The following is a 55,915-nucleotide window of genomic DNA, read 5'->3' as shown; positions in this document are numbered from 1 at the left end:
GCTCTGTCCCTGTGCGTCATGGTGCGGATCGTGCCTACCTCTGGTAGCGGTCGAGGATGAGGTTGCCGTCGTGGGTGAGGGAGCGGGCGAGGCCCGCGCGCGAGGTGTCGCCGTTGTAGTAGCGCTGGAAGGCGGGGGTGGCGATCTTGTCGGACCACTCCGCGTAGCCCCGTACGCCGAGCGTGGGGGAGGGGCGGAGGGTCTTCGCCGTGTCGACGCCGACGCGCCAGCCGTCCTTCGTCCGGTTGAGCGCCGGGTCCTCGAGGGCCTCGCGCCCGGTCGGGAGGATCCAGTCGCCCTTGGCGAGTTCGGCCATGTGCGTGGGCTCGGACATGTACGCGATGAACTTCGCCGCCGCCCGCTTGTGGGCGCTCTCCTCGGAGACGGAGAGGGTCTGCGGGACGACGCCCTGCGCGTTCTGCCCCGGGCCGTCCCCGCGCGGCATCGGGAGGACCGTCCACTCGAAGCCGTCGGGCGCCTGCTGCTTCACCTGCTGGCGGAACGAGTAGTTGAGCGGCACCGTCGCGTACTTCCCGGCGAAGAAGCCGGGCAGCGCGTCGGACCCGGCCATGCCGAGCCCGCTCCTGGGGGCCGTACGGTCCTTGTTGACCTGGCGGTTGATCAGCTCGCTGACGGCGGAGTCGCGGCGGTCGAAGCGGACCTCGTTCTTCGGCCCGTCGTCCGTGCGCTTCTCGGTGAAGATCTCGCCGCCGGTCGACAGGGAGAGGTTCACGGACTGCTTGACCGGCTCCTTCATCGTCCAGACGGTCCCGAAGCGCTTGCCCTTGACCGTGAGGTCGCGGGAGACCTTCTCGAACTCGTCCCAGGTCCAGGGCTTCGCGGCGGTCGGGATGCGGACGCCCGACTTCTCCAGCAGCTTCTTGTTCGCGACGATCACCCGCGGCTCCTGGGAGAACGGCACCCCGTAGACCTTGCCGCCGTTCATCGTGACGCTGTCCCAGGTGCGCTGCGGGATGTCGGCGCGCAGCTTCTCCGGGAGCAGGCCGCGCAGGTCGGCGAGGTAGCCGCCGTACGCGAAGTCCGTGAGGTCGCTGGCGTCGTCGTGGATGATGTCGGGCGCCTCGCCGCCCTCGAAGGAGGTGAGGAGCTGGTCGTGGACGGTGTCCCAGGAGCCCTGCACATAGCGGACCTTGACCTTGGGGTGGGTCTTGTTCCAGCGCGCGACGAGCCTCTTGTTGGCGGCGACCGACTCCTTCTGCCAGGCCAGGCTGTAGTAGTCGAGGGTGACGGTGCCGTCGCCGTTCCCGTCGCCCCCGCCGGAGCAGGAGGTGAGGGAGGCGAGGAGCGCGGTGGCCAGCAGTGCGGAGGCCGCCGTACGGGCGCGGAAGCGGCGCATCAGCCCTTCACCGCCCCGGCGATCATGCCGCTGGCCAGCCGGCGCTGGAGCAGCGCGAAGAAGAGCAGGCTCGGGATCGTCGCGAGGACGGAGGCGGCGGCCAGCGGGCCCAGGTCCGCCACGCCCTCGGCGCCGAGGAAGCGGGTGAGGATCACGGACATGGTCTGGTTCTCCGGGGACTTGAGCAGCACCAGGGCGAAGAAGAACTCGTTCCAGGCGGTGACGAACGAGAACATCAGCGTCGCCACCAGGCCGGGCGCGAGCAGCGGGAGGACGACGCTGCGCAGGACGCGGAACCTGCCGGCCCCGTCCATCGCCGCGGCCTCCTCCAGCGAGACGGGCACGGCCTTGACGTACCCCTGGAGCATCCAGAGCGAGAAGGGGAGGTTCCAGACGACGTACACGATGATCAGGCCCGAGAGGGAGTCGATCAGGTGGACGTTCTTGAGCAGCAGGAACAGCGGGATGATCACCAGCACGAACGGGAACATCTGGCTGACCAGGATCCAGCCGGTGGCCGCGCTGCTCACCTTGGAGCGGAAGCGGACGAGCGCGTACGCGGCGGGCACGGCGATGGTCACCGAGATCAGCGTGGCGCTGCCCGCGACGATCAGGCTGTTGAGCGCGGAACGGGCGAGCGGCTGTGCGTCGAACGCCTCGCGGAAGTTGTCGAGCGAGGGATGCTCCGGGATCCAGGTCGGATCGATGCTGCCCAGTTCCTGCGGGGACTTGAACGAGGTGGACAGCAGCCAGAGGAGGGGGAAGGCGAGGAACACGAGATAGCAGAGCAGGGCCACGTACTGCCCGGTGCGTCCCGCGACACGGGTGGCTCTCATGACGCGTCCTCCTTCAGGCGCTTGCGCAGGAACACCGTCAGGAAGACGGCGATGACGGCGATCATCACGACGCCCATCGCGGCGGCGTAGCCGAACTGGCCGTACTTGAACGCCTCCTCGTACGCGAAGAGCATCGGCAGCCGCGTCTTGCCGCCGGGCCCGCCCTGGGTCAGCACGTAGACCAGGCCGAACGAGTTGAAATTCCAGATGAAGTTGAGCGCGGTGATGGCGATCGCGACCGGCTTGACCGCGGGCCAGGTGACCGAGGCGAACCGGCGCCAGACGCCCGCGCCGTCGAGCTGCGCGGCCTCGTTCAGCTCCTGCGGCACGTTCTGGAGCCCGGCGAGGAGGACGACGGTGGTCTGCGGCATGCCCGCCCAGACACCGACGAGGATCACGGCGGGGAGGGCGAGGGAGAGGTTCGTCAGCCAGTCGACGTTCTCGCCGATCAGATGCAGGTCGCGCAGCGTCTTGTTGAGGATGCCCGCGTCCTGGTGGTAGACGAGCCGCCACATGATGCCGACGACGACCTCGGGCATCGCCCAGGGGACGAGCGCGAGCGTACGGGCCAGCCAGCGGAACCGGAGGTTCTGGTTGAGCAGCAGCGCGAGCCCGAGGGAGAGCAGGAGCTGGAGCGCGGTGACGCAGACGGCCCAGACGAGCCCGATGCGGAACGACTCCCAGAAGAGCGAGTCGAGGCGCAGCGTACGGAAGTTGTCGACGCCGACGAAGTCCGTGTCGACCGTGCGGCCCATCTGCGAGTCGGTGAACGCGAGGGAGATCGCGTAGAGCAGCGGCCCCGCGCTCAGCACCAGGATCGGCAGCAGCGCGGGCAGCAGCAGGAACCAGGCGCCCCGGTCGAGCCCGAGCATCCGCTTGCGCGCGGCGGGCGTACGGGGCGGGGGCGTGCCTCTGTTCCCGGACGGCGGCGAAGAGGGCCCGGTGGGGGCCGTCGCGGCGCTCACGCGGAGGCCCCGGTGCCGGATCCGGTCCCGGTGCCGTGGGCGGTTGCGGGGGCGGCGGGCGCGGCGGGGTCCGTGGAGCCGCGGACGACGAGGCGGGGGACGGCGGTTGTGCGCCGCGCCCTGGTCGCCTCCAGGTCCGCGCCGCCGAGCCGGTCGAGCAGCATCCGCGCGGCGAGCCTGCCGCGCTCGACGGAGCCGAGATCGACGCTGGTCAGCGGCGGCCAGGCGGCCTGCGCGAGGTCGCTGTCGTCCATCCCGGCGACGGCTATGTCCTCGGGTATCCGCAGCCCGCGCTCGTGGACGGCCTGGCTGGCGCCCAGCGCGAGCTGGTCGTTGGCGCAGAAGAACGCGTCCAGGTCCGGGTGCTCGTCGAGGAGCTGGTGCGCGGCCGTACGCCCGGCGGCCAGGCCGAACTCGGTGGCGCGCTCGGCGTCGGGATGGTGCGGCAGGCCGAGGTCGGCGAGCGCCTTGAGATAGCCCTGGCGGCGGTTGTGCCCGGGGACGGTGTCGAGCGGGCCGTTGATCAGCGCGATGCGGCGGCGCCCGGTCTCGGCCAGGTGCTGCACGGCGAGCCGGGCGCCCGCCACCGAGTCGGCCTGCACCGCGTCGACCTGGACGTCGCCCGGCAGGGAGCCGATGACGACGACCGGGCCCGCGGCCTGGCTCAGCACCTCGATGTGCTCGGGCGTGATGCGGATGGGGCAGAGGATCAGCCCGTCGCTCGTCCGGTCGCCGAGGCTGCGGACGACGGCCAGCTCGTCCTCGATCACGGCGTCGGTGGAGTGCAGCAGCAGCCGGTACCCGGCGGCGCGGGCGACGGCCTGGATCTCGCGGACCATCGCGACGTAGACCGGGTTGCCGATGTCCTGCATGGCGAAGGTGAGCTGCTTGGTGCGGCCGCCCTTGAGGGACTGGGCCACCGCGTTGGGCACATAGCCGAGTTCGGCCGCGGCGCGCTCGACCTTGCGCACGGTGTCGGGGCGCGCCCCCACACCGTTCAGCACCCGGGAGACCGAGGCGATCGAGACGCCGGCGCGTTCCGCGATCGACACGATGGTGGGTGGTCCTCCGCCATCGGACATCAGGCAGCTCCTTTGCCGCTCCGGTGGGGCCCGCCGTGAAGGCTGTAAACCTTTACAGCGAGCTGAAAACGTTTACAGATACTGCTCATGAGGCCGGAAGGTGTCAAGGGTGTTTCGGAAAATGCGTGAACTGGTGATGACTTGTGTGCGAGATGTGGCCCATGATGATCCCCAACGGACCTAGGCTGTCTCCGAGTTGACAAGCAACGGTAATCAACCGTCGTTCAGCGCCACCGGCCGCTAGGGGAGAAGCGATCGTGACCAGTCAGCCCCACGCACAGCCGCCCCACCCGCAGACCCCCGGTCCGCCCCCCGGCTGCCCGGCCCACGGCGGCGGTGATCCCGTCCCGCTCATGGGCCCCCGGTTCCACACCGACCTCGAAGGCGTCTACCGCGACATGCGGCGCACGCACGGCCCCGTCGTGCCCGTCGTGCTCCCGGGCGACGTGCCCTCCTGGCTGGTGATCGGCTACAAGGAGATGTACCAGGTCACCACCGACTCCACCCTCTTCCCCCGGGACGTGGGCCTGTGGAACCAGTGGGAGACGCTGCCCGAGGACTGGCCGCTGCGCCCGATGGTCGGCCAGCGCATGCCCTCCGTCTACTTCACCGTCGGCGAGGAGCACCGGCGCCATCTGACCATGGTCCAGGACGCGTTGGAGCGCGTCGGCCATGTCGAGCTGCGCCGCTCCACCGAGTCGATCGCCGACGGGCTGATCGACCGGTTCTGCGGCGCGGGCGAGGCGGAGGTCATCTCCGCGTACGCCAAGCCGCTCGCCGTCCTCGCCCTCGCCCGGATGCTGGGCTTCCCGGAGTCCGATGACGAAGCGCTGATCCACTCGCTCGGCGCGATGGCCGACGGCGGCGCCGACGCGATCGGCGGCTTCGACCACTCCCTGGAGCTGATGGGCAGGCTCGTCGGGCACAAGAAGACGACGCCGGGTGCCGACGTGGTCTCGTACATGGTCACGCACCCCGAGCCGTTCTCCGACCAGGAGTACACGCTCGACCTGATGGCGATCACCGCCGCCGGGTATCTGCCCACCGCCGACTGGATCGGCAACTCCGTGCGGCTCATGCTCACCGACGACCGCTTCGCCGCCTCGCTCACCGGCGGCCGGCACAGCGTGCCCGAGGCGATGAACGAGGTGCTGTGGGAGGACACCCCCACGCAGATCCTCGCCGGGCGCTGGGCCGCGCGCGACACCCGGCTCGGCGGGCAGTCGATCAAGGCGGGCGACATGCTGCTGCTCGGCCTCGCCGGGGCCAACGCCGATCCGGCGGCCCACGATCCGGGCAGCTCCGCCGACGGCCTGCGCAACAGCAACTTCGCCCACTTCGCCTTCAGCCACGGCGAGTTCCAGTGCCCCTTCCCCGCGCAGGAGATCGCCGAGATCATCGCCCGTACGGGCATCGAGGTGCTCCTCGACCGGCTGCCCGGGCTCGATCTCGCGGTCCCGGCCGACACCCTCGCCCGGCGGCCCTCCCCGTTCCTGCGGGGCATGACCGTGCTGCCCGTCCAGTTCGCTCCCACCCCTGCGTACGGAGGTTGAGAATGAAGTGCCCGATGGGGAACGGCTCCGAGGGGACCGGCACCGGGCCCATGCCGATCGACCCGCTGGTGATCGACCCCCTGGTCGGAAATCTGGCCGGGGAGACCGCGGCACTGCGCGAGGCGGGCCCCGTCACGCGGATCGAGCTGATGGGCGCCGAGGCGTGGACGATCACCACGCACGCCGACGCGCGGAAGCTGCTCACCGACACCCGGCTCGTCAAGGACATCCGGCGGTGGAACCTGTGGAAGAGCGGCCAGGTCACCAATGAGTGGCCGCTGATCGGGATGGTCGACGCCGGACAGTCGATGTTCACGGCGGACGGGAGCGAGCACCGCAGACTCCGCGTCAAGACGGCCCAGGCGGTGACGCCCCGGCGGCTGGAGGAGCTGCGCCCGACGGTCGAGGCGATCTGCGAGCGGCTGCTGGACGCGATGGCGGAGCGGCGGGCGGGCGGCGCGGGTGACGCGGGCGGCGCGGGTGATGATCCTGTCGACCTGAAGGCCGCCTTCGCGGGACCGCTGCCGATGTCGGTGGTGTGCGCGCTCATGGGCGTCCCCGAGGAGCTGCGCCCCCGGCTGCACACGCTCTACGACGCGTTCTTCTCGATGCTCACCCCGCAGGACGAGCGCCTCGCCGTCATCGCGGAGCTGGACGGCATCTACGCGGACCTGGTCCGGCAGAAGACCGAGCACCCCGCCGACGATCTGACCAGCGCGCTCATCCTCGCCGACGAGGGCGGCGAGCCGCTGACGCCGCGGGAGGTCGCGGGCAATCTGGAGGCGATGGTCGCGGCGGGCCACGAGACCACGATCGGCCTGATCCTGTGCGCCGTACGGGCGCTGCTGACCCACCCCGGCCAGCTCCGGCTGGTGCTGGACGGGGAAGTCGGCTGGGACGCCGTGATCGAGGAGACGCTGCGCTGGGAGTCACCGTCCACGCATCTGCTGATGCGGTTCGCGACGGAGGACATCGCGGTGGGAGACACGGTGATCCGCGAGGGGGAAGGCGTGGTGATGTCGTACCGGGCCATCGGACGGGACCGGTCGCAGCACGGGGAGGACGCCGATGAGTTCGACGTGCGGCGCGAGGCCCCGATCCGCCATATGGCTTTCGGCCACGGCCCCCACATCTGCCCGGGGGCCGCTCTGTCGAGGCTGGAAGCGTCCATCGCGCTCCCGGCTCTTTTCGCACGCTTTCCGGATATCCGGCTGGCGGCCCCGTTGGGCGAAATCCGTAATCGCCCGGTGCTCACTCAGAATGAGCTGGAGTCACTCCCGGTATATCTGGGTTAGGGGGCGGGGTCAGGCGTTGGTGTACTTCCAAGAGGTCCCGTGTGCGGTGTCGCTGCCCTTGTAGGCCCATGCCTTCACCCTGACGCGGGTGCCTTCGGCGATGTTCTGCGAGCACTCCCTGCCGCCGCTGTCGCGAGCGGTGCAGGTGGCAACCGTGCGCCAGGTGCCGCCCGTCTTCTTCTGGAGCCTGGCCTTGATCCGCCAGCCGCCCGGGTCGGTGTAGTCGGAGGCGAAGAACTTGTCGCCGTCGGGGTCGAAATAGCCGTGGCCCCACTCATTGCCGCCGTCCTTGACAATGGCCCGGGCCTGGCCGGCCTGCACCGAGACGTCCTGCTTTCCGACCGCCTGCGCGGTGGGCACGGCGAGCGCGAAGACGGCGGCGGTGGCCGCAAGGGCAGTAAAGTGCCTGGTGTATTTCACGTTTTCCCTTTCCAGGAAATTGTTCTTCGAGGGTGCGAGAAAGCTATGGCGCGGCTGAATTTGGTGTCAATGAATTAGAGGACGTTCGAATCTCGCCGTCTCGGCCACGGCGCCCGCCGCGCGGCGCGTGAGGCGAGCGTGCCCCCGCCTCCGTGCCGTGCCTGGGAGGTCTGCGCATGGGGGCACCGCCCGAGCCCCTTGTGTGGTAAGCCCAGGAGTCCTGAACCGTCGCGCCCCGCGGCGGAGAGCCGCGCAGCGAAACGGGCCCGCGCCCCAGGAGTGCGCCCCTTCGGGGCTGCTTCGGGGGGTCTGTGGCCTGGGTCACGGCGCGCACCGCGAGGGCACGGCATGATCCGCGTGTTACTCAGCGGTTTCAGTTTGTTCATCGGTGGGCAGGAGCAAGAAGGCCCACGGGCAATGACGCCCGCTTCGCCGTGCGCGGGGTGATCCCCCGCAGAACCTCAGCAGAACCACCGCAGAGCCACGCAGAACCCCTTTCGCAGGTCCCACAGGACCGTCGTCCCCTGCTCTCGCCCGTCCACATCGTGGACCCGCGTATCCACTGTTCGGGAAGACGGCCATCATGTAACCTGCACGAAAATTTTTGCCGCATGAGGGCCAACGTCGTCCCTCGGGTACGCACCTTTGCCACGAGACGACGGGAGAGCCGATGCGCGCTGTATCGACATCCCCTGCCAAGCAGGGCCTTTACGACCCCCGATACGAGCACGACGCCTGCGGTGTCGGCTTCGTGGCGACCCTCACCGGCGACGCCAGCCACGGCCTCGTCGAGCAGGCGCTGACGGTCCTGCGCAACCTGGAGCACCGCGGCGCCACCGGCTCCGACCCGGACACCGGCGACGGCGCGGGCATCCTCCTCCAGGTCCCGGACGCCTTCCTTCGGGAGAACGTCCCCTTCGCGCTTCCGGAGGCCGGCGCATACGCCGTCGGCATCGCCTTCCTCCCCGCCGAGGAGAGCGAGGCCGCCGAGGCCGTCTCGCGGATCGAGACGATCGCCGGCGAGGAGGGCCTCACCGTCCTCGGCTGGCGCGAGGTCCCCGTCGCGCCCGACCTGCTGGGCGCGGGCGCCCGTGACACCATGCCGTGCTTCCGCCAGCTCTTCGTGGCGAAGAAGGGCGCGCAGGGGATCGCGCTCGACCGGACCGCGTTCGTGCTGCGCAAGCGCGCCGAGCGCGAGGCCGGGGTCTACTTCCCGTCGCTCTCCGCCCGGACCCTCGTCTACAAGGGCATGCTCACCACCGGGCAGCTCGAACCGTTCTTCCCCGACCTGTCCGACCGTCGCTTCGCGACCGCGATCGCCCTCGTCCACTCGCGGTTCTCCACGAACACCTTCCCGAGCTGGCCGCTGGCGCACCCGTACCGCTTCGTCGCGCACAACGGCGAGATCAACACCGTGCAGGGCAACCGCAACTGGATGCGGGCCCGCGAGTCCCAGCTCCCCGCCGAGCTGGAGAAGACCTTCCCCGTCTGTACGCCCGGCGCCTCCGACTCCGCCACCTTCGACGAGGTCCTGGAGCTGCTGCACCTGGGCGGGCGGTCGCTGCCGCACTCCGTGCTGATGATGGTGCCCGAGGCCTGGGAGAGCGAGGGCGCGCGGGACTCGATGGATCCGGCCCGCCGCGCGTTCTACCAGTACCACTCCACGATGATGGAGCCCTGGGACGGACCCGCCTGCGTCACCTTCACCGACGGCGTCCAGGTCGGCGCCGTTCTCGACCGCAACGGCCTGCGTCCCGGCCGCTACTGGGTCACCGACGACGGCCTCGTCGTCCTCGCCTCCGAGGTCGGCGTCCTCGACATCGACCCGGCCAAGGTCGTCCGCAAGGGCCGCCTCCAGCCCGGGCGGATGTTCCTCGTGGACACCGCCGAGGGGCGGATCATCGAGGACGACGAGATCAAGGCCCAGCTCGCCGCCGAGCAGCCGTACCAGGACTGGCTCGAAGCGGGGATCATCGAGCTGGAGGACCTGCCCGAGCGCGAGCACATCGTGCACACCCACGCCTCGGTCACCCGCCGCCAGCAGACCTTCGGGTACACCGAGGAGGAGCTGCGCGTCCTGCTCGCGCCCATGGCCCGTACGGGCGCCGAGCCGATCGGCTCGATGGGCACGGACTCGCCCATCGCGGCGCTCTCCGAGCGGCCCCGCCTCATCTTCGACTACTTCACCCAGCTCTTCGCGCAGGTCACGAACCCGCCGCTGGACGCCATCCGCGAGGAGCTGGTGACCTCGCTGCGCTCGCCGCTGGGCCCGGGCGGCAATCTGCTCGACCCGACGGCGGCCTCGTGCCGCAGCGTGACCCTGAAGTTCCCGGTCATCGACAACGACGAGCTGGCCAAGCTCATCCACATCAACGCCGACGGAGACCTGCCGGGCTTCAAGTCCGCCACGCTCTCCGGGCTGTACCGCGTCGCCGAAGGAGGGGACGGCCTCGCCGAGCGGATCCGGGAGATCTGCGCCGAGGCCGACGCGGCGATAGAGTCCGGCGCCCGGCTGATCGTGCTGTCCGACCGCCACTCGGACGCCGAGCACGCGCCGATCCCGTCGCTGCTGCTGACCTCGGCGGTGCACCACCACCTCATCCGCACCAAGCAGCGCACCCGCGTGGGCCTGCTGATCGAGGCGGGCGACGTGCGCGAGGTGCACCACGTGGCGCTGCTGATCGGATACGGGGCCGCCGCCGTCAACCCGTATCTCGCCATGGAGTCCGTCGAGGACCTGGTGCGGGCCGGGACGTTCCTGGACGACGGGACGGACCCCGAGCAGGCCATCCGCAACCTGATCTACGCGCTGGGCAAGGGCGTCCTCAAGGTGATGTCCAAGATGGGCATCTCCACCGTCGCCTCCTACCGCGGCGCGCAGGTCTTCGAGGCTGTCGGGCTCGACGAGTCGTTCGTCGACACCTACTTCCACGGCACCACGACGAAGATCGGCGGCGCCGGTCTCGACGTCATCGCCAAGGAGGTCGCGGCGCGGCACGCCAAGGCGTACCCCGCCTCCGGCATCTCCGCCACGCACCGCGCGCTGGACATCGGCGGCGAGTACCAGTGGCGGCGCGAGGGCGAGCCGCACCTGTTCGACCCGGACACGGTCTTCCGGCTCCAGCACTCCACGCGCGAGCGGCGCTACGACATCTTCAAGCAGTACACCTCGCGCGTCGACGAGCAGTCCGAGCGGCTGATGACGCTGCGCGGCCTGTTCGGGCTGAAGTCCGACCGGCCCTCGGTGCCGCTCGAAGAGGTCGAGCCGGCCTCCGAGATCGTCAAGCGGTTCTCGACGGGCGCGATGTCGTACGGCTCGATCTCCCGCGAGGCGCACGAGACGCTCGCCATCGCCATGAACCAGTTGGGCGGCAAGTCCAACACCGGCGAGGGCGGCGAGGACCCGGAGCGGCTCTACGACCCGGCGCGGCGTTCCTCGATCAAGCAGGTCGCCTCCGGCCGCTTCGGGGTCACGTCCGAATACCTCGTCAACTCCGACGACATCCAGATCAAGATGGCCCAGGGCGCCAAGCCCGGCGAGGGCGGCCAGTTGCCGGGCCACAAGGTCTACCCGTGGGTCGCCAAGACCCGGCACTCGACGCCCGGCGTCGGCCTCATCTCGCCGCCGCCGCACCACGACATCTACTCGATCGAGGACCTCGCCCAGCTCATCCACGACCTGAAGAACGCCAACCCGGCCGCACGTATCCACGTGAAGCTGGTCTCCGAGGTCGGCGTCGGCACGGTCGCGGCGGGCGTGAGCAAGGCCCACGCCGACGTGGTGCTGATCTCCGGCCACGACGGCGGCACCGGCGCCTCCCCGCTGACCTCCCTCAAGCACGCGGGCGGCCCCTGGGAGCTGGGCCTGGCCGAGACGCAGCAGACCCTGCTGCTCAACGGGCTGCGCGACCGGATCGTCGTCCAGACCGACGGCCAGCTCAAGACCGGCCGCGACGTGATCATCGCCGCGCTGCTGGGCGCCGAGGAGTACGGCTTCGCGACCGCGCCGCTCGTCGTCTCCGGCTGCGTGATGATGCGCGTGTGCCACCTGGACACCTGCCCGGTCGGCATCGCCACCCAGAACCCGGTGCTGCGCGAGCGGTTCAGCGGCAAGGCCGAGTACGTCGTGAACTTTTTCCAGTTCATCGCCGAGGAGGTCCGCGAGCTGCTCGCCGAGCTGGGCTTCCGCTCGCTCGACGAGGCCATCGGCCACGCCGAACTCCTCGACACCTCCCGCGCCGTGGACCACTGGAAGGCGCGCGGCTTCGACCTCGCGCCGCTCCTCCACGTCCCCGAGCTGCCCGAGGGCGCCGTGCGCCACCAGGTCACCGTCCAGGACCACGGCCTGGAGAAGGCGCTCGACAACCAGCTCGTCAAGCTCGCGGCGGACGCGCTGCACGCCGACACCGCCGAGGCGGCGGAGCCCGTACGGGCCCAGGTCGCGATCCGTAACACCAACCGGACCGTCGGCACGATGCTCGGGCACGAGGTGACCAAGAAGTTCGGCGGCGCGGGCCTGCCGGACGACACGATCGACCTCACCTTCACCGGCTCGGCGGGCCAGTCGTTCGGCGCGTTCGTACCGCGCGGCGTGACGCTGCGGCTGGAGGGCGACGCCAACGACTACGTCGGCAAGGGCCTCTCCGGCGGCCGGCTCGTCGTCCGCCCGGACCGCGGCGCCGACCACCTCGCCGAGTTCTCGACCATCGCGGGCAACACCCTCGCGTACGGCGCGACCGGCGGCGAGGTCTTCCTGCGCGGGCGCGTGGGCGAGCGGTTCTGCGTCCGCAACTCCGGCGCGCTGGTCGTCTCCGAGGGCGTCGGCGACCACGGCTGCGAGTACATGACGGGCGGCAGCGCGGTCGTCCTGGGCACCACCGGCCGGAACTTCGGCGCGGGCATGTCCGGCGGCACCGCGTACGTCATCGACCTCGACCCGGCGAACGTCAACGCGGGCGTGCGGGACGCCGTCGAGTCCATGGCCGACGCCTCCGCCGAGGAGAAGGTGTGGCTGCACGACGTGGTGCGCCGCCACCAGGAGGAGACCGGCTCGACCGTGGCCGCCAAGCTCCTCGCCGAATGGGAGACGGCCCTGCCGCGCTTCAGCAAGGTCCTCCCCGCTACGTACAAGGCCGTGCTCGCCGCCAAGGACGCCGCCGAGCGGGCCGGGCTCTCCGAGTCCGCGACCCACGAGAAGATGATGGAGGCGGCGATCAATGGCTGACCCCAAGGGCTTCCTGACCACCGACCGCGAGGTCGCCGAGACCCGCCCCGTCGAGGAACGGGTCAAGGACTGGAACGAGGTCTACGTTCCCGGCTCGCTGCTGCCCATCATCAGCAAGCAGGCGGGCCGCTGCATGGACTGCGGCATCCCCTTCTGCCACAACGGCTGTCCGCTCGGCAATCTCATCCCCGAGTGGAACGACTACGCGTACCGGGGCGACTGGACCGCCGCGTCGGAGCGGCTGCACGCCACGAACAACTTCCCCGAGTTCACGGGGCGGCTGTGCCCGGCGCCCTGCGAGTCGGCGTGCGTGCTGGGCATCAACCAGCCCGCCGTCACCATCAAGAACGTCGAGGTCTCCATCATCGACAAGGCGTGGGACACCGGCGGCGTCACCCCGCAGCCGCCGGAGCGCCTCAGCGGCAAGACCGTCGCCGTCATCGGCTCGGGCCCGGCCGGGCTCGCCGCCGCCCAGCAGCTCACCCGCGCCGGGCACACGGTCGCCGTCTACGAGCGGGCCGACCGCATCGGCGGGCTCCTGCGCTACGGCATCCCCGAGTTCAAGATGGAGAAGCGGCACATCAACCGCCGTATCGAGCAGATGCGCGCGGAGGGCACCAAGTTCCGTACGGGCGTGGAGATCGGCCGGGACCTCGACGCGGCGAAGCTGCGCAAGCGGTACGACGCGGTCGTCGTCGCCGCCGGTGCCACGACGGCCCGCGACCTGCCCGTCCCGGGCCGCGAGCTGAGCGGTATCCACCAGGCGATGGAGTACCTCCCGCTCTCCAACAAGGTGCAGGAGGGCGACTTCGTCACCCCGCCGATCACCGCCGAGGGCAAGCACGTCGTCGTCATCGGCGGCGGCGACACCGGCGCCGACTGCGTCGGCACGGCCCACCGCCAGGGCGCGGCCTCGGTGACCCAGCTCGAGATCATGCCGAAGCCGGGCGAGGAGCGGGCGCCGGGGCAGCCCTGGCCCACGTTCCCGATGCTCTACAAGGTCACCTCGGCGCACGAGGAGGGCGGCGAGCGCGTCTACTCGGTCTCGACCACCCACTTCGAGGGCGACGAGAACGGCGACGTCCAGTGGCTGCACCTCATCGAGGTCGAGTTCGTCGACGGCAAGCTGGAGCAGAAGCCGGGGACTGAGCGGAAGATTCCCGCTCAGCTCGTCACCCTGGCCATGGGCTTCACGGGCGTCGACCGCGAGAACGGGCTCGTGGAGCAGTTCGGCGTCGAGCTGGACGAGCGCGGCAACATCGCACGCGACGGCGAGTACGCCACGAACGTCGACGGCGTCTTCGTCGCCGGTGACGCGGGCCGCGGCCAGTCGCTGATCGTCTGGGCCATCGCGGAGGGCCGCTCGGCCGCCAAGGCGGTCGACCGCTACCTCACCGGCGTCCCCAGCGCCCTCCCGGCCCCCATCCGCCCCACAGACCGCGCCCTCACGGTCTGACCCCCGGACCCTTCGGTCCGCCCCACGGACTTCCGTACAACGGCGTACGGATACCGACGCGGCGCTCGCCTTGTCCCCGACCGGACGCTGGGCGGGCGCCGCGTGCTGTCCGCGGCGGGCGGAGCCCGCCGGTATTGAACCGAAGCCTTGCCCGGGCCGTGGTGACTGTGCGAGCAGACGCGCACAGGCGCGCGCCGAGCCTGAAACCGTCCTCCACCGAAGGGCAAGTGAGATGGCAGGAGACGAAGACCGTTCAGCGGACTTCTACTACTACGTTCTGGGGAATGAACGACCTTCTCCGGAAGCCCTGAGACGTGCACCCGTTCCCCCTGCGGGCTCCGCCGACGGGGTCTACGACCCGAAGCGTGACAGGTTCTTCGTGCGCGATGCGGACCACAATCTCGCACGCTATTCGGAGAGCAGGAAGGAGTGGCGTCTCTGCGACCCGAAGGACGAGGCCAGCCGCAAAGCCTTCAGCCGGAAGGACAAGAACAAGGCGAATCTCGGTGAGAGCTCAAGGAGGGGAGGTTCGCCGAGCTCACAGGGCAGCGGCGAGTCCAGCACCAGCGCCTACAGCGCCGTCCGGGTCAAGCCGGACGACAAACACGGGTACAAGGTCCGGGCGTCGAGCCAGCCGGTTCCGCCTGATCTGCCCACGCCTCCCCGAGGCACCCAGGGCGTCGTCGATGTGGAGAGGCAGGTCCCCACTCCCTACGCCGTCGACAGCGCCGCCAAGAGGATCTACAAATGGGGCATCGACGCCGCCACCGGCGCACCCGACTGGATCCGGCATCACAAGGGCCGTCTCACGAAGGCTCTCGTGGACGCCACGCCGCAATTGGGCACGATAGCGGCCGCCGGTATGGCCGAGGGGCCGGGCAAGCTCTCCACGCGCATCACCGCGGCGGTTGGGCAGTACGGCCTCTTCATCAAGGACAGCCACGATCAGTTCAAGAAGTTCAAGAAGGGCGATCCCAACGACCCGCCCAAGGCCGCTCCGATCGTGGCGGGTTTCGGACGGGTGATCGGCGCCAGCTTGGACATGGCCGATCTGGCGAGTCCGAACCCGGCCAAGGCCCAGGCATCGGCACTCATTACGGGGGCGTCCACCATGGGACAACTGGCGTACGACGTCGCGACGAACCCGCAGCCGGGCCAGAACGAACAGTTCTACCAGGGGATGAGGGCACCGCACTTGGGAACGGGGCCCGGGCAGATCGACCCGAGGGAAGTACCCTCCCCGACCCCGAGTGAACTCGACCTCTCGGCCATGGAGCTGAACCCCCTCAGCAGGGAGGAGTACAACTACAGCGGTCAGGGGTACGACTACTCCGACTACTACCAGGAGCAGGGACGCGAGACGGTTCCCTACCAGACCAGTTCTTGGGGTGACGTGCAGTACTCGGAATACCCGCGTAACCCCGTGCAGGGGAATACGGGTGCTTTCTCCCGCGAGGGCGGAGGAGGGAGTTCGAGCGACGAGGCCGACCGGGGTCGGGGCAAGGGCAAGCAGCCGGTCTACCGTGACCGTACTCCTTCCCCCTCGCCCGAGCCGAACAGGAGAAGGCGTTAGAGACCGCCTCCGCGACCGGGCACGGTGCCTTCCGGTGCCGTGCCCGGCTCGTGGTCCGCCGTCAGGCGTCAGGTGGAGGCCTCTCCCGTGTGGACCGGGATGCGGTCTTCCTTGCGTTGGAGGGACTTGAAGTCCGACTGGAAGGCGGGGTTGCGGCCCGTTACGGCTTTGCCGTCGGGGCGGACCGTGCGGGTGGCGTAGAGGCTGTTGAGAAGCCACGGCTTCTTGGCCGGCTTGATGTCCTTGACCATGGATTCGCCCTGGACGACGCCGTACGTGGCGACGCCCAGCTTGCCCGTGTCGCGGAACTGTTCCATCTGGTCCCGGACATAGTGCTTGTTGCGGTCGAACCAGGGGCTCATGGAGAGGAAGTCGTCCCACTTCTCCTGGGGGAAGGGCTGGGCCGCCGCCCGTTTGAGGAGCTGCCAGACCCTCATCCCACGCGGCATTTTCCACTTCTCCGCGAATTCCGCCGGGATACGGGTCTTCATGTTGTCCCCCCAGAGGTGCACGAGGGAGAACTCGGTCGCGAGGAACTTCTGGTCCTCGCGGAGGCGGGGGACCACGTAGTCGAGGTATTTCCTGCTGCCGTCCAGCGACCGTACGTGGGGGTGGATGTCGACGCCCTCGATCTCCCGGGTGTCGTGGACGAACTCCAGCCAGCGGCGGGTCGTGTCGGTGCGGCGGGCGGGGTCGTCGAGCCAGGTGAGCGCGCCCATGTAGAGGCGGGTGCGGCATCCGTCCGCGAACTTCTTCTTGCGGTACGCGATGACGTGCCGGGCCACGTGCTCGTAGAAGACGTTGACCCCCGTGCCGTCGCGGTCGGCCTCGGTGCTCTCGATGAAGGGCTCGTTGCCGATGACGAGGATGTCCACCTTGCCCAGGACGGCCTTCAGCACCCGGTCCACGCGGGCCAGTTCCTTGTCCATGCGGGAGGTGCCGGGCCGGGGCAGGGCCTCGCGGGGGTGCGGGAACTTGAGGGAGAGGATCGTGGCGTACCCCTTCCCGTGCGCCGTGAGCAGGGTGGCCACGGGCGGCTGCCGGGTGACGGGGCCGCGGTCGGTCCGGGGCACGAGGGGGACGAAGCCGCGCACCCAGCCCGTGGAGAGGTCCTTGAGGTGCGCGAGGCGCATGCCGCCGGGCTCCGAGTTGAAGTTGACGCCCAGGGCCCCGCTCCAGTCCACCGGCTCGCCCGAGGGGCGGTCCGAGGGGCCACCCGAGGGGGCGTCGCTCTCCTTGTCGCCGTCCTGACCGGTGCAGCCCGCGGTGAGCAGGGCCGCACCGGACGCTGCGAGCAGCATGCGTCGCGATACGTGCATTGCCGTACGTCCTCCGACTCGGTTCGTCGCCTTTCGGTCCGGGGCCCGACGGGGCCGTGATCGGAATTGTTCGCGACGTCCCCCGGGCCTGTCGTCACCTGTAACGGGGTGGTGGCACGTTCGGTTCAGGCCTGTGGCCCCCTGCGGTCACGGCCGTACGGTCACAGGTGCTTGCCGAAGAAGCGGGCCAGCTCGGCGACGGCCGGGGCGACGGCCTCCTCCCGGTCGTAGAGATCGACGTGCGTGGCGCCCTCGACCGTGAACAGCTCGGCGCTGTCCCCGGCCCGCGCGACCGCGTCCTCGCTGAAGCCGCGCGTGAACGCCTCGCTGCCCACGATCATCAGCAGCGGCCTCGGCGCGATCATGTGCACGTTCGCGTACGAGTCGAACTGGGCCATCTCGTCGACGCTGCGCAGCACCCACTCGTTGGTCGAACGGGGGTGCTGGGCGCGCGGCGTGCGGTAGTAGTCGTGGAACTCCCGTACGGGCGCCGGAGTCGAGGCGTCCACGGTGTCCGGGACCGCGCGCACCAGCGTCGCGGGCTCGCCCCGCGCCTCCTCGCTGCGCAGCCGTCCGGCCTGCTCGACCATCTTCCGGAAGCCCTCGGGGTCGGAGTCCCGGAAGAAGCTCGGCACGTCGGCGGCGCTGACCGTGGCCACGGCCCTCATCCTGTGGTCGGTCTGCGCCGCGAACGGGACGTAGCCGCCGGAGCCGCAGATGCCGAGCACGCCGATGCGTTCGGGGTCGATGTCGTCGCGGGTCGTCAGGTACGTGACCGCCTCGCGGAAGTCGTCCGCGCGCTGGAACGGGTTCTCCAGGCCGCGCGGCTCGCCCTCGCTCTCACCCTGGTACGCCGCGTCGAAGGTGAGCGCGGCACAGCCCTCGGCGGCCAGCCGCCGGGCGTAGACCGTGGCCGTCTGCTCCTTCACGCCGGTCGTCGGGTGCCCGACGACGACGGCCGGCAGGCGTACGCCCGCCGCGGCGCCGTCCGGCAGGTGGAGGTGGGCCGCCAGGCGCATTCCGTTGCTGGGGAAAGTGACGTCGGATACGTCGGTCCGCATTTCTCTTCGCCTCGTTCTCCGGGTGCGGATGAATGAATGACGTATGCGACGCTCACATTCGATATCCGTGCCCACAAGGGGACGGTTGTGTCCAGGGACAGAACTGTCCCCCTCACGCGAGTGGCGTTCTCTGCGAGACTTGCCGCATGAGCGGCGAAGCGCATCCGGACGAACTCGGCGCATTCCTCAAGGCCCGCAGGGCCGGGCTCGGCCCCCGCGAGGTCGGGCTCCCCGACAGCGGCGCCAAGCGCCGGGTCAAGGGGCTGCGCCGCGAGGAGGTCGCCCTGCTCGCCTCGATCAGCACCGACTACTACACCCGCCTTGAGCAGGGACGCAGGCAGGCTTCGGCACCCGTCCTGGAGACCCTCGCGCGGGTGCTGCGGCTCGACGGCGAGGAGCGCGAGCACCTCTTCGAGCTGGCCGGAAAGGCCGCGTCCCGTATGTCGGCGAAACCGCGGAGAGGCGTGCAGAAGGCCGAGCCGCAGCTTCGCCGGGTGCTGGAGGAACTGACGACGACCCCGGCGCTCGTCCTCGGACGGCGCATGGACATTCTCGCCTGGAATCCCATGGCCGCCGCGCTGCTCACCGATTTCTCGCGCCTTCCCGAGAAAGAGCGCAATTACGCGTGGCTCGTCTTCACGGACCCGGCCATGAGGGCGCTCCACGCCGACTGGGAGAACACCGCGCGTTCCTCCGTGGAAATCCTCCGCAGGGAGGCGGGCTGCAATCCGCGGGACGAGCGCATGGCGCGGCTCGTCGGTGAACTGTCCCTGCGGGACGACGACTTCCGCCGCTGGTGGGGCCGGCACCGGGTGACCGCCCACCGCGGCGGCAGCAAGACCCTGCGGCACCCGGTCGCGGGCGAGCTGACGCTCGACTGGTCCGCGCTCGCCTCGGTGAACGACCCCGAACAGCAGCTCGTCGTCTGGACGGCCGAGCCTGGTGCTGCCGCACACGACGGTCTGCGGATCCTTGCGTCCTGGTCGGCCGAGTCCGGCGCCTCATGGTCCCCCTCACCTCAGGGCTGAGCGGGGGCTGCCCCGCCTGTCCATCGCAGACCGCGGGCCGGGAGTGGTTGCTCGCGCAGTTCCCCGCGCCCCTGACGGGGCGCTCCCTGACGGGCGCTCCGAGGAGCGCCCTCAAGGGGCGCGGGGAACTGCGCGACAGGCCACGATGTAGCCGCGGTCTGCGACGCACGGTGCGGGGCAGCCCCTGGCCAGTCCTGAGACGAGGGCAGCCACGAACCGCCACACACACCTACGCGTGCTCCGCCTCCCGTTGGAAGAACGCCGCCATGTCCTGGGCCCCCGTGGGGGAGAGGAGCGTCGTGTGGACGGCCTCGGACTCGCGGGCCGCGGTCTCGCTGCGCTCGAACATCGCCGTCTCGTATCCCCGCAGGGCAGCCCCCGGGTCGCCCGGGCTCGCGGCGAGGGCGAGGGCCAGCTCGGCGCCGTCCAGCATCGCGAGGTTGGCGCCCTCGCCGACCGGCGGCATCAGGTGCGCGGCGTCGCCGAGGAGTGTGACGCCCGGGGTGACGGCCCAGGTCAGGCCGATGGGCAGGGCCTGGATCGGGCGGGGCACGACGGGGCCCTCGCACGCCTCGACGAGCGTGGTGAACGGCGGGGCCCAGCCGTGTGCCTCCAGCAGGTTCCGCAGGCCCGCGCGGGCGCGGTCCGGGTCCTCGAAGGTGAGGCCGCAGGTGTCGAACCAGTCCTCGGGGGTGCGCAGGGAGATGCCGACGTGGATGCTCCCGTCCCCGTTGCGCTGCGCCGCGACGGTCTGGCTGTCGCCGATGCCCCAGTAGTTGCCGCGCCCGACCGTCGCCGCCAGGTCGGGCCGGGTGCGGTCGGCGTCCGGGATGCGGCCGCAGTCCACGGAGTTGACGCCGGTGTGGCGTGGCTCGGCGTCGGTCAGCAGCGGCCGTACGCGCGAACGGGCGCCGTCCGCGCCGACCAGCAGATCGCACTCGACGGTGGAGCCGTCGGCGAAGTGCAGCAGGTGCCCACCGTGGCCGTCGGGCCCGCCGGGTCCGTCGGGGCCGCCGGGCCCGCCCGGTCCGTCGCCCGCCAGCGGCGTCGCGTGGGTGAACTCGCGGCCCCACTCCACGATTCCCTCCGGGAAGCCCTCGGCCGGTCCGGGGAGGGAGTCGAGCAGGAGGTCGCGCAGGTCGGTGCGGTCGATCTCGGGGCGCTCCATCGGGGCGTCCTCGGGGGTGTCGTGCCGGACCAGCAGCGTGCCCGTGTGGTCGAGCAGCTTCATGTCCTGGCCCTCGCGCCGGGCGAGTGCCCGGAACCCCGCCTCCAGCCCCGCCTCGTGCAGCGCCCGCTGGCCGGTGTCCGGGTGGAGGTCGAGCATGCCGCCCTGGCCGCGCGCGGTCCTCGACTCCTCCCGCTCGTAGACGACCGCGTCGAGTCCGTGCAGATGCAGGACGCGGGCGAGCGTGAGCCCGCCCAGACCGGCTCCGACGATGGCGATGCGCATGGTGTGGCCCCTTCCGTGGCGACGGCGGCAATGCCTGAGGCCCGACACGGCCTCACGTCGATACGCCGTATCGGTCGATACACTGTATCGCACGAGACCGGCGTATCGTGACCCCTGCGCGGGTGCGCTCCGCGCGGGGACCGCGGAGGGGCGTACGTCCGCCCGCGCGGCACGACGGGAGGCGAGGCGCGATGGCTGCACGACGGGAGGGCGGGGGCTCCGGCGGGAGCGGGAGCGAGCCCACGCTCGTATGGGAGCGGCCCGAGCCCCCGGAGCGCCCGGCGCCGAGCCCGCTGAGCCGGGAGCGGATCGTCCGCGCCGCGGTCGAGCTGGCCGACGCGGACGGGCTGGAGGCCGTCTCCCTGCGCAAGGTCGCCGCCGCGCTGGACGCGGGCCCCATGCGGCTCTATCGCTACCTCTCGACGAAGGAGGAGCTGATCGACCTCATGGCGGACGCGGTCTACGGGGAGATGGCCGGTCCCCTCCACGCGCTCGAGGGCGACTGGCGCGCGGTCCTGCGCGCGCTCGCGCACCGGGTCCGCGACGCCGTGCTGCGCCACGAGTGGTTCGCCGAACTCCTCGGCGGGCGCCCGCATCTGGGCCCCGAGGGGCTCGCGTATCTGGAACGGTCGCTGGCCGCCCTGCACAGCGCCCCCGGCTTCGAGGACCTCAACCGGGTCATGCGCGCGGTCGAGGCCGTCAACGCGTACGTCGTGGGCGCCGTCCGCCGCGAGGTCACCGAGCGGCGAGCGGAGCGCGTCACGGGGATGAGCGAGGAGCAGTGGCAGCGCACCGTGGCGCCCTATCTCGCCCGCCTGCGCGCCACCGGCCGCTATCCCACGCTCGCCAGGGTCATGGACGAGACGGCGCACCTCGACTTCGCCCGCACCTTCGACGCGGGCCTCACGGTCGTCCTCGACGGCGTCGCCGCCGGGCTGCGGACTTGACCTTGCCCCCCGGGGCAAGGTCTAGCGTCCACGGTGATGAGCGGCAGGGACAGCGGCGGCGGCATGCGGATCGGTGAACTCGCGCGGCGGGCCGGGGTGTCGGTCAAGGCGGTTCGGTACTACGAGTCGCTGGGACTGGTGACCCCCGCCCGGCTGGCCAACGGCTACCGGGACTACGACGAGCACGACGTCCGTCTCGTCGGGGAGATCAAGAGCCTCAGCGGGCTCGGCATCCCCGTCGAGCGGACGCGTCCGTTCCTGGAGTGCCTGGCGGCCGGGCGGGAGCACGGCGACGACTGCCCGGCGGCGCTCGCCGGTTACCGCGAGGCGATCGACGACCTGACGCGGCGCATCGACGCCCTCGCCGCTCGTCGGGCGGTCCTGACCGCGCATCTGCGCGAGGCCGCCCACCGCGACAGCGGTACACCGTGGACGTACGACGAGGAGAGCGCGATGACCGACGACCTGACCCAGCTTCCCCCGGACCTGCCCGTGCCCGAGGACGACGGCGCCGCGCGCCACCTGCCCGGACTGGCCGTGCCCCGCGCCGAACTGGCCTCGACCGCGGGCGGCACCGTCCGCACCGACGCCCTCGGCCCCGGCCGTACGGTGCTCTACTTCTTCCCGCTGATCGGCACCCCGGACCAGGACCTGCCCGAGGGCTGGAACTCCATCCCGGGGGCGCGCGGCTGCACGCCGGAGACCTGCGGCTTCCGCGACCACCACGCGGAGCTGCGGGAGGCGGGCGCGGAGCGGGTGTTCGGGATCTCCGTGCAGAGCGAGGGCTATCTGCGCGGGATCGTGGACCGGCTGCGGCTGCCCTTCGTGCTGCTGTCCGACCCCGGGCCGGTCCTCGCGGACGGGCTGCGGCTGCCGACGTTCGAGGCGGCCGGGAAGCGCCTCTTCTCGCGGCTGACGCTGATCGTCCGCGACGGCGTGATCGAGCACGTCTTCTATCCGGTCTTCCCGCCGGACGCCCACGCCCAGCAGGTCCTGGAGTGGCTGCGCGCCAACCCCCTCCCGGCGGACGGGACTACGGCGCCCCCACATGCGTGATCCGGTCGTCGCCCAGCCGGTGCTGGACGTCGGTGAGGAGGACGCGTAGCAGCTCGGCGAGCTGAGTCTGCTGCGCCTCGGTGAGGCCCGTCATCAGGTCGGCCTCGCGGGTGAGGACCTGGTCGACCGTGGACTCGACCAGGGCGTGGCCCTTCTCCGTGAGCGTGACCGTGACGGCGCGGGGCCGGGACTCGCCGGGACGGCGCGTGACGAGGCCGTCCTTCTCCGCGCGGGCCACCCGCTGGGAGATCGCGCCCGCCGTGACGAGGGAGCGGGCGGCGAGTTCGCGGGTCGTGAGGGCGTACGGCTCGCCCGCCCGCCGCAGGACGCTCAGCAGGTCGAGCGTCGCCGCGTCCACCCCGGCGCGGGCCAGGACGCGGCGGCGGTCGTCGCCGAGCAGCTTCGCCAGCCGCCACAGCGGGGTGACGATGCCGATGGAGGAGACGGGCGTGCCGGGGCGCTCGCGCTCCCAGGCGTCGGCGATCTCCTGGACGGGGTAGCCGGACGCGTTCTCCAGCGGATACGCGTCGCCCGTGCTGTTTGCGCCGCCCGCGCCGCTCCCGCTTGTCATGGGTCCTCCCGAGGATGTTACGTTTAGCTCTAAATTTAGACCTGAACGACAGTGTTACGGAGGTCACCCTATGACACGGCGCATCCTCGTCACCGGCGGAGCCACGGGCATCGGGCTCGCGGTGGCCCGGCACTTCGCGGACGGCGGCGACACCGTGGTGATCACGGGACGGCGCCGGGCCCCGCTGGAGGCGGCGGCCAAGGAGACCGGGGCCCGGCCCGTCGTCTGCGACCACACCGACCCCGCCGCCGTCGAGGCGCTCGTCGGCGAGCTGGACGGCCCCCTCGACGTCCTGGTCAACAACGCGGGCGGCAACACCGACTTCGACGCGGACGGCGCAGCGGGCCTCGCCGCCTACGCCCGTGACTTCCGCGCCAACCTCGACGCCAATCTGCTCAGCGCGGCCCTCACCACCAAGGCCGTCGAGGAGCGGCTCGCGCCCGGGGGAGCGGTCGTCCACATCGGCTCGATCGCCGCCGACCAGGGCGCGGGCGCGTACGGCGCGGCCAAGGCGGGCCTCGCGGCGTGGAACGTCGAGCTGGCCCGCGCACTCGGCGCGCGCGACGTCACCGCCAACGTCGTCTCGCCCGGCTATGTCGCCGACACCGAGTTCTTCCGCGACCTGCTCCCCGACGAGCGCCGCGCACAGCTCGTCTCGGCCACGGCCGTCGGGCGGCCCGGGGTGCCCGACGACATCGCGGGCGCCGTCGCCTTCCTCGCCTCGCCCGCCGCCCGCCATGTCACGGGCCAGGTGCTCAACGTCAACGGAGGGGCCCATATGACCCGTTGAGCCCCTGAGCCGGTACCGCGTCAGCGCGCCCTCTGTGCGCTGGGGGTTTCGCGCGGCGCGTGCTCTTCTCCGGACGGGTGATTTGATCCTCATCCTCTTGTACGCCTAAGACGTTCGGTGCCTGATGGAGGAAGTAGCCGCACATGTAAGGCGAATGAGGGAGGTGGCTGGAATGCGTAAGTTCGTGGTGAGCACGCAGGTGGTCTGCCGGTCGGACCGGAACCGTGGCATGTGGACCTGGCACTGGCACTACTGCTGAGGCCGGAGGGGCCGGGAGCGCACGCCGCTCCCGGCCCAGCCACATCCCGTCCCCTTCCCCGTACCGGAATCGAGGGAGCCAGCCCCATGCGCCTCCGCCGTTCCCGCAACATGACCTGCTACTGGCACGAGGGTCTCTTCGTCCTCCACCCCTATCCGCACGGCACCCCCACCGCCATGCACCCGGCCGTGGCCGAGATCCTCGCCGCGTTCGAGGACTGGACGGGGCGGGCCGAGGCGGCGAAGGCGCTCGACCATATCGACCCGGAGACGCTGGAGGAGGCCGTCCTCGCGCTGCTCGGGGCCGGGGCGCTGCTCGCTGAGGACAGCCCCGAGGCCCGGCGCGACGCCGAGACCGCTGAGACGTGGGGCCAGTGGGCGCCGGAGGCCCCGTTCTTCCACTACGTCACGCAGGACGTCCTGCTGGGCAGGCACGAGGAGACCGGCGGCACCCCGCAGGCCGACCGGGCCGACCGGGCCGACCGGGCCGACCGGGCCGACCAGGTCGACCGGGCCGACTCCGCCGCCATGCCGCCGCTGTTCACGCGGTACGAGGACGGGCCCCGGATCCCGCTGCCGCGCCGCCCCGCCGACCTGCGGATCCCCTACGAGCAGGTGCTCTACGGGCGGCGTACGCACCGGGACTTCGCCCCCGGGCCGGTCGCCCGGTCCGTCCTGGCCACGCTGCTGGCCACGACCTTCGGCCCCGTCGACTTCATCGACTGCGGCGTGGGCGGGCTCTTCCGGCGTACGAGCCCCGCGGGCGGCTCGCGGCAGGAGATCGACGCGTACGTCGGCGTGCTCGGCGTCGAGGACGTGGCCCCCGGCTGGTACCACTACAACGCGCTGGAGCACAGTCTTGAGCTGCGCACCGAGGGGCTGGCCCGGGAGCGGGCCGCGCATCTCGCGGCCGACCAGGAGTGGGCGGGGCGGGCCGCGTTCCTCGTCGTGCTCGCGGCGCGGCTGGAGCGGATGAGCGTCAAGTACCCGACGCCGCGCGGCTATCGCGTATGCACCCTGAACTGCGGGCATCTCGGGCAGACCTTCGCGCTGACGGCGACCGCGCTCGGCCTCGGGCCCGCGCAGACGGGCGCCTTCCACGACACGCTGGTCGCCGAGGCGTGCGCGCTCGACAACTCCGGGCACACCCCGCTCTATCTCCTCGCCGCCGGGCATCCGGTGACGGGCGGCGAGGGGCGGGACACCCCGCCGCCCGCCACGCTCGACACGTTCCGGATCACCCGGCTCCAGGACTGACCTGGGCCGAGCCGCACTTCATGGCCGGTCCCGGAGGGACCCGGTGTGGGCACGCGTGTGCGGGTTGCGTCATCCTCGGCGGTACGACGCGACGATCACCGCACCGAGGAGAGGCCCCCTTGAGCACCGGCAACGGCACCCCGGCCCGAGGCAGCTACTACGAGCGCACCGGCGAGCACACCTTCAAGCCCACCCCGCACGCCAGTGGTGCCTGGTCGGACGACGAGCAGCATTTCAGTCCGCTGGGCGGGCTCGTGGTCCACGCCCTCGAACGCCACCTCGCCGCCGCCCCGCGCCCCGGCATGGCCCTCAGCCGCATCAGCCACGACATCCTCGGGCGGCCCGCGCTGGACGAGTGCGAGGTGCGGGTCGGGACCGTACGGCCCGGCCGGACCATCGAACTCCTCGAAGCCGTCGTGACGATCGCCGACCGCCCCGTCGTACGGACCCGCGCCTGGCTGCTGGCCTCCGGCGACACCGCCGCCGTCGAGGGCGGCGCCGGGGAGCGGCTCACGCCGCCCGAGGAGCTGGAGTCCTGGCCGATCGCGGACGAGTGGCCCGGCGGCTACATCGCCTCGGTCGACGTCCGGCCCCTCGCCCCGCCGCGCCCCGGCCGTACGGCGGCGTGGGTCTCCACACCGCTCGACCTGGTGGCGGGGGAGCCCGCCGGGGCGCTCACGTCGTTCCTCACGCTCGTCGACACGGCCAACGGGATCGCCGTACGGCAGTCGCCCCAGGAGTGGATGTTCCCGAACGTGGACCTCACCATCCACCTGCACCGGCAGCCCTCGGGCGACTGGACCGGGCTCGACACCAGCGTCGTCTTCGGGCCCACGGGCCAGGGCCTCACGTCCACCGTCCTGCACGACGTCCACGGCCCCGTGGGCCGCGCCGAACAGCTCCTCACGGTCCGCCCGCTGCAGCCGTGACCCGCGGCGCGCCGGGCCCCACCCCGTGCGCCCCCGGTCACCAGACGCGCGCGAGATCCTCGATCAGCGGATCCGTCTCGCCCGCGCGGGTCGCCAGGACGACGCTGACCGGGTCGATGCCCTCGATGGGCACCGTCGTCAGCCCGGGGCGCAGCCGGGGCCGGCGGTCGCCCGCGGCCAGGATCAGCACGGTCCGCTCCTCGGCCACGAGGTCGAGCTTGTCCTCGAACGCCTCGTAGTCGCTCGGGGCGCTGGGCGCCGGGACGCCGTCCGGGCGCGGCTCCAGGCGCGTGAAGTCGCTCCACTCCGGGACCGCGCTCGGGCACCGCGGCAGCGCCTCGTCGCCGAGGTCGTCGACGGTCACCGACTCCTTTCCGGCCAGGCGGTGCTCCGTGGAGACGACCAGGACCCGCGGCTCGCTCCACAGCTCGGTCAGGCGCAGACGGTCGGTGGGGAAGGGCAGCGGCGCGCGGGCGACCAGGGCGTCCACGCGGCGGTCGGCGAGCGCGTGCGCGTCGTTCCACTCCAGGTGGCGGGTGCGGACGCGGGCCGCGGGGTGCCGGTGCCGCAGCCTGCGCACGGCGTGCGTGATCACCAGGTCCTCGGCATACCCGATCGTGAACTCGCGCGGCGCGGCGCCCTCGCGGGCGGTCACCTCGGCCCGGTGCGCCGCCTGGAGCAGCGCCTGCGCCTCCGGCAGGAAGGCCCGGCCCGCCGCCGTGAGGCGGCTGCCCTGCGGGGTGCGGTCGAAGAGACGCACGCTCAGGTGCTCCTCCAGACGCTGGATCTGGCGGCTCAGCGACGGCTGCGCGACGTGCAGCGCGGCGGCGGCGCGGCTGAAGTTGGCGTGCTCCGCGACCACCGTGAAGTAGCCGACGAGCCGCAGATCGAGATCCGAACCGGGAACGCGCATGCTTCGAGCGTACCGATATGCGTTCCGTGCATGACGGGTTGCGATTCAGGTCTTGGACGCGGCCGCCGCCCCCGGATTTGAATCGGGGCATGAAGACATACGACGGAAAGCGTGCCCTCGTCACCGGCGGCACCAGTGGAATCGGCCTCTCGATCGCGCGCATGCTGGCGGCCGGGGGCGCCGGAGTGATGGTCACAGGACGCAGGGAATCCGGACTGGCGGCGGCACGCGAAGAGGGCCTCATCGCGGTCCGCGGCGACGCCACCGTGAAAGCCGATATCGACGCCCTGGCGGAAAGGGCGGGGGAGGAGCTGGGCGGTCTGGACGCGGTGTTCCTGAACGCGGGCGTCTCCCACTCGGGGGCGTTCGAGGCGACGACCGAGCAGGACTACGACGCGGTCCTCGGGGCCAATACCAAGGGTCCCTATTTCACCCTGCAACGGCTGCTCCCGCTCCTCGCCGAGGGCAGCGGCGTCGTCCTGACCACCTCGGTCTCGAACGTCCTGGGCCAGCCGGACCACACCCTCTACGCGGCGAGCGAGGCGGCGCTGCGGTCGATGGCCCGCACCTGGTCCCGCGAACTCCTGCCGCGCGGCATCCGCGTCAACGCGGTCAGCCCCGGACCGGTCGACACCGGAATCCTGCGCAAGAGCATGCCCGCGGACGTGGTGGACGGCCTGATGGCGCAATTCGCCGAACAGATTCCCATGGGCCGCGTAGGAAACCCCGAAGAGGTCGCCCGAGCCGCCCTTTTCCTCGCCTTCGACGCGACGTACACGACGGGCGCCGAACTGGCCGTGGACGGCGGCGGCACCCAATTGTGACGCCTGCCGGGGCGAGGGCGGCGAGCAGCACCGGCGGAGAGTCTGCCTTTCGGGCAGGGAAGGACCCTACTTTCGTCAGTGGGGCCGCCGTCCCGTTCTTCCTACGCTCCCGGCATGATCTCAAGACGCCGCACCAGGACCGCCGTTCTCGTCGCCGCCCTCGGCCCGCTGCTCGCCACCGTGGCCTGCACGTCCGCCACCGCCAGCCCGGCCGAGCCGGCCGCCGCCGCGCCGGAGAAGGAGAAGCCCCGGCTCGCGATCCCGGACCTCACCGGCCCGTACGCCGTCGGGCGCGACACCCGGCAGCTCGTGGACCACTCGCGCGAGGACCCCTGGGTGCCGTCCGCCGGGCCCCGGCGGCTGATGATGTCCCTCTACTACCCCGCCCGCGAGAAGGGGCGGGGCAAGGCCACGCCCTACATGTCGGAGCGGGAGGCGCGGCTGCTGCTCGAGGGGATCAAGAAGGACGACGCGATCGACCCTGCCACCGTCGCAGCGACCCGCACCCACGCCCGTACGGGCGCCGCGCCCGCGCGCGGCAAGCACCCGCTCGTCCTGCTCTCGCCGGGCTTCACCCTCCACCGCGCCACCCTCACGCTGCTCGCCGAGGACCTCGCCTCGCGCGGCTACGTCGTCGCCTCGCTGGACCACGCGCACGAGTCGTACGGCACCGAGTTCCCCGGCGGCGTCGTCACCTGCACGGCCTGTGAACGCGTCGAGGGACAGCCGGACGACGAGGCCGAGAAGAAGATGATCGCCAAGGGCGCGCGGGGGAGGGCGGCGGACATGTCGTTCGTCCTCGACAAGCTGCTCGGCTCCGGCTCCGGCTCCGGCTCCGGGCGTGCGGGCGGCCTCGGGCGGTACGCCTCGCTGATCGACCCGGAGCGGATCGGCGCCGCCGGGCACTCCCTCGGCGGCAACGCCTCCGCGTACGCCATGGGCCGCGACCCGCGCATCCGCGCGAGCGCCAACCTCGACGGCACCTTCTACGCGCCCGTGCCGCGCGCGGCGCTCGGGCGGCCGGTGCTGATGCTCGGCACCGAGGCCGGGCACAGCCCCGGCAGCGACGACCGGACCTGGCCGCGCGACTGGAAGCGGCTCAAGGGCTGGAAGCGGTGGCTCACGGTCAAGGACTCCGGCCACTTCACCTTCAACGACCTGCCGGTCCTCGCCGGGCAGCTCGGCCACAGCGACCCGGCAGCCCCGCTCTCCGGCAAGCGCTCGGGGCAGATCACCACGGGCTACGTCGGCGCGTTCTTCGACCAGCACCTCAAGGGGCGGCACCAGCGCCTTCTCGACGGCCCGACGAAGACGAACCCCGAGGTGCGGTTCCGGGTACCATCCGCCTGACCGAGAGGGGATGTTCGTGGAATTCCTGTTCTACTGCCGTGACAGGCCCGGCACGTTCGACCTGCGGATGAGCCTGGGGGAGGACCACTGGGCCTTCATGGACCAGTACGCCGACGGGATGATCGCGCGCGGCCCCACGTTCACCACCGACGGCACGGTCGTCACCGGCAGCCTCCACATCGTGGACCTCCCCGACGCGGAGGCGGCCCGCTCCTTCGCCTACGACGAGCCGAACTACCGCGCCGGTGTCTACGAGGACGACGTCCTCATCCGCCGCTGGCGCAACGTCCTCGGCCGCACGATGTGGGAGTACGCCGGTGAGCGCCCGGACCACGAGCGCTTCCTGATCCTCGCCCACGGAACGTCCCCCGAGGCGCCGTCGCTCGACGCGTACGCCGAACGCCTCATCGCCTACGGCCCGTTGCTCGCCGAGGACGGCGAGACGCCGCGGGGCCTGGCGGTCCTCGCCGAGCTGCCGGACCGCGCGGCGGCCGAGAAGATGATGGCCGACGGCCCGTACGACCGGGTCGAGATCCACGCCTGGACCTTCGGGGGCCGCCGTTAGCGCCCCCGCTCCCGCGCGTACGCGGTGAACGCCGCCCACGCCTCGGGAGAGAGGGTGAGATGGGGGAGCCCGGTGTCCTTGGAGTCGCGGATGTGGATCGCCTCGGCGCCCGTGGCGACCTCGACGCAACTGTCCCCGTCGCCGCCGCTGTGGCTGGACTTGCGCCAGGAGTGCGCGACCTCCACGCAGTCGTCCCCGTCGCCCCCGCTGTAGCTCGACTTGAACCAGTTCATAGTTCCCCTCGCAGTTGCTTCAGGAGACCCACCGTGTCCGTTGAGGTGAGTGCCTGTGAGCGCATCCTGGCATATCGCCTTTGCAGGACGCTGATCTCTTTTTCGTCACAGACGAGAAGGCCGCCACGCTGACCTTCGCAGTACGCGTACCACTTGCTCTCCGGCGTCTCCAGAAGGCGGATCGGGCCGTCCAAGCCCGCGTGCTTCCACTGGACCAGTGGCATCACTTGCAGCGTGACGTTTCGGAGGTCCGTCAGCTTGAGCACCTCGTCGAGCAGTTCGCGAGTCACCTCGGGGCCGCCGGTCTGGCGGCGGAACAGGGACTCTTCCACGATGAAGCTGAACTCGGTCTCTTGTCGCTCACGCAGCATTTGCTGGCGGTCCGTCCGGGCAGCGACCTGAGCCTCGATGCGGGCATCCGCGAGGGTGGGAAGCTGGTTCTCGAACACCGCCCGCATGTACGCCTCTGTCTGCAGCAGGCCCGGGATGATCCGGCACTCGTAGGTGTAGAGGGTGATCGCCTCACGCTCCAACTTCGCCCAGCGGCGGAACCAGTTGGCGAGGCCGGGATTGCGGGAGAGGTGGCGTGCGGCTCGTTCGATCGTGCCGAAGGCGTCGAGGACCTCGTCGGCCTGGGCCGGAAAGTCGGGGGGAGGGAAGCGGCGGCCCTGCTCGACGGAGCTGATCGTGTGGGTGGAGTAGCCCACCCTCCCCGCCAGCTCCGGCCGGCTCATCGCGGCGCGTTCCCGAAAGCACTGGACGATCTCGCCGAACTCGCGGAGGCTGTCCGACGATTCGGGCTCTTCGTAGTCCGTCATGCACACAGGGTTACGGGTCGATCAGCGTACTGTCGACACCCCGTAGGCGTACGCTGACCCACCGTACGAGCGGGAGTGCTGGTCACGGCGGGGCGCGGCGGTCACCGTAGACGTATGCACGCGACCACACCGCCGCAAGCACCCGTTACCGTACGTGTGTTCAGCCAGCGGTTCTCCGCCACGAGGCGCGGTGCCCGCCTCGCCCGCCTCCTCGCCCTCCACCAGCTCGACGCGTGGGGCGTCCCGTACGGCGCCAGAGCGTCGGACGAGGCCGGTGCCGTCGTGGCGGAGCTGGCGTCGAACGCGGTGCTCCACGGCCGCGTGCCGGGGCGGGACTTCGAGCTGCGGCTCGTTCTCGACGGTACGGCGAAGACGCTGCGGGCCGAGGTCACGGACACGCGCGGCGAGGAGAGGCCGCCCGCCGCGCCGGAGCGGGCGGGGGACGAGGACGAGGGCGGGCGCGGACTGCTGATCGTCGCGGCGCTCAGCGCGCGGTGGGGCGTGACGGAGGGGCCCGCGCCGCTCAAGACGGTGTGGGCGGAACTGGACGGCGTCACCCCCTAGAGGGCCCGGTGCGCAGGTGGATGCGCTCGCCCTGCTTGCCGAAGAGGCTCAGCACCTCGACGTCGCCGCGACCGGCGGCGCCGAACCAGTGCGGGGTCCGGCAGTCGAACTCGGCGGCCTCGCCCTCGCCCATCACGAAGTCCTGGTCGGCGAGGCGGACGCGGAGCCGGCCGCGGAGGACGAAGAGCCACTCGTGGCCCTCGTGGGTGCGCAGGTGCGGCTCCTCGTCGTGGGCCGGGATCACCATCTTGTAGGCGCGCGGCTCGCCTTGGCGACGGGAGAGCGGGACGAGGACGCGGCCGTCCTTGCGGGTGGGGTGCTGCGGCACGCGCGGGTCGAGGACGCGGGGCGCGGCGACGATCTCGTCCAGGGGGACGCCGAGCGCGGCGGTGATCGGCAGGAGGAGTTCGAGGCTGGGCTTGCGCTGGGCGGACTCCAGGCGCGAGAGCGTGCTGGTGGAGATGCCGGTGGCGCGCGCGAGGTCGGCCAGGCTGAGGTCCTTCTTCTCGCGGGCGCGGCGCAGTCGGGGCGCGATCTGCTCGATGGCGGCGCTGACGCTGGGCTGCGGATCGTTCATGGCCGCAGTCAATCAATGTGTCCCGGAACCGGCAACGTCCTTTGCGGGAACCGGGCGGCTCCCCGGATTCTCCCCGTGGAGGTGATCCGTATGGACACAGCGACGATCACGGAGAGAGGCCGCTCGGGGCGGCAACGGCAGCGGCAGCGGCAAGGGCAACGGCAGCGGCTGCCCCTCGGCGTATATCTGCTGGGCTTCTGCCTGTTCGCGATGGGCAGCGCGGAATTCCTGCTGGCGGGCGTGCTGCCCGCCGTCGCGGCCGACCTGGACGTCACGCTCTCCCGGGCCGGATTCCTGATCACGGGATTCGCCCTGGGCGTCGTCGTCGGCGGGCCGCCGTTCGCGGTGCTGAGCCTGCGCTGGCCGCGCCGTACGACGCTGGTCGTCACGCAGGCCGTGTTCGCCGCGAGCGTCGCCGTCGGCCTGTTCGGCGGCTACGAGGTCCTGCTGGCGACCCGCGTCGTGTCCGGCGTGGCCTACGCGGGCTTCTTCGCCGTCGCGTCGGTGACCGCGATCGGCATGGTGACCCCGGACCGCAACGCGCGGGCCTCGGGCGTCGTGGTCAGCGGACTCAGCGTGGCGATGGTCGCGGGCGGCCCCGCCGGCACGCTGCTCAGCCACTTCACCGACTGGCGCGGCGGCTTCTGGGCCGTGGTCGCGCTGACCGTCGCCGGGCTCGCCGGGTGCCTGCTGGGGCTGCCGGGGGACGACGCGCACGGCGGTCGTACGGACGGGGGCGCCGAGGGGCCCGCCGTAAAGCCCGCCGCACGGACCGGCCTCGCACGGGAGTTCGCGGCACTGCGGCGTCCCGCCCTGTGGGGCGTCTTCGCCGTCACGATCCTCACGACGGCGGCGTACATGATCACGTTCAACTATCTGGCCGCGATGCTCGCCGAGCTGACGGGGATCGGCGAGGTGTGGATCCCGGCGGTGCTCGCCCTGTTCGGGGTCGGCGCCTTCGCCGGGCTGTCCATCGGCGGCCGGGTCGCCGACCGGCGCCCGCACGCCGCGCTCCTCACCGGGGCCGTGGCGCTGGTGGCGCTGTCGCTCGCGATGGCCGCCGCGGTCCACCGGGCCTGGGCGGTGGTGCCGGTGGTGCTGGTGATGGGGATCGCCGCGTTCGTCCTGAACCCGGCCCTGTACGGGCGGGTCTTCGCGCTCGCCGCCGACGCGCCGACGCTCGCCGGGGCGACCACCGTCTCCGCGTTCCAGTTCGGCATCAGCGCCACCCCCGCGCTCGCCGCCGCCGTGCTGACCCGGGGAGCCGGGCTGACCTCGGTCTGCCTGATCGGCGCCGCCCTCGCCGCCGCCGCAATTCCGCTCGTCCTGCGGGATCGGGCACGCGTACGATCCGCCGCATGATCACCCCGCCGGGCGAGGCCCTCGTCCCGTTCCGACTCGACGTCCCGCAGACAGAGCTGGACGACCTCCACGCGCGGCTGGACCGTACCCGCTGGCCGGACGAGCTGCCGGGCGTCGGGTGGGCGTACGGGGTGCCGCGCGGCTATCTGAAGGAGCTGGCCCACCACTGGCGGCACGTCTACGACTGGCGTGCCGCGGAGGCCCGGCTCAACGCGTGGCCGCAGTTCACGACGGAGATCGACGGCGCGACCGTCCACCTCGCGCATGTGCGCTCGCCGGAGCCGGACGCGACGCCGCTGCTGATGACGCACGGCTGGCCCGGCTCGATCGTGGAGTTCCAGCGGGTCGCCGGGCCGCTCACCGACCCCCGCGCGCACGGGGGCGACCCGGCCGACGCCTTCCACCTGGTGCTGCCGAGCATCCCCGGCTTCGGGCTCTCCGGCCCGACGAGGGAGCCGGGCTGGGAGCTGCTCCGGGTGACCGGCGCGTTCGCGGAGCTGATGCGGCGCCTCGGATACGAGCGGTACGGGGTGCAGGGCGGCGACTGGGGCGCGGCCGTCTCCCGCGAGCTGGGCCGCCTCCGGCCGGACGCCGTGCTCGGCGTCCACCTGAACCTGCTGCCGAACTCGGCGCAGACGGCCGAGCCCACCGAGGCGGAGCTGGCGCCGCTGAGCGACGAGGAACGGGCGCGCACATGGGCGTCCTGGGAGCGGATGCGGGCCTGGACGCGCGAACGCCAGGGGTACGCGGACATCCAGTCCACCCGGCCGCAGACCCTGGCGTACGGGCTGACGGACTCGCCCGTCGGGCAACTGGCCTGGATCGCCGAGAAGTTCAAGGAGTGGACGGACTCGGCCGACCGACCCGAGGACGCCGTGGACCGCGACCAGATGCTCACGAACGTGATGCTGTACTGGCTGACCGGCACCGCCGGGTCCTCGGGCCGCATCTACTACGAGCGTGCCCACGCCGACTACTGGGGCAGGCCGCCCGAGCCGTCCACCGCCCCGACCGCGCTCGCCGACTTCCCCCGCGACAACTTCATCCCGCTCCGGCACATCGCGGAGCGCACCAACACCCTGGTGCGGTGGACGAGTTACGAGCGGGGCGGGCACTTCCCCGCGATGGAGCAGCCGGAGCTGCTGGTCGCCGACATCCGCGCGTTCTTCCGCGAACTCCGCCGCCCCTCCACCGGTCTACCGCAGGCTCCCTGAGCCCCAGTAGTCTCGGCGTCCTGCCGCTGCCCACGCGCCACGGGAGGTCGAACCACAGTGATCGTGCTCGGTTACAACGGATTCACCAGGGGCGCGGAGCTGTTCGGCCGCCTCTTCGGCGCGACCGGCGTGGACCGCAACGGGCTCGTCGGCCATGACGCCGCAGCGGCGCTCGTCGTCGACGGCGAACTCGTCGCGGCCGTCGAGGAGGAGCGGCTGAGCCGGGTCAAGAAGACCTCCGACTTCCCGGAGCGGGCCATCGCCTGGTGCCTGGAGACCGCGGGCCTCGGGCTCGACGACGTGGACGTCTTCGCGTTCCCCTGGCGCTTCTCCGAGGCCGTGGGCGAGGAGATGATCGCGGAGATAGCCGACGGCGGGCTGCCCGTCGCCGCGAAGTTCGACGCGCTGCGCCGCACCGGCGAGCTGTACACCGGGATGCTCAGCCCCGAGGCCGTCCACGCCGACTTCGTCGAACGCACCGGCTACGCCCTGGACCCCAACCGGCTCGCCCTCGTCCCCCACCACCTGGCCCACCTCATGTGCGGCGCGTACCTGGCGGGCGGGGGCGACGCCGCGTTCGTGGTCAGCGACGGCCGCGCCGAGGCCCTCTCCTCCGTCATGGGCGAGCTGCGCGGCGGCGTGGTCCACCTCCTCGACGGCACGTCCGTCCCCATGACCAGCTCGCTCGGCGTCGCCTACGGCCGCATCACCCGCTATCTGGGCTTCGTCCCCAACAACGACGAGTACAAGGTGATGGGCCTCGCCGCGTACGGCCCGCCGCCGCGCCGCAATCCGCTGCTCGACGCGGTGGTGCGGCTGCGCGAGAACGGCGCGTACACGATCGACATCCCCCGCGACCCCACCGCGTACTACGCGCTCTTCGACCGCCTCTTCGGCTGCGGGGGCGGGAGCGGCGCGCGCGAGGAGTTCGACTTCCGCGTCAAGGTCGCCGGGATGGCGCAGCACATGGCCGAGACCGTCACCTCCCACCAGGTCCGGGCCCTCACCGCCGCCTCCGGCCTCGACACCCTCCTCTTCGAGGGCGGCCTGGCGCTCAACTGCGTGGCCAACACGAAGATGCTGGAACGCTCCTCGTTCACCGGCATGGAGGTCAGCTTCGGCGCCAGCGACCCGGGCGTCGCGATCGGTGCCGCCGTCCGCACGGCGGGCCTGCGCAACCGCCCCGCCGACGCCGTCACCACCCCCTACCTGGGCCCCTCCTACGACGAGGCGCACATCCGCGAGGCCCTGGAGGAGTACGGGGACCGCGTCACCTGGCAGGAGGAGCCCGACGCCGCCTCCGTCACCGCGCGTACGGCGGAACTGCTCGCGGAGAAGAACGTCGTCGGCTGGTTCCAGGGCCGCGCCGAGTTCGGCCCCCGCGCCCTGGGCAACCGCAGCATCCTCGCCAACCCGGCGTTCCCCGACATCAAGGACGTCATCAACCTCCGCGTCAAGCACCGCGAGCCCTTCCGCCCCTTCGCCCCCGTCGTCCTCGCCTCCGAGGCCCCGCGCGTCTTCGAGATGGGCAAGAAGGCCTCGTCCCCGTACATGACGTTCGTCTTCCCGGTCCGGGAGGAGTACCGGTCCCGGATCCCCGGCGCCTGCCATGTCGACGGCACGGCACGCATCCAGACGGTCGACGACCGGCAGAACCCGCCCCTGGCGGAGCTGCTGCGCGCCTTCACCGCCCGTACGGACGTCCCGTGCCTCCTCAACACCTCGTTCAACGTGGCCGGGGAACCCATCGTCTGCTCCCCGCGCGACGCGCTGGAGTGCTTCCTGACGACGGAGATCGACCACCTGGTGATCGACCGCTTCGTGGTGACGAAGAAGGGGCACTGAGCCCCGCGTCCGGGCCCGTCAGGCGCGGAGCGCCGCGAACCCCTTGACAGTGGTGCGGGGCTCGCCCGGCGCGGGCGGCCCGGCTCCCCTGAGCCCGGCAGGCGGGCCGCGAAGCTATGCGGTCGGCTCGTCCGCTGTCACAGGCGATCCGTCCAGCGGACTGGCCATGTCCAGCAGCAGCATCGCGTCGTGGTCGGGGCTGCCGGGCGTCGCCTGGTACGCCACGAGACGCTGGCCGTCGGTCCGCGAGAGCGCCATCACCTCGTACGCGAGGGACATCTCGCCGACCTCCGGGTGCTGGTAGCGCTTGAGGCCGCCGCCGCGCGCCTCCACGTCGTACCGCGCCCAGATACGGGCGAAGTCCGGGCTCTTCATCACCAGCTCGCCCACGAGCGCGGCCAGCTCCGGCTGGTCCGGGTTGGCGCCGCCGATCGCCCGCAGATGGGAGACGCTGTGCCGGGCCATGACCTCCCAGTCGGGGAAGAGGGCGCGGGCACGGGGGTGCAGGAACATGTACCGCGTCACGTTCCGCTGCCGCTCCGGCCAGTCGTACAGCCCCGGCAGCAGGCGGCGGCCCGGGAGGTTCGCGGCCAGCACGTCGTTCATCCGGCTCACGACGTACGCCGGGGCCGGGCGCAGGGACTCCAGGAGCTGCACCACGGTGGGGCGGACCGTACGGACGACGGGCCGGGCCGGGCACGGCTGGTTCGCGGCGAGGGACACCAGGTCGCGCAGCCGCTGGAGCGCGTCTCCGGAGAGCTGGAGGGCACGGCCCAGCGCGTTGACCACCGCCGGGCTCGGGCGGGTCTCGCGGCCCCGCTCCAGCCGCGTGTAGTAGTCGACGCTGACCCCGGCCAGCGTCGCCAGCTCCTCGCGGCGCAGCCCCGGCGTACGGCGGATGCCGGTGCCCGCCGGGAGGCCGGCGTCCTCGGGGCGTACGTGCGCACGGCGGGCCCGCAGAAAGCGGCCCAGCTCGGAACCCTCGCTGCTGCCTTCGTTGCTCATCCGTCCATTGTCGCAAGGCGCCTGAGGGCCCTGGCGGCCGTGAGGGGCCCTGTCGCACCCCTGCACCGCGCTCCCCCGAAGAGCGCGGTCTGCCACCGGGGGCGGAACCGGGAGAGCGTTCTCGGCATGCCGACCAGACCATCCCCCCTACCGCCGGTGACGTCGTCGACCGCCGCTGCGTCCGGCCCCGCTTCCGCCCCGCCGGTCGCCGCTCCGGCGCCGCGGCTGCCCGCGCTGCTCGCCGCGCTGCTGGGCTTCTTCGTGATCACCATCGACGTCTCCGCCGTCAACATCGCCCTCCCCGCCGTCGGCGAGGGGCTCGACGGCGGCATGGCCGGGCTCCAGTGGGTCGTGGACAGCTACACGCTGATGTTCGCCGCGCTGATGCTCTCCGCCGGGTCGCTCTCCGACCGGATCGGCGCCCGGCGCGCGTACGGCTGGGGGCTCGGGCTCTTCACCGCCGCCTCCCTGGCGTGCGGGCTCGCGCCGACCATGGGCGCGCTGATCGCCGCCCGCGTGGCCCAGGGCGCGGCGGCGGCCGTGATGATGCCGACCTCGCTCGCGCTGATCCGCCAGGCGTACGCCGAGGCCGGGGAGCGCGCCCGCGCCGTCGCGCTGTGGACGGCGGCCGGAGCGGTCGCCCTGGCCGCCGGGCCCGTGCTGGGCGGACTGCTCACGAGCGCGCTGAGCTGGCGCGCGGTCTTCTTCATCAACCTGCCGGTCGGCGTCCTCGGCGTGGCGCTGCTGGCGCGCGTCGCCCGTTCGCCGCGCCGCCCCGCGCCGCTGGACGCCGGGGGGCAGCTCGCGGCGGTGACCGGGCCGGCGGCGCTGACGTACGCCGTGATCGAGGGCGGCCACGGCGGCTACGGGCGGCCGTCCGTGCTGGGCGCCTTCGCGCTGGCGCTCGCCGCGGCCGTCGCGTTCCTCGCCGTCGAGTCGCGGGCCGCCGGGCCGATGGTGCCGCCGTCCCTGTTCCGGCGGCGCGCGGTCGCCGTACCGGTGGTGATCGGCTTCACGCTCAACGCGGCGTTCTACGGGACGGTGTTCCTGCTCGGCCTCTACTTCCAGCAGGAACGGGGCCTCTCGCCGCTCGCGGCGGGCGCGACGTTCGTGCCGATGGCCGCCGCGACGACCGTCACGAACGTGACCTCGCCCCGCCTGACCGCCCGCTTCGGGGCCCCCGCCGTGATCGTCGCGGGCCTGCTCACGGGCGCCCTCGGCGTCGCCGGGCTGGCGGCGACGGGCCCGGGGTCGCCCACCGCGCTCGCGGTGCTGCTCATGGTGCCGGTCGGCGTCGGCGGGGCGCTGGCGATGCCGCCGCTGACCTCGCTGATGCTCGACAGTGTGGACGCCGGGCGTGCGGGGACGGCTGCCGCCGTCCTCAACACCTCCCGCCAGGTCGGTGGCGCCCTGTCCGTCGCCCTCTTCGGCACGCTGGTCACCGGTGACTTCGCGGCGGGCATGCGCGTCAGCCTGCTGCTGGCGGCCGCGCTCGTCCTGGCCGCCGCGACCCTGACCGCCGCCACCCTCCGCCACACGCCCCCGCCGACCCACTGACCCTCGGGGCTCGCCCCTCCAGGGGCGCGGGCGCGCCGGGTCACGACACCTCGGGGCTTGCCCCCTCAGGGGCGCGGGCCTGTGCTCAATTTGCGGCTCCGCCGCGTGGGCGCGCCGGGTCACGACACCTCGGGGCTTGCCCCCTCAGGGGCGCGGGGAACTGCGCGAGCGGCCACGACGCGGGCGCGGCCCGCGAAGCCGCGTGCGGGGCACCCCGAATCCGGCCCTTTTACGCGGTTGCCCGGCGTGGGGGGCTGCGCTTGCCAGCCCTGCGCCTTCGCGCAGACCTCCCAAGCACAGCAGAGTGAGGGGAGGGGTGAGGGCCTGCCTCCCTTCCGGGGTGCGCAGATCTCCGAAGCACAGCAGAGTGAGGGGAGGGGTAAGAGCCTGCCTCCCTTCCGGGGTGCGCAGACCTCCCAAGCGCGGCAGAGGGGAGCGGCGGAGGTGCCCCGTCAGGGGCGCGGGCGGCGTCACGGGGTCAAAGGGATGAAGGCCGAGGTGAAGAGGTATGAGGGGGTCTCCTCGTCGTCGTAGCCGCCGTCCTGGGCGACCAGGAACTGGAAGCCGCGGGGGAGGGGACGGCCGGAATGGCGGCGCTCGGCGCGGAGTTCGTGCTCGACGTGCCCGGCGAGCAGGCGGTACGGGACGGTGTCGGCGACCTTCGCGCGGGGCTCGTTCATGAGCGTGACCGTCTGGGACATCAGGTCGAAGAAGCCCTTGTCCTGGCGGCGGGAGGGGAACCAGAGGGCCTGCGTCCAGCGGCGGGGGGCCATCGGCATGGCCTCGCGCCAGGCCGTCTCGTTGCCGTCCGCGTCCAGCGAGCGGTGGAAGAGGCGGTAGTCCTGCTGGGCCGGGTTCGGCGCGAAGAAGCGCCAGTCGGGGATGCCCAGGCCGATCCAGTCCAGGTGCCGGATCCGGTCGAAGTTCGTACGGTCCGGGTGCTGGCTCAGCGCCGTGACCGTGAACCAGGCAGCCAGTGCCGTGGCCGCCGCTGCTCCCGCCACGCCCAGCGGGCCGTCCTTATCGTCCATCGCTCGCCACTCCCTCCACGAACGTCAGCAGTTCCGTCGCCACCCGCTCCGCGCACGCCGGGTGCGCGAGGATGTCCTCGTGCGTGGCGTCCTCGACGACCGTGTGCGTCGCGCGGGGCGCCGAAGCCGCGAACTCCTCCTGCAATCGGGCGTGTTCGGCGTCCTTGTGCACCGCGTGCTGCGCGCTGAGCACGAGCACGGGCGAGCCGATCTCGGGCAGCCCGCCCTCGTACCGGTAGAAGTCCTCGCGCGCCGCGAGCCATTCGCGGCGCATGGCCGCCGCCTGGCCCGGGTCGCGGTAGCCCGCGAGGGCCAGTTTCCGTACGTGCGCGGGCAGCAGCTCGGCCCACTCGGGCGCGATCCGCTGGAGCCCGAGGCCGATACGGAGCGAGAGTTCGGCTTTCGGCAGCTCGCGGGCGAGGGCGAGTTCGCCGGTGCGCTGGCGCTCGGAGGCCAGCAGCTCGCCCGGGTGGCTGGAGTCGACCAGGCACAGGGCCCGTATCCGCCCGCCGCCCAGCCGCGCGGCCGCGTGCCAGGCCAGGTGGCCGCCGAGCGAGTGCCCGGCGAGGACCACGGGGCGGTCCGGCGCGACATGGCCGAGGAGGTCCGCCAGGTCCCGGACGGCCTCGTCGAGCCGGTAGTGGCTCTCGTCGGCGTACGTACTGCGCCCGTACCCGGCACGGTTGTACGTGACGACCGGGTGCCGCGCCGCCACGCGCGCGACGACGCGTTCCCAGTGCTCCATCGTCGCGCCCAGCCCGTTCTCGAAGACGAGCAGTGGGCCCTCGCCGGGGTCCGTGCCGACGCGGCGGAAGGAGAGCACGTTTCCCGAGGACGCCGTGAACGCCTCCTCGTCCCCGCGCCCCGTCCGTACGACCGCGCGCCGCCGCTGCTTGGAGACGGCCAGCGTGAGCCCCGCCACGGCGGCCGTACCGGCGCACAGCGCGGGGAAGAGGTCGTCGCGCCGCTCCGTCCCGCCGCCCGGGCCGGGCAGCGGCTTCTCGCGGACGCCCGTCACGTACAGCACCGCCGGGTGCATCGCGCCGAACGCGGTGAGGAAGCGGCCGAGCGCCATCAGCCGGGCGTTGGCGAGGTGGAAGACGTCGGCGGCGGCCACGTACGGCTTCGCGAGACGCCCGCCGAAGAGGAAGACGGCCGGGTACGTGCACTCCATCACGAGGGTGAGCAGCCCGAGGGCGCGCGAGACCCGGGGGTGGCGGCGCAGCAGCCGCCAGGTGCGCTCGTCGCCGTAGGTGACGGTGCGCATGATCCCGTGCAGCGCCTCGCCGTCCCGCCAGAGGGGGCCCGCGAGCTTGACGTAGCCGGACGCCGCGTAGTTGAGCACCGACTGGAGGGCGACGAACCACAGGCAGGCGTCCGCGAGGCGCGGGTCGCGGCCCGTACGGGCGAGCGCCGCCGAGGTCTGGACGAGCCAGGAGACCTGGTCGGCGCCGTCCGTGCCGAAGTGGTGGCGGGGGTGGAGGACGAGGTCGATCCCGGACAGCGCGGCGTTCGCCGCGAGCCGCGTGCGCCGCGAGGTCGGCGCGAGCAGCGAGACGGCGGCGCCGACCGCCACCACGTGCAGGGCCCGCGTCACGGCGGGGCGGGAGACGGCGTCGAGCACGGCGCGGGTGGGCTTCGAGCGGGCCGCGTAGCTGTCGCGGACGACGGACCAGTCGTTGAGGCCGCCGGGGCGCCGGTGCCGCTCCGTCGCCAGATACTCCAGGCTCGCGACGAGATGCGTGGCGGCACTGAGCCTCTCCGTCGACCGCAGGGTCTTCTCCCTGCCGGGCGCGGCGGGGGAGAAGAAGGCGCGCAACGCCGAACGTATGCGGGGCATGGGGGGAATGCCTTTCGGAAAAGGGCGCGGGCGGGAAAACAACACCGGCAAAAGTAGGCTTCCCGCCCGCGCCCGGCTAAAGGGCTACGCGATTCTCAGCCGCGCTCAGTCGTTCGCGTAGTTGTACGCGCTCAGGCCCGCGCCTGCCGCGCCGAGCGTGGCCAGGGCCACGAACGCCGGGGTCGAGGCGATCGGTGTACCGGCGAGCGCGAATTCCGCCTCGGCGTGCTCGGTCAGCTCGCCGAAACGCGCTGCGGACACCTCGTTGATGTGTTCCAGGGTCTTGTTCGCCATGAACTCTTTCCCTTTCTCCATCCGTTGAACGGGCGCTTCTCGCCCGCTCTTCTGGCACACGTCCGCCCGCCCCCGGAAGGTGAGTTCCGTGGTCCGCCGGACGTGAATCCGTGGGGTTACCTGTTGTCGCGCCCCGGGAGGAGGAGCAGGCACAGCGCCAGCGTCGCCAGCGCGGCTCCCGCCACCGCGAGCGCGGTGCGCCGCACGTGCCGGGCGCCCCACCGCCGGGCGCCGGGGGGCGCGCCCGGCGGCAGGGACTGGGGCGTGATCAGACCGGCGCGCGCGTCGAGCGCGGCACGCAGCCGCTCCTCCACCCCGCGCCGTGTCACGGCCCGTCCTCCAGCAGCCTCTCCAGGGCGTCCAGCGCGCGGCTCGCCGTGGATTTCACGGTGCCGCGCGACAGGCCGAGCGTCTCCGCTATCTGCGCCTCGGTCATGTCCGACCAGTAGCGCAGGACCAGCACCTCCCGCTGTCTCCAGGTGAGCTTCATCAGCGCGTCGAGGACCTGCCGGTGCTCCTCGGCGAGCAGCAGCCGTTCGTCGACGGGCGCGCCGTGGCCCTCGTGGGGCGGGATGTAGGCGCGGGCCGTACGGCGGCGGCGCAGCACGGAACGGGCGGCGTTGACGACGGCGGTGTGCAGGTACGAGGCGGCGTCCTGGAGGTCGTCCAGCGCCGCGCCGTGCCGTCGGCAGACCGCGGCGAAGGCGTCCTGCACGACGTCCTCCGCGGTGTGCCGGTCGTCCACGAGGAAGACCGCGAGCCGGACCATGTCCAGCCTGCGCGCCTCGTACAGATCGGCCAGGCTCTGCCGCCCGCCGCGCCGCGACTCCCGCGCCTCCCGTGCTCCTCGCGGCTCCCGTGCCGCTCGCGGCTCCCGCACGGGCGGCGGCGGGGCGGGGCGCGGGTGGGGGCGGGGGCGGCGCAGCAGCCGGAACGGACGGGTGATGACCCTCGGAGTGTCCGCCGCCGTCAGGGGCATCACCGCGGCGTGCGGTGCTGCTCCCAGCATGACGTATGTGGGCTGCATCTCCCTCGTCCACCTCATCCGACATCGCTCGCCGTTGTCGCCCGCCTACACCCCACAAGACGTGCGGCCCCGGCGGGGGTTGCGGGTCGGGTGAAGAAAGTTTCCTGACAACCGGCCCGCGGGCTCCGGTTAGCATCCGGCCATGAGCATCCACGAGGTAGAGATCGAATCCCTGAACGGCGGGCCCGCGCGGCTCGCGCAGTACGAGGGCAAGGCCGTCCTGGTCGTCAACGTCGCGTCCCGCTGCGGGCTGACCCCGCAGTACGCGGGCCTGGAGAAGCTCCACGAGCGGTACGCGGAGCGGGGGTTCACCGTCCTCGGCGTGCCCTGCAACCAGTTCATGGGCCAGGAGCCCGGCACGTCCGAGGAGATCGCCGAGTTCTGCTCGGCGACGTACGGGGTGACGTTCCCGATGACCGAGAAGGTCGAGGTCAACGGCGCGGGGCGGCACGCGCTCTACGAGGAGCTGGCGGACACGGCCGACGCGGAGGGCCACAGCGGCGACATCCGCTGGAACTTCGAGAAGTTCCTCGTGGGCCCCGACGGCGCGGTCGCCGCCCGGTTCGCCCCGCAGACCGAGCCGGACGACGCGGCGCTGACGGCCGCGATCGAGGGCGTACTGCCCCGCTGATCCGCCCCGCCGGGCAGCGGTGACGCACACAGTTGTACGTTGCATCTATGACCCGTACCGTGCCCTGGGCCGTGCCCACTCCTGCCCCGGCCCGGCGGCAGCCGGTCCGCTTCTGCTTCGAGGTGCTGCGCGGCGTCGCGCAGGTCGACTTCATGCCGAACGCCGCGTGCGGCGCCTTCTTCGTCGCGGCCCTCTTCGCCTCCGGCTGGCAGTACGGGCTCTACGGGCTCCTGGGCGCCGCCGTCGGCACGGGTGTCGCCTACGGGCTCGGCGTCGACCGCGAGCGGATCGGCGCGGGCCTGGAGGGCTTCAACGGCTGTCTGGTCGCCGTCGCGTTCGCCGTCTTCCTCGGCCCCGGCCACGCCTCGACCTGGGCCATGGCGCTCGGCGGGGCCGTGGTCGCCGCCGTCGTCACCGGAGCGCTCGTCAATCTGCTGAAGCCCTGGGCGCTGCCGACGTTCACGCTGCCGTTCTGCCTGATCGCCAGCGTCGTCACGATCGCCGCGCCCGGCTTCCAGCGGATCTGGCACGAGGGCTCCTCGCTCTCCGCGCTGCCCCGCACCGCGCACGGCGATCCCGGGCTGAACTGGGGCGACCTCGCGCACGCCTTCTTCGCCAACGTCGGCCAGATCTTCCTGATGCCGCAGTGGTACGTGGGCGTCATCTTCCTGATCGGGATCTTCGTCGCCGACCTCCACGCCGGGTTCACCGCCTGCCTCGGCAGCGCCGTCGGCACCGCCACCGCCTGGGCGCTGGGCGCCCCCGCCACCGGCGTCGTCGAGGGGCTGCTCGGCTACAACGCGGTGCTCGTCGCCATGGCCCTCGGCAGCGTCTTCCTGGCCCGCGGCCCCTGGGCGCTGGTCTACGCCGCCGTGGGCGCCGTCGCCTCGACCGTGCTGACCGTCGCCGTCACCTCGTTCTTCTCGCCCTTCGGCGGCCACACCCTCACCTGGCCGTACATCCTCACCACGCTCGTCTTCCTCGTCGCCGTGCCCTCCTTCCCCCGGCTGCGGGGTTTGGCCGCGGTTTAGCGCCCACCGGCACGCTGCGCCCACGGACGTGCGCGAGGGACGGGCACGGGTACGAGGACGAGGACGAGCGGAGCGCCATGACTCGATATCTGCCCTGGAAGAGCGGCGAGGCGCCGGAGCCGGGAGTGCCCCGGCTGCTGTGCTTCCCGTACGCGGGTGGCGGCGCCTCCGCGTACGGCCGCTGGCAGCGGGAACTCGACGCGCACGGAGCCGGGGTACGGGTCGTCCCCGTCCAGCTTCCCGGCAGGGAGGGGCGGATGAGCGAGCCCCGCTTCACCGACCTCGACGAGCTGATCGACGACATGAGCGACCAGTTGGAGGAGGAGCTGGAGCAGCCGCACGTGCTCTACGGGCACAGCATGGGCGCCCTCGTCGCCTACGCGCTCGCCCAGCGGCGGCAGCGCGAGGGCACCTCCATGCCCCGGGCGCTGGTGCTCAGCGCCTACCGCGCCCCGCACCTGCCGCCGCCCCGCATCGCCGCGCCGGGCGCCAGCGACGAGGAACTCGTCGACAGCCTCGCGCAGCTCGGCGGCATCCCGGCGCCGCTGCTCAAGCACCCGGACTTCCTCTCCGCGCTGATGCCCGTCGCCCGCGACGACCTGCGGCTGTGCAACGGCTACGCGTCCGTCCTCTACGACGAGCCCCTCCGCGTCCCCATGCACCTCTTCGCGGGCGAGGAGGACAAACTGGTGACGGTGCCCGAGGTGCTGGCCTGGCGCCGGTACGCGGCACGCGGCTGCGAGGTGCGCACCCTGCCGGGCGACCACTTCTTCATCCGCTCCGTCGAGGAGGCGTTCCTGCGCGAACTCGGCTCGCTGCTGCGGCAGTACGCCTACGAGCCCGTGCTCGCGGGCGTCGGGGTCTGACGGCTCCCCCCCCCCGCCGCGGACCCCGGAGCCCGGGCGCGCCCGCCCCGCCCCGCGCGGGCGCGCCCCGCCCCACGCGTCGGCCGGCTGCTCGGCGCACTCGGCGTACTCGGTGCGCTCGGTGCGCTCAGTGTGTGAGCAGCCAGCCGACGCGGTCGTACGCGGCCACGTGGTAGGCGGCCATGACGAGCAGCGCCGCCGTCGCGATCCGCCGCAGGCGCAGGTGGTAGAGGGCGGCCACCGCGCCGAACAGCACGGCCAGTTCGAGCAGGAGGCGCAGCGGGCCGGGCGTCTCGTAGTCCGTCTCGCCCGACCGCGACTCGTCGCCGGAGACCGCGAACGCGCCCCAGGCCCAGCCGACCGCCACCACCAGCGCGACCGCCGCGAGGAACCGTACGGGCCACGGGCCCGGCGTCCCGCGCCAGGCCCACAGCGCGAAGCAGCCCAGCGCGAACAGCTCCAGCACGAAGCGGAGTCCGAGGAAGAACGGGTGGTAGGCGAGGGCGAGCGGGGTGGGGCTCACGGGCGTCCCTCCGTCGTGGTCGGCCGGGACCGCCCGGCGGCGGCACTCCGCCGACCCTGTCCGCGCCCCGGCCGCGCGGACCCGCGCGGCCCCCCGCCCCGAGTCTCCCGCGCGAGCGCTCAAGCCCCGCTGGAGGGAGGCCGGTCACGACTCATGGGGACCCGGCGGTCAGCGGGTGGGGGCGCGGCTCTCCTCGGGCGCCGGGGGCTTCTCGGCCCGGCCCGGCGCGGGCGCGGGGCCGGCGGGGCGGGGGCCCGGGAGGAGGAACGCGGCTGCCGCCGCCCCGGCGGCGACCAGCGCGGCGGCCACCGCGAAGCCCGTGGACGCCGCGTGCTCGAACGCGTCGCGCGCCGCCGCTGTCGTCGGCGGGCGCATCTCGCCGGACGGGCCGTGCGTGTACTGGTGGGCCAGCACCGTGCCGAGGACGGCCACGCCCAGCGCGTTGCCCAGCTCCTGCGTGGTGTTGTTGAGGGCCGCCGCGTTGCCCGCGCGGTCCCCCGGGACCAGCCGCATCATCGTGTCCGTCGCCGGGGTCAGGGCAAGCCCGACGCCCGCCCCGCACAGCGCGACCCCGCACAGCAGCACCGGATAGCCCTCCGCCGAGCGCGTCAGGACGAGCATGCCCGTCGCCGCGCAGGCCAGCCCCGCGGCGACCCCGCCGCGCGGCCCCGTGCTCCGGGCCAGCGCCGGGGCGACCGCCGAGCCCACGCCCACCGCGGCGGCGAACGGCGCCACGGCGAGGCCCGCCTCCAGCGGGGTGTAGCCCATCACGAACTGCATCTGCTGCGTGAGCACGAACAGCGTGCCCGCCAGCCCCAGGAACAGCATCGTGTTGCCCGTGCCCGCGCCCTGGAACGCGCGGCGGCGCAGCATCGCGAAGTCCACCATGGGGGAGGGGTGGCGCCGCTCCCAGGCCACGAACGCGCCCGCGCTCGCCCCGGCCACCGCGAACGCGGACAGCACCGAGGCGGACGTCCAACCGCTGCCCGAGGCGTGGATGACGCCGTACACCAGGCCCGTCATCGTCGCCGAGCCCAGCAGCGCGCCCACCGGGTCGGGCGGGCGCGGCACCCGCGCGGCCGACTCCGGCAGCAGCGCCGCCCCGGCCACCAGGACGACGGCCACCGGCAGCAGATTGACGAAGAAGACCGAGCCCCACCAGAAGTGGTCGACGAGGACGCCGCCCAGGATGGGGCCCGCCGCGACGCCGAGCGCCGAGGCGCTGCCCCACACCGCGATGGCCCGGGGCCGCTCGTGCGCGGGGAACACGTCGACCAGGATCGACAGCGTCCCCGGCATCACGAACGCCGCCGCCATGCCCATCAGGCCGCGTGCCAGCGTCAGTTGGGCCGCGCCGTCGGCGGTCACGGCCACCAGCGAGCCGGCCCCGAACACGAGCGCGCCGAGCAGGGTGCCGCGCTTGCGCCCGTAGCGGTCCGAGAGCGTCCCGGCGGTCAGCAGGCAGGCGGCGAAGACCAGCGCGTAGCCGTCCACGATCCACTGCGTCCGGGTGATGCCGGTGCCGAGGTCGCGCATGATGCTCGGAATGGCCACGTTCAGCAGCCCGTTGTTCAGGATGATCATGAACAGGGCGAGGGAGAGCACGCTCAGCACCCACCACCGCCGGGGGTCGACCGACTCCGGCCCGGCGCCGGTCCCCGTCCCGGGGCCCTCCGCCGCTTCCGGTCCCACTTCCGGTGTCCGCATGCCCGCGATGCTCGGAGCCCCGGCTTTAGCCGGGCCAAAGCCGCGCCGCCGACGCTGGGCCGGGCAGGACGACGGATCCGTGACGGAGGAGAGCGGGGGAGGCCCATGCACCCACGCGACGCCTTCCCCGCGGCCCGCCCCGCGCCGGGCGCGGGACCCGCGCGGTGCGCCGTTCCCGCGCGGGGCGGCACCCCCGTGACGGAGGGTGCCCCCGTTCTCGGCGCGGCGGGACGGCGGACCGTCGCCGCGCCCCGGGCCGAGAACGCCGCCGAGGCCTTCCTGGGGCGGGCCGCCGCCCTGCACGCCGCCGCGCCCGCCGTGCGGGACGGGGCGGGGGCGTGGACGTACGCGACGCTCGACGCGGCGTCGCGGACCTTCGCGCTGCGCCTGGCCGAGCGCGGGGTGCGGCCCGGGGACCGGGTGCTGGTCAGGCTCGGAGCCGTGCGGGAGTTCGTCGCGGCGCTGTACGGGACGTGGCGGCTCGGCGCGGTGTTCGTGCCCGTCGGCCCGGACATGAGGCCCTTCCATCTGCGGGCCGTGCTGGAGGACGTCCGGCCCGCGCTCGCCCTCGTCGTCCCCGGGGAGCGCGAGGGCGTGGACGGGATGCCCTGGCCCGCGCGGTGCGAGGTCCTCGCGCTCGACGAGCTGGACCTCTCCTGGCCCGGGCCCGACGACCCGCCGGAGGACCCCGCGCCGCCGGTGCCCGCGGACCGGCCCGCGCTGCTGCTCCCCGTCTCGGGGCCCGGCCCGGTGCCCCGGGCCGTCGTCTGCCCGCACGCGCAGGTCGCCTTCGCCGCGCGCGCCGTCGCCGCCCGGCTCGGCTACCGCCGGGACGACGTCGTCCTCTCGGCCCTCCCGCTCGCCTCCGGGCACGGGCTCCAGCAGGTGCCGCTGTGCGCGCTCGCCGGTGCCGAACTCTCGCTGTACGAGGGCGGGGCCGGGGACGGCTCCGGCCTGCTCGCCCGTGCGCGCGAGCACGGGGCCACCGTCCTCCCCCTCGAACCCTCGCTCGGCGCGCCGCTCGTACGGCGTGCCGCGCGGGACCGGCGGCGTACCCGTGTCCGCCTCCTGACCGGCACGGGCGACCCGTTGGGCGCGCCGCTCACCGCCTCCCTGCGCGCGGCGTTCCCCGGCGCGCGGGTCGCCCTCGTGTCCGGCGGCGAGGAGTGCCAGGCCCTCACCGTCCTGGAGCCCGACGGCGATCTCGCGCACCCCGGCTCGCTGGGCCCCGCGCTCCCCGGCACCCGGGTGCTGGCCCTCGACGGCGGGGGCCGGCCCCTGGACCCATACGAGATCGGGGAGATCGCCGCGCGGGGCCCGCACGTCATGGCCGGGTACCGGCACGCGCCCGGCGCCACGGCACGGCACTTCCGCCCCGCGCCCGACGGGACGGTCACCCTCCGCACGGGCCAGTACGGCTGGCTCGACGAGGACGGCCACCTCTACGTCCAGGGCCGCCGCGACGGGCAGTTCCGGCGGCACGGCACGCGGACGGGCGCCGCCGAGATCGAGGCCGCCGCCCTCGACGTCGAGGGGGTGCGGCACGCGGTGCTGCTCGTGCCCGGGGAGGGCGGCGGCATGGCGCTCTTCACCGTGGGCCCGGCGACGGAGGACGAGGTCCGCGCCGGGCTCGCCGCGCGCCTGGAGGCCGCGAAGGTGCCCGGGGCCGGGGACTGCCACGTCCTCGACGCCCTGCCGCGCGCCCCGGACGGCACGGCCGACCGGGCGCGGCTCGGGGCGCTGCTGCGGGCGCTCAGGGCCAGACGTTGTCGCTGACCGAGCCGAGCCCCGTGCCGGACAGCTTGCGGTGCAGCGCGACCGCTTGCCCCTCGGTGAGCGAGGCGACATGGTCGGCCGCGGCCCGCAACGGGTCGCCGTGCAGGGCCAGTTCCTCGGCCCGCTCGTACGGCAGGAGCTGCGGCGACTCGTATGTCCAGCGCAGCAGTTCGCCGACGATGCGGCGCTTGCCGTGCTGCTGGGTGGCGAGCGCGGGCCGGTCGATGACGTAGCACCACACCAGCTCCTTCAGCAGGTCGCAGGCGGCGCGGAGCGGGCCGGGCACGAGCAGCCGGGCGCCGTAGCGGATCGCGGACGGGCCGCCGACCTCCAGCTCTATGCCGCGCGTGAAGTACGCGATCAGGTCGGCCGTACGCCGGTTGACCGCGACCGCGTCCTCGTGGGTGCCGCCGTACGGCGCGTGGACGGCGAGGCGCTTGCCGATGTCGGCCAGCAGCTCCAGCGCCGCGCCCCGGTCGAACTCCTCGCCCTCGGCGCGGCGCTTGGCCTCCACGTACGCCAGGAACCGCGCGGTCTCCCGTTCGGTCTCGGGGCCGGTCGCGCCCTCGGCGGGGAAGAGCGCGGCGAGCGGGATCAGGCCGGTGCGGTAGAAGTCCTCGACGTCGTGGCAGGCGTAGGTGACGTCGTCCGCCCAGTCCATGAGCTGTTCCTCGACGGGCACGGACGTGTCCTCGCGCCCGTCCCGGATCCACGCGAACGCCTCGCGGTCGGCCACGTACACCCCCCACTTGCGGTGCCGCGCCGGATCCTGGTCGCGCGGGGCCCGCTCCCACGGGTACTTCACCGAGGCGTCCAGGCAGGCCCGCGTCAGATGCAGCCCCCGGTGCCCGGGGTACTTGTGCGCGGCGAGGAAGGTGAGGACGCGCAGCGTCTGCGCGTTGCCCTCGAAGCTGTCCAGGCCGCCGCCGGAGAAGCGCAGCTCGTCCATGGTGGCGCGCAGCGCGGTCTCCCCGGCGTGGCCGAAGGGCGGGTGCCCGATGTCGTGCGCCATGCAGGCCGCCTCCACGAGCGCCGGGTTCGGCCCGCCGTACCGCCGCTCCAGCCGTTCGGCCATGCGCCGCCCGAGCTGGGCGACCTTCATCGAGTGGGTCAGCCGCGTGTGGTACGCGCCCAGCTCGCCGCTGGCCACCACCTGGCTCTTCCCGGCGAGGGCCCGCCACTGCGTCGAGTAGAGCAGCCGGTCCACGTCGTGCTCGAAGGCCGAGCGCTGCCCGTCGTCGTCCACGCGCCGCCGCCGCGCGTGCTGTTCGAGGTCGTCGTCGCTGTATTCCGCTGGTCTCATGACCGGATGCTACGCGCGTAGCCGCGCGGGCGCGGACCGGACCTCCGCGCGACCGGCCCTTGAGGGCCGGGGCCCAGCATCGGTCCCCGCGTACTGCGAGGGGGTCGGCCTCTGGCCGTTTCCGGCGGTTCATGGGTGCCCTCACGTCAGGGCTGGGCAGGGGCTGCCCCGCCTGTCCGTCGCAGACCGCGCGTCGTGGACGGTTGCTCGCGCAGTTCCCCGCGCCCCTGAGGCCTCAGGGGCGCGGGGAACTGCGCGGCCAGCCACGACGACGCCGCGGTCTGCGATGCACAGGACGGGGCAGCCCGTGCCCAGCAGCCACAGGAGGGGGCAACTATGACGTGCCGCGAACTCGACCTCACGTCCAGGATCGTCGCGCTCGGCGGGTCGCTGCGCGCGGAGTCCGTCTCCGCGCAGGCGCTGCGCGCGTGTGCCGCGCGGGCGCGGCGGGCGGGGGCGCGGGTGACGGTCTTCGCGGGACGCGACCTCGCGCTGCCGCTCTACGACCCGGAGAGCGGCATCCGTACGGCGGCGGAGAGCCGTCTCCTCGCCGCGCTGCGCGCCGCGGACGGGGTGCTGCTGGCCTGCCCCACGTACCACGGGGCCATGTCGGGGCTGCTGAAGAACGCCCTCGACCATGTGGAGGACCTCGGCGGGCGCGCCGCCGGCTGCGTCGCCGTCGCGCGGAACGAGGCGGCGGGCGCCCCGGCGCTCGCCGGGATGCGCGCCGTGGCCCAGGCGCTGGGGGCGTGGGCGGTGCCGATGGGCGTGGTGGTGCGGGCGGACGCGGCGTTCGACCTCCGCGACGGGGAGGACCACGGCACGGACCCCCGCACCGCCCGCCGCCTCGACATCATGACGGAGCAGGTCCTCGACCACGCCCGGCTGCGCGCCCGCACGGGCTCCCCGGCCCTTCGAGGTCACCTCTAGGCAGGGACAGAACAATGCCGGGCATGCTCGCCTCACTCGGCACGGTGCTGCACCGCCGACGCCGCCTCGCGCTGCTCCTGCTGACGCTCGCCGCGCTCCTCGCGGGCGCCGTGGGCGCCACGGTGAACAGCGCGCTCACCAACGGCCGCGCCGACTACTACGACCCGGGCGGGCAGAACCTCGTCGCCCGGGACATCATCCAGGACGCCACCGGCGTCGACTCGCTGCGCGGCTACACGCTGCTCGTCCACACGAGCACCCCGCTCGAAGTGGGCGACCCGCGCCCCGAAGCGGTGCGCGCGGCCGAGAGGCTGCTGCGCACGCGCGACGAGGTCAAGGACGTCGTCGACTACGCGGACCCGAAGGGCGAGGGCCTCATCGCGCGGGACGGCGGCAGCACCGTCGTCCTCGCGCACGTCGGCCCCATGGACGAGAAGGACACCCTCACCGCCGAACGCGACCTCCAGAAGGCCATCGAGGCCGACCCGGCGCTGCGCGACCGTACGCTGCTGGGCGGCGCCACTCCGGGCCAGGTGCAGGTCGGGAAGGTCACCAACGAGGACCTGGCGCTGGCCGAGGGCATCGCGACGCCCGTCATCCTGCTGCTGCTCTTCCTCGTGTTCCGCGGCGTGGTCGCCGCCTGCGTGCCGGTCGTCGGCGCGCTCGTCTCGCTGCTGCTGACCCTGGCGGGCCTGCGGGCCGCGACGGAGGCGACGCAGGTCTCGACGGGGGCGCTGAACCTCGCGTTCGCGCTCAGCCTGGGGCTCTCCATCGACTTCGGGCTGCTCCTCGTCTCCCGCTACCGCGAGGAGATCGCCGCGTCCGGCCCCGGCGTCACGGCGCTGCGCCGCACGCTGGCGACGGCGGGCCGCACGGTGCTGTTCAGCGCCCTGACGGTGGCCGCCGCGCTGGCCGCGCTGATGGTCTTCCCGCACCCGTACCTGCGGTCGATGGGCCTCGCCGGAGTGATCACCGTCGCCGCCTCCGCGCTCTTCGCGCTCGTCGGGCTGCCCGCGATCCTCGCCGCGCTCGGCGCGCGGATCAACGCGCTCGCCCCGAAGCGCTGGCAGCGCTCCACCGCGCACCGGGACGCCGCGGGCCGGCGCTGGAGCGCCGTCGCCTCCGCCGTGATGCGCCGCCCGGCGGTCGTCGCCGTGGGCGCCGCCGCCGTGCTGCTGCTGATCGCCGCGCCCGTGGCGGGCATCCGCTTCACCGGAGTGGACCCCGCGACGCTGCCGAAGGACGTCAGCGCCGGGAAGGTCGCGCACGAGCTGGAGCGGGACTACGCCGAGCCGACGACCTCGCCGCTCCAGATCGTCCTGGACACCCACGACGGCGCCGGACTGCGCGCGTACGCCGAGCGCGTGGCCGCCGTCGACGGCGTCAGCTCCGTCGGCGAGCCCACCCGGCTGGACGCCGGGCACTGGGAGATCGACGCGGTGCTCCGGGGCAGCCCGCTGGACGACGCCGCCAAGGACGCGGCCACCGGCGTACGCGCGCTCGACGCGCCGCACGAGGCCCGCTACACGGGCGTGACCGCCGACTTCCTCGAACAGCGCGACTCCATCGCCGACCGGCTGCCGCTCGCGCTGACCGTGCTCGTCGTCGTCACGCTGCTGCTGCTCTTCGCGTTCACCGGCTCGCTGGTGCTGCCCGTCAAGGCGCTGGTGATGAACGCGCTGTCCACGCTGGCGGCCTTCGGTTTCCTCGTCTGGGTCTTCCAGGACGGGAACCTGGGCTTCGCGCCGCAGAACGGCATCGAGGTCACGACGCCGGTCGTCGTCTTCGCGCTGGCCTTCGGCCTGTCCACCGACTACAACGTCTTCCTCCTCGGCCGCATCAAGGAGGCCAGGGCGGCCACCGGCGACGACCGCGCCGCCGTCCGGGAGGGACTGGCCCGCACCGGCGCGGTCGTCACCTCCGCCGCCGTCCTCTTCGGCGTCGCGCTCGGCGCGCTCGTCCTCTCCCGACTGGCCCTCATCCAGGAGCTGGGGCTCGGCGCCACGTTCGCCGTCCTCATCGACGCGACGCTCGTACGGGCGCTGCTCGTGCCGTCCCTGATGGCCCTGCTGGGCACCGCCAACTGGTGGCTGCCCGCGCCCCTGCGGCGGCTGCGCCACGCGCTGCGCCTGGACCGCCTGGACCGCCCGGGTGACCCCGACGGCCCGGACCGGCCGGACGGCGGGGCGCCCGCGCGGGAGACGGAGCCGCCGGTGACCGGATCCCGGCCCCGCGCCGACGAGCCCGGACATCCGGAGGTGTCCGTCCGATGACGCCACGGGTGGGTGGCGCGCCGGGCGGCGGTGCCGGGAGCGCCGCCGCCCGGACCGGCCCCACGCGCCCGGCGTACCGAGGTCCCGCCGGCTCCCCGGGCCCGGCGCCCGGGGAGCCGTGTTCCACCCCCACCCAGCCTTCCTGACGGAGAGGGAGACCGCGCGATGACCGAGCCCGAGATGGACTACCCCTTCCCCCGCCCCTCGGCGGTGGAGATGCCGCCCGTGTACGAGAAGCTGCGCGAGTCGTGCCCGGTGGCCCACGTCCGGCTGCCCAGCGGCGACGAGGGCTACGTCGCCAGCCGCTACGAGGACGTGCGCACCGTGCTGGCCGACACCCGCTTCAGCCGGGCCGCAACCGTCGCACCGGGCGCGCCGCAGCTCTCCAAGAACCCGCCGATGGCCGGCGGCCTGTTCACGATGGACCCGCCCGAGCACACCCGGCTGCGCAAGCTGGTCTCGCGGGAGTTCACCGCGCGCCGCGTACAGAACCTGCGGCCCCGCATCCAGGAGCTGACCGACGGGCTGCTCGACGAGATGGAGAAGCTCGACCCGCCCGCCGACCTCAACACCACGCTCGCCTTCCCGCTGCCCGTCATGGTCATCTGCGAACTGCTGGGCGTGCCCTTCGAGGACCGGGACAAGTTCCGTGCCTGGTCCGACGCGTTCGTCTCGCTCACCTCGCACGCGCCCGAGGAGGTCGCCTCCCGGCGCGAGGAGATGGTGCGCTATCTCGGGCAGCTCATCGAGCGCAAACGGGAGGAGCCCGCCGACGACCTGATGAGCGCCCTCGTCGCCGCGCGCGACGAGCAGGGCAGCCTCTCCGGGCCCGAACTCGTCCTCATGGGCATCACGCTCCTCGTCGCGGGCCACGAGACGACCGTCAGCATGATCGGCACCTGTGTGCTGACCCTGCTGCGCCACCCCGAGCACCTGGCGGCGCTGCGGGAGCGGCCCGAGGCGATGGAGCACGCCGTCGAGGAGCTGCTGCGGATCAACCCCATCGGCGACGGCGGCCCGCTGCGCGTCACGCTGGAGGACGTCACCGTCGGCGGTACGTCCATCCCGCGCGGCAGCGCCGTGCTCGCGGCGATCTGCTCCGCGAACCGTGACGAGTCCGTCTTCACCGGGCGGCCCACCGGCGAGTTCGACCCCGGCCGCGGATCGGCCACCTCGCAGCTCGCCTTCGGGCACGGGGCGCACTTCTGTCTGGGCGCCGCGTTGGCCCGGGCGGAGTTGCAGATCGTGCTCTCTTCTCTGCTGGGCCGGTTTCCCGGGTTGCGCCTCGCCGAGGACGTGTCCGCGCTCCGGATGACGACCGGCATGATGGTCCACGCCCTGGAGCGACTTCCGGTCACGTGGTGAGCCGAGCAGGGGGTGCCCCTTGCCGTGGCATGCGGACTGCGAGTGCGTCGTGGCTTGTCGC

The 55,915-nt window shown here is 72.8% G+C and carries 49 protein-coding genes (1 of these 49 only partly in view); 26 read left to right on the top strand and 23 right to left on the bottom strand.

Annotation, left to right across the window (positions count from 1 at the left end; translation table 11 throughout):
- The 5 genes from ABD343_RS16985 to ABD343_RS16965 all read right to left on the bottom strand — a co-directional run.
- Positions 1-20: the 5' portion of an ADP-ribosylglycohydrolase family protein gene (locus tag ABD343_RS16985; protein WP_344528920.1), read on the bottom strand. 985 nt of this gene lie to the left of the window's left edge; the window shows 20 of its 1,005 coding nt (coding positions 1-20); it begins with the start codon at positions 18-20; the stop codon falls past the left edge of the window.
- A gap of 14 nt (positions 21-34) precedes the next feature.
- Positions 35-1,357 (bottom strand): ABC transporter substrate-binding protein, encoded by a 1,323-nt coding sequence (locus ABD343_RS16980; protein WP_344528918.1) that lies wholly within the window; start codon positions 1,355-1,357, stop codon positions 35-37.
- Positions 1,357-2,193: a carbohydrate ABC transporter permease gene (locus ABD343_RS16975; RefSeq protein WP_344528916.1), complete on the bottom strand. Its 837-nt coding sequence runs from the start codon at positions 2,191-2,193 to the stop codon at positions 1,357-1,359. The genes ABD343_RS16980 and ABD343_RS16975 overlap by 1 nt, the downstream gene beginning before the upstream one ends.
- Positions 2,190-3,065, bottom strand: coding sequence for a carbohydrate ABC transporter permease (locus ABD343_RS16970; protein ID WP_344529308.1), 876 nt, complete (start codon positions 3,063-3,065; stop codon positions 2,190-2,192). The genes ABD343_RS16975 and ABD343_RS16970 overlap by 4 nt, the downstream gene beginning before the upstream one ends.
- Positions 3,066-3,154: 89 nt before the next feature.
- A complete protein-coding gene (locus tag ABD343_RS16965) occupies positions 3,155-4,240 on the bottom strand; it encodes a LacI family DNA-binding transcriptional regulator (RefSeq protein WP_344528914.1) in 1,086 nt (361 codons plus the stop codon).
- A gap of 257 nt (positions 4,241-4,497) precedes the next feature.
- On the opposite strand from ABD343_RS16965, the gene ABD343_RS16960 reads away from it, so the two are divergent.
- The gene (locus ABD343_RS16960) at positions 4,498-5,793 is read left to right on the top strand and encodes a cytochrome P450 (protein WP_425578195.1); all 1,296 of its coding nucleotides are present in this window, start codon (positions 4,498-4,500) and stop codon (positions 5,791-5,793) included.
- A gap of 2 nt (positions 5,794-5,795) precedes the next feature.
- On the top strand, positions 5,796-7,088 hold the full coding sequence (locus ABD343_RS16955) for a cytochrome P450 family protein (protein ID WP_425578194.1): 1,293 nt from the start codon (positions 5,796-5,798) through the stop codon (positions 7,086-7,088).
- Positions 7,089-7,097: 9 nt separating this feature from the next.
- Here ABD343_RS16955 and ABD343_RS16950 read toward each other — a convergent pair whose 3' ends face one another.
- On the bottom strand, positions 7,098-7,508 hold the full coding sequence (locus tag ABD343_RS16950) for a hypothetical protein (RefSeq protein ID WP_344528912.1): 411 nt from the start codon (positions 7,506-7,508) through the stop codon (positions 7,098-7,100).
- A gap of 670 nt (positions 7,509-8,178) precedes the next feature.
- On the opposite strand from ABD343_RS16950, the gene gltB reads away from it, so the two are divergent.
- The 3 genes from gltB (at position 8,179) to ABD343_RS16935 (ending at position 15,761) form a co-directional block, all read left to right on the top strand.
- Complete coding sequence (gltB, locus tag ABD343_RS16945) at positions 8,179-12,732, top strand: glutamate synthase large subunit (RefSeq protein WP_344528911.1); 4,554 nt, start codon at positions 8,179-8,181, stop codon at positions 12,730-12,732.
- Complete coding sequence (locus ABD343_RS16940; RefSeq protein WP_344528909.1) at positions 12,725-14,188, top strand: glutamate synthase subunit beta; 1,464 nt, start codon at positions 12,725-12,727, stop codon at positions 14,186-14,188. Before gltB ends, ABD343_RS16940 begins: the two co-directional genes overlap by 8 nt.
- Before the next feature lie 232 nt (positions 14,189-14,420).
- Positions 14,421-15,761: a hypothetical protein gene (locus ABD343_RS16935; RefSeq protein WP_344528907.1), complete on the top strand. Its 1,341-nt coding sequence runs from the start codon at positions 14,421-14,423 to the stop codon at positions 15,759-15,761.
- A 68-nt stretch (positions 15,762-15,829) separates the two neighbouring features.
- Here ABD343_RS16935 and ABD343_RS16930 read toward each other — a convergent pair whose 3' ends face one another.
- Both ABD343_RS16930 and ABD343_RS16925 read right to left on the bottom strand, forming a co-directional pair.
- On the bottom strand, positions 15,830-17,080 hold the full coding sequence (locus ABD343_RS16930) for a hypothetical protein (protein ID WP_344528905.1): 1,251 nt from the start codon (positions 17,078-17,080) through the stop codon (positions 15,830-15,832).
- Positions 17,081-17,241: 161 nt separating this feature from the next.
- Positions 17,242-18,141 carry an alpha/beta hydrolase gene (locus tag ABD343_RS16925; RefSeq protein ID WP_344528904.1) on the bottom strand — a complete coding sequence of 300 codons (900 nt, stop codon included), beginning with the start codon at positions 18,139-18,141 and terminating at the stop codon, positions 17,242-17,244.
- A gap of 146 nt (positions 18,142-18,287) precedes the next feature.
- Here ABD343_RS16925 and ABD343_RS16920 point away from each other — a divergent pair, with 146 nt between their 5' ends.
- The gene (locus ABD343_RS16920) at positions 18,288-19,169 is read left to right on the top strand and encodes a helix-turn-helix domain-containing protein (protein ID WP_344528902.1); all 882 of its coding nucleotides are present in this window, start codon (positions 18,288-18,290) and stop codon (positions 19,167-19,169) included.
- Positions 19,170-19,398: 229 nt separating this feature from the next.
- Here ABD343_RS16920 and ABD343_RS16915 read toward each other — a convergent pair whose 3' ends face one another.
- Entirely contained in the window at positions 19,399-20,622 is a 1,224-nt protein-coding gene (locus tag ABD343_RS16915) for an FAD-dependent oxidoreductase (protein ID WP_344528900.1), read from the bottom strand.
- Positions 20,623-20,813: 191 nt separating this feature from the next.
- On the opposite strand from ABD343_RS16915, the gene ABD343_RS16910 reads away from it, so the two are divergent.
- Both ABD343_RS16910 and ABD343_RS16905 read left to right on the top strand, forming a co-directional pair.
- On the top strand, positions 20,814-21,569 hold the full coding sequence (locus ABD343_RS16910; protein WP_344528898.1) for a TetR/AcrR family transcriptional regulator: 756 nt from the start codon (positions 20,814-20,816) through the stop codon (positions 21,567-21,569).
- A gap of 36 nt (positions 21,570-21,605) precedes the next feature.
- Positions 21,606-22,625, top strand: coding sequence for a MerR family DNA-binding transcriptional regulator (locus ABD343_RS16905; RefSeq protein ID WP_344528896.1), 1,020 nt, complete (start codon positions 21,606-21,608; stop codon positions 22,623-22,625).
- On the opposite strand, the gene ABD343_RS16900 is transcribed toward ABD343_RS16905, so the two are convergent.
- The gene (locus ABD343_RS16900; protein ID WP_344528894.1) at positions 22,603-23,196 is read right to left on the bottom strand and encodes a MarR family winged helix-turn-helix transcriptional regulator; all 594 of its coding nucleotides are present in this window, start codon (positions 23,194-23,196) and stop codon (positions 22,603-22,605) included. The genes ABD343_RS16905 and ABD343_RS16900 overlap by 23 nt on opposite strands.
- Positions 23,197-23,266: 70 nt before the next feature.
- On the opposite strand from ABD343_RS16900, the gene ABD343_RS16895 reads away from it, so the two are divergent.
- From ABD343_RS16895 to ABD343_RS16885, 3 genes are all read left to right on the top strand, one after another.
- Positions 23,267-23,986: an SDR family NAD(P)-dependent oxidoreductase gene (locus ABD343_RS16895; protein WP_344528892.1), complete on the top strand. Its 720-nt coding sequence runs from the start codon at positions 23,267-23,269 to the stop codon at positions 23,984-23,986.
- Positions 23,987-24,331: 345 nt separating this feature from the next.
- Entirely contained in the window at positions 24,332-25,501 is a 1,170-nt protein-coding gene (locus tag ABD343_RS16890) for a SagB/ThcOx family dehydrogenase (protein ID WP_344528890.1), read from the top strand.
- 119 nt (positions 25,502-25,620) lie between these two features.
- The gene (locus ABD343_RS16885; protein ID WP_344528888.1) at positions 25,621-26,430 is read left to right on the top strand and encodes a thioesterase family protein; all 810 of its coding nucleotides are present in this window, start codon (positions 25,621-25,623) and stop codon (positions 26,428-26,430) included.
- A gap of 37 nt (positions 26,431-26,467) precedes the next feature.
- On the opposite strand, the gene ABD343_RS16880 is transcribed toward ABD343_RS16885, so the two are convergent.
- Positions 26,468-27,343, bottom strand: coding sequence for a LysR family transcriptional regulator (locus ABD343_RS16880; RefSeq protein WP_344528887.1), 876 nt, complete (start codon positions 27,341-27,343; stop codon positions 26,468-26,470).
- An 89-nt stretch (positions 27,344-27,432) separates the two neighbouring features.
- Here ABD343_RS16880 and ABD343_RS16875 point away from each other — a divergent pair, with 89 nt between their 5' ends.
- From ABD343_RS16875 to ABD343_RS16865, 3 genes are all read left to right on the top strand, one after another.
- On the top strand, positions 27,433-28,167 hold the full coding sequence (locus tag ABD343_RS16875; protein WP_344528885.1) for an SDR family oxidoreductase: 735 nt from the start codon (positions 27,433-27,435) through the stop codon (positions 28,165-28,167).
- A gap of 114 nt (positions 28,168-28,281) precedes the next feature.
- Positions 28,282-29,517 (top strand): alpha/beta hydrolase family protein, encoded by a 1,236-nt coding sequence (locus ABD343_RS16870; RefSeq protein ID WP_344528883.1) that lies wholly within the window; start codon positions 28,282-28,284, stop codon positions 29,515-29,517.
- 16 nt (positions 29,518-29,533) lie between these two features.
- Positions 29,534-30,082 carry a YciI family protein gene (locus ABD343_RS16865; RefSeq protein WP_344529302.1) on the top strand — a complete coding sequence of 183 codons (549 nt, stop codon included), beginning with the start codon at positions 29,534-29,536 and terminating at the stop codon, positions 30,080-30,082.
- On the opposite strand, the gene ABD343_RS16860 is transcribed toward ABD343_RS16865, so the two are convergent.
- Both ABD343_RS16860 and ABD343_RS16855 read right to left on the bottom strand, forming a co-directional pair.
- Entirely contained in the window at positions 30,079-30,315 is a 237-nt protein-coding gene (locus tag ABD343_RS16860) for a DUF397 domain-containing protein (protein ID WP_344528881.1), read from the bottom strand. The genes ABD343_RS16865 and ABD343_RS16860 overlap by 4 nt on opposite strands.
- Positions 30,312-31,133, bottom strand: a complete 822-nt coding sequence (locus ABD343_RS16855; RefSeq protein WP_344528879.1) for a helix-turn-helix domain-containing protein — start codon at positions 31,131-31,133, stop codon at positions 30,312-30,314. Before ABD343_RS16855 ends, ABD343_RS16860 begins: the two co-directional genes overlap by 4 nt.
- 114 nt (positions 31,134-31,247) lie before the next feature.
- Between ABD343_RS16855 and ABD343_RS16850 the strand changes: the two genes are divergently transcribed.
- A complete protein-coding gene (locus ABD343_RS16850; RefSeq protein WP_344528877.1) occupies positions 31,248-31,697 on the top strand; it encodes an ATP-binding protein in 450 nt (149 codons plus the stop codon).
- Here ABD343_RS16850 and ABD343_RS16845 read toward each other — a convergent pair.
- Positions 31,687-32,274, bottom strand: coding sequence for a helix-turn-helix domain-containing protein (locus tag ABD343_RS16845; RefSeq protein ID WP_344528875.1), 588 nt, complete (start codon positions 32,272-32,274; stop codon positions 31,687-31,689). The genes ABD343_RS16850 and ABD343_RS16845 overlap by 11 nt on opposite strands.
- Before the next feature lie 210 nt (positions 32,275-32,484).
- Between ABD343_RS16845 and ABD343_RS16840 the strand changes: the two genes are divergently transcribed.
- From ABD343_RS16840 to ABD343_RS16830, 3 genes are read left to right on the top strand one after another with little or no spacing between them, the layout of a single operon-like run.
- A complete protein-coding gene (locus ABD343_RS16840; RefSeq protein ID WP_425578210.1) occupies positions 32,485-33,636 on the top strand; it encodes an MFS transporter in 1,152 nt (383 codons plus the stop codon).
- Complete coding sequence (locus tag ABD343_RS16835) at positions 33,633-34,850, top strand: epoxide hydrolase family protein (protein WP_344528871.1); 1,218 nt, start codon at positions 33,633-33,635, stop codon at positions 34,848-34,850. The genes ABD343_RS16840 and ABD343_RS16835 overlap by 4 nt, the downstream gene beginning before the upstream one ends.
- Before the next feature lie 57 nt (positions 34,851-34,907).
- Positions 34,908-36,695 (top strand): carbamoyltransferase family protein, encoded by a 1,788-nt coding sequence (locus ABD343_RS16830; RefSeq protein WP_344528869.1) that lies wholly within the window; start codon positions 34,908-34,910, stop codon positions 36,693-36,695.
- Between the two features lie 114 nt (positions 36,696-36,809).
- Here the strand turns inward: ABD343_RS16830 and ABD343_RS16825 are convergent, their stop codons facing one another.
- Positions 36,810-37,700: a helix-turn-helix transcriptional regulator gene (locus tag ABD343_RS16825; RefSeq protein ID WP_344528867.1), complete on the bottom strand. Its 891-nt coding sequence runs from the start codon at positions 37,698-37,700 to the stop codon at positions 36,810-36,812.
- Between the two features lie 126 nt (positions 37,701-37,826).
- Here ABD343_RS16825 and ABD343_RS16820 point away from each other — a divergent pair, with 126 nt between their 5' ends.
- A complete protein-coding gene (locus tag ABD343_RS16820; protein WP_344528865.1) occupies positions 37,827-39,257 on the top strand; it encodes an MFS transporter in 1,431 nt (476 codons plus the stop codon).
- Between the two features lie 470 nt (positions 39,258-39,727).
- Here the strand turns inward: ABD343_RS16820 and ABD343_RS16815 are convergent, their stop codons facing one another.
- From ABD343_RS16815 to ABD343_RS16795, 5 genes are all read right to left on the bottom strand, one after another.
- Positions 39,728-40,288 carry a hypothetical protein gene (locus ABD343_RS16815; protein ID WP_344528863.1) on the bottom strand — a complete coding sequence of 187 codons (561 nt, stop codon included), beginning with the start codon at positions 40,286-40,288 and terminating at the stop codon, positions 39,728-39,730.
- Complete coding sequence (locus ABD343_RS16810; protein ID WP_344528861.1) at positions 40,278-42,128, bottom strand: alpha/beta fold hydrolase; 1,851 nt, start codon at positions 42,126-42,128, stop codon at positions 40,278-40,280. The genes ABD343_RS16815 and ABD343_RS16810 overlap by 11 nt, the downstream gene beginning before the upstream one ends.
- A gap of 105 nt (positions 42,129-42,233) precedes the next feature.
- Positions 42,234-42,422: a hypothetical protein gene (locus tag ABD343_RS16805; RefSeq protein WP_344528859.1), complete on the bottom strand. Its 189-nt coding sequence runs from the start codon at positions 42,420-42,422 to the stop codon at positions 42,234-42,236.
- A 116-nt stretch (positions 42,423-42,538) separates the two neighbouring features.
- On the bottom strand, positions 42,539-42,751 hold the full coding sequence (locus ABD343_RS16800) for a hypothetical protein (RefSeq protein WP_344528857.1): 213 nt from the start codon (positions 42,749-42,751) through the stop codon (positions 42,539-42,541).
- A complete protein-coding gene (locus tag ABD343_RS16795) occupies positions 42,748-43,449 on the bottom strand; it encodes a SigE family RNA polymerase sigma factor (RefSeq protein WP_344528855.1) in 702 nt (233 codons plus the stop codon). The genes ABD343_RS16800 and ABD343_RS16795 overlap by 4 nt, the downstream gene beginning before the upstream one ends.
- A 142-nt stretch (positions 43,450-43,591) precedes the next feature.
- On the opposite strand from ABD343_RS16795, the gene ABD343_RS16790 reads away from it, so the two are divergent.
- The 3 genes from ABD343_RS16790 to ABD343_RS16780 all read left to right on the top strand — a co-directional run bounded on the left by ABD343_RS16790 (position 43,592) and on the right by ABD343_RS16780 (position 45,977).
- Complete coding sequence (locus ABD343_RS16790; RefSeq protein WP_344528853.1) at positions 43,592-44,080, top strand: glutathione peroxidase; 489 nt, start codon at positions 43,592-43,594, stop codon at positions 44,078-44,080.
- A 47-nt stretch (positions 44,081-44,127) separates the two neighbouring features.
- Positions 44,128-45,111, top strand: coding sequence for an urea transporter (locus tag ABD343_RS16785; RefSeq protein WP_344528851.1), 984 nt, complete (start codon positions 44,128-44,130; stop codon positions 45,109-45,111).
- Between the two features lie 77 nt (positions 45,112-45,188).
- Positions 45,189-45,977, top strand: coding sequence for a thioesterase II family protein (locus ABD343_RS16780; RefSeq protein ID WP_344528850.1), 789 nt, complete (start codon positions 45,189-45,191; stop codon positions 45,975-45,977).
- 127 nt (positions 45,978-46,104) lie between these two features.
- Here ABD343_RS16780 and ABD343_RS16775 read toward each other — a convergent pair whose 3' ends face one another.
- Entirely contained in the window at positions 46,105-46,500 is a 396-nt protein-coding gene (locus ABD343_RS16775) for a DUF2568 domain-containing protein (RefSeq protein ID WP_344528848.1), read from the bottom strand.
- Positions 46,501-46,668: 168 nt separating this feature from the next.
- Positions 46,669-48,207 carry an MFS transporter gene (locus tag ABD343_RS16770; RefSeq protein WP_344528846.1) on the bottom strand — a complete coding sequence of 513 codons (1,539 nt, stop codon included), beginning with the start codon at positions 48,205-48,207 and terminating at the stop codon, positions 46,669-46,671.
- Positions 48,208-48,312: 105 nt separating this feature from the next.
- On the opposite strand from ABD343_RS16770, the gene ABD343_RS16765 reads away from it, so the two are divergent.
- Positions 48,313-49,983 (top strand): class I adenylate-forming enzyme family protein, encoded by a 1,671-nt coding sequence (locus tag ABD343_RS16765; protein WP_344528844.1) that lies wholly within the window; start codon positions 48,313-48,315, stop codon positions 49,981-49,983.
- Here the strand turns inward: ABD343_RS16765 and dgt are convergent.
- Positions 49,961-51,286, bottom strand: coding sequence for a dGTP triphosphohydrolase (gene dgt / locus ABD343_RS16760; RefSeq protein WP_344528842.1), 1,326 nt, complete (start codon positions 51,284-51,286; stop codon positions 49,961-49,963). The two genes, ABD343_RS16765 and dgt, sit on opposite strands and share 23 nt — an antisense overlap.
- 336 nt (positions 51,287-51,622) lie before the next feature.
- Here dgt and ABD343_RS16755 point away from each other — a divergent pair, with 336 nt between their 5' ends.
- The 3 genes from ABD343_RS16755 (at position 51,623) to ABD343_RS16745 (ending at position 55,854) form a co-directional block, all read left to right on the top strand.
- Positions 51,623-52,216 carry an NADPH-dependent FMN reductase gene (locus tag ABD343_RS16755; RefSeq protein ID WP_344528840.1) on the top strand — a complete coding sequence of 198 codons (594 nt, stop codon included), beginning with the start codon at positions 51,623-51,625 and terminating at the stop codon, positions 52,214-52,216.
- Positions 52,217-52,239: 23 nt separating this feature from the next.
- Positions 52,240-54,489 carry an MMPL family transporter gene (locus ABD343_RS16750; RefSeq protein ID WP_344528838.1) on the top strand — a complete coding sequence of 750 codons (2,250 nt, stop codon included), beginning with the start codon at positions 52,240-52,242 and terminating at the stop codon, positions 54,487-54,489.
- Between the two features lie 165 nt (positions 54,490-54,654).
- Positions 54,655-55,854, top strand: a complete 1,200-nt coding sequence (locus tag ABD343_RS16745) for a cytochrome P450 (protein ID WP_344528836.1) — start codon at positions 54,655-54,657, stop codon at positions 55,852-55,854.
- Positions 55,855-55,915 lie beyond the last annotated feature (61 nt).

Origin of the sequence: Streptomyces albiaxialis, assembly GCF_039530985.1 — a bacterium.
GTDB lineage: Bacteria > Actinomycetota > Actinomycetes > Streptomycetales > Streptomycetaceae > Streptomyces > Streptomyces albiaxialis.
The sequence above is the reverse complement of the archived record's forward strand: the minus strand, read 5'-3'. Positions and strand labels throughout refer to the sequence as shown.

Bases quoted from the DNA above. Each gene is read 5' to 3' on its own strand.
- ABD343_RS16980 (WP_344528918.1), bottom strand. From the start codon at position 1,357: ATGCGCCGCTTCCGCGCCCGTACGGCGGCCTCCGCACTGCTGGCCACC.
- ABD343_RS16975 (WP_344528916.1), bottom strand. From the start codon at position 2,193: ATGAGAGCCACCCGTGTCGCGGGACGCACCGGGCAGTACGTGGCCCTG.
- ABD343_RS16970 (WP_344529308.1), bottom strand. From the start codon at position 3,065: ATGCTCGGGCTCGACCGGGGCGCCTGGTTCCTGCTGCTGCCCGCGCTG.
- ABD343_RS16965 (WP_344528914.1), bottom strand. From the start codon at position 4,240: ATGTCCGATGGCGGAGGACCACCCACCATCGTGTCGATCGCGGAACGC.
- ABD343_RS16955 (WP_425578194.1), top strand. From the start codon at position 5,796: ATGAAGTGCCCGATGGGGAACGGCTCCGAGGGGACCGGCACCGGGCCC.
- gltB (WP_344528911.1), top strand. From the start codon at position 8,179: ATGCGCGCTGTATCGACATCCCCTGCCAAGCAGGGCCTTTACGACCCC.
- ABD343_RS16940 (WP_344528909.1), top strand. From the start codon at position 12,725: ATGGCTGACCCCAAGGGCTTCCTGACCACCGACCGCGAGGTCGCCGAG.
- ABD343_RS16935 (WP_344528907.1), top strand. From the start codon at position 14,421: ATGGCAGGAGACGAAGACCGTTCAGCGGACTTCTACTACTACGTTCTG.
- ABD343_RS16930 (WP_344528905.1), bottom strand. From the start codon at position 17,080: ATGCACGTATCGCGACGCATGCTGCTCGCAGCGTCCGGTGCGGCCCTG.
- ABD343_RS16925 (WP_344528904.1), bottom strand. From the start codon at position 18,141: ATGCGGACCGACGTATCCGACGTCACTTTCCCCAGCAACGGAATGCGC.
- ABD343_RS16920 (WP_344528902.1), top strand. From the start codon at position 18,288: ATGAGCGGCGAAGCGCATCCGGACGAACTCGGCGCATTCCTCAAGGCC.
- ABD343_RS16915 (WP_344528900.1), bottom strand. From the start codon at position 20,622: ATGCGCATCGCCATCGTCGGAGCCGGTCTGGGCGGGCTCACGCTCGCC.
- ABD343_RS16910 (WP_344528898.1), top strand. From the start codon at position 20,814: ATGGCTGCACGACGGGAGGGCGGGGGCTCCGGCGGGAGCGGGAGCGAG.
- ABD343_RS16905 (WP_344528896.1), top strand. From the start codon at position 21,606: ATGAGCGGCAGGGACAGCGGCGGCGGCATGCGGATCGGTGAACTCGCG.
- ABD343_RS16900 (WP_344528894.1), bottom strand. From the start codon at position 23,196: ATGACAAGCGGGAGCGGCGCGGGCGGCGCAAACAGCACGGGCGACGCG.
- ABD343_RS16895 (WP_344528892.1), top strand. From the start codon at position 23,267: ATGACACGGCGCATCCTCGTCACCGGCGGAGCCACGGGCATCGGGCTC.
- ABD343_RS16890 (WP_344528890.1), top strand. From the start codon at position 24,332: ATGCGCCTCCGCCGTTCCCGCAACATGACCTGCTACTGGCACGAGGGT.
- ABD343_RS16880 (WP_344528887.1), bottom strand. From the start codon at position 27,343: ATGCGCGTTCCCGGTTCGGATCTCGATCTGCGGCTCGTCGGCTACTTC.
- ABD343_RS16875 (WP_344528885.1), top strand. From the start codon at position 27,433: ATGAAGACATACGACGGAAAGCGTGCCCTCGTCACCGGCGGCACCAGT.
- ABD343_RS16870 (WP_344528883.1), top strand. From the start codon at position 28,282: ATGATCTCAAGACGCCGCACCAGGACCGCCGTTCTCGTCGCCGCCCTC.
- ABD343_RS16860 (WP_344528881.1), bottom strand. From the start codon at position 30,315: ATGAACTGGTTCAAGTCGAGCTACAGCGGGGGCGACGGGGACGACTGC.
- ABD343_RS16855 (WP_344528879.1), bottom strand. From the start codon at position 31,133: ATGACGGACTACGAAGAGCCCGAATCGTCGGACAGCCTCCGCGAGTTC.
- ABD343_RS16850 (WP_344528877.1), top strand. From the start codon at position 31,248: ATGCACGCGACCACACCGCCGCAAGCACCCGTTACCGTACGTGTGTTC.
- ABD343_RS16845 (WP_344528875.1), bottom strand. From the start codon at position 32,274: ATGAACGATCCGCAGCCCAGCGTCAGCGCCGCCATCGAGCAGATCGCG.
- ABD343_RS16840 (WP_425578210.1), top strand. From the start codon at position 32,485: ATGGGCAGCGCGGAATTCCTGCTGGCGGGCGTGCTGCCCGCCGTCGCG.
- ABD343_RS16835 (WP_344528871.1), top strand. From the start codon at position 33,633: ATGATCACCCCGCCGGGCGAGGCCCTCGTCCCGTTCCGACTCGACGTC.
- ABD343_RS16825 (WP_344528867.1), bottom strand. From the start codon at position 37,700: ATGAGCAACGAAGGCAGCAGCGAGGGTTCCGAGCTGGGCCGCTTTCTG.
- ABD343_RS16820 (WP_344528865.1), top strand. From the start codon at position 37,827: ATGCCGACCAGACCATCCCCCCTACCGCCGGTGACGTCGTCGACCGCC.
- ABD343_RS16815 (WP_344528863.1), bottom strand. From the start codon at position 40,288: ATGGACGATAAGGACGGCCCGCTGGGCGTGGCGGGAGCAGCGGCGGCC.
- ABD343_RS16810 (WP_344528861.1), bottom strand. From the start codon at position 42,128: ATGCCCCGCATACGTTCGGCGTTGCGCGCCTTCTTCTCCCCCGCCGCG.
- ABD343_RS16805 (WP_344528859.1), bottom strand. From the start codon at position 42,422: ATGGCGAACAAGACCCTGGAACACATCAACGAGGTGTCCGCAGCGCGT.
- ABD343_RS16795 (WP_344528855.1), bottom strand. From the start codon at position 43,449: ATGCAGCCCACATACGTCATGCTGGGAGCAGCACCGCACGCCGCGGTG.
- ABD343_RS16790 (WP_344528853.1), top strand. From the start codon at position 43,592: ATGAGCATCCACGAGGTAGAGATCGAATCCCTGAACGGCGGGCCCGCG.
- ABD343_RS16785 (WP_344528851.1), top strand. From the start codon at position 44,128: ATGACCCGTACCGTGCCCTGGGCCGTGCCCACTCCTGCCCCGGCCCGG.
- ABD343_RS16780 (WP_344528850.1), top strand. From the start codon at position 45,189: ATGACTCGATATCTGCCCTGGAAGAGCGGCGAGGCGCCGGAGCCGGGA.
- ABD343_RS16770 (WP_344528846.1), bottom strand. From the start codon at position 48,207: ATGCGGACACCGGAAGTGGGACCGGAAGCGGCGGAGGGCCCCGGGACG.
- ABD343_RS16765 (WP_344528844.1), top strand. From the start codon at position 48,313: ATGCACCCACGCGACGCCTTCCCCGCGGCCCGCCCCGCGCCGGGCGCG.
- dgt (WP_344528842.1), bottom strand. From the start codon at position 51,286: ATGAGACCAGCGGAATACAGCGACGACGACCTCGAACAGCACGCGCGG.
- ABD343_RS16755 (WP_344528840.1), top strand. From the start codon at position 51,623: ATGACGTGCCGCGAACTCGACCTCACGTCCAGGATCGTCGCGCTCGGC.
- ABD343_RS16750 (WP_344528838.1), top strand. From the start codon at position 52,240: ATGCTCGCCTCACTCGGCACGGTGCTGCACCGCCGACGCCGCCTCGCG.
- ABD343_RS16745 (WP_344528836.1), top strand. From the start codon at position 54,655: ATGACCGAGCCCGAGATGGACTACCCCTTCCCCCGCCCCTCGGCGGTG.